Below are 57,462 nucleotides of genomic sequence, written 5' to 3' on the forward strand. Positions count from 1 at the left end.
GAATACTGACGCAGAAACTCTGGGGCGACGACGATATCGAGATGTGCACCGGCACTCCACTCCGGCAGATCGGAGCCATCGGCAGCACGGAACTCGTATTTTGTGACTCCTGCGGCCATCTCTTCGACCTTTGAGACGATCACCTGCAGAACCGGGCTTTCGTCATCATTGGTATAGAGGTGATCCCAATCACCGGTTTCGCCCCGTTCTCTGCGTTGTTTGTATTCCTCGGCGGTGATCATAGCCTGATAGGCTTCGATCCCAGCTTCACGATCCATTGGAAACGGATAGGGATAGGGGTGCGGTGCGAGGTGGGCCGGGTAGACTGCCAGCGTCTGATCCTCGTAGCGCAGGTTGAGGTCCTTTTGCAGATCGCGTGCATTCACCGGATGCCGGGTCGGGCGATAGGCGCCGTCTTCTTCCAGTTCCAGATCCCACCACCATTTCTTGGTCGGGTTCATCTCGCCATGGCCCAGCATATCGTCGAGCCGGGCCAGTGCGGGGGCAGCCTTGGGAATGTTCATCGCCGCCCAGCGGAAGGGCTTTTCCGCAAAGATCCCTTCGAGGTTCCAAGGACAGGTCTTCATGCACCGCCCACACATCGCGCCGCCGGGCGTGGTGATCCGGTAGGTGGTGCATTTCTGGCTGTCGGATTTCCAAATCTCGTAGCCGTTGAACATCAGCTTCGGACCCGCAGTGATCGCGCCCGACGGGCATTCGCGCGCACATTTATTACAGGACTCGCAAAAGGATTGCAGGCCGAAGTCAATCGGCTTGTCATGCGCCATCGGCATGTCGGTGGTCACCACACCGGATTTCAGGCGCGGACCGAGGAAGGGGTTGAGGATCACCTCGCCAATGCGTGAGACCTCACCCAGACCGGACAGCAACAACAAGGGCGGTTGCAGAACCTCGCCATCCATCACCGTGTGCGCCTTGGCCTTATAGCCAAGATTGCGGATCTGGCGTGCAATCACGCCCCCCAACAGCGAGAACCGCAGATACGCGCGCATGGATTGCGCAACCGCGATCCAATCGTCGCCTGAGGTCCCTTCGGTCGTGTCGAACCCCTGATCGACGATCATCGAAATCGCATGCGGCTGATCCGGCACAATGGGTGTGCCGGTGGCGTCGTGACTGTACCATGTCCAATCTGGGCAACGGCTGATCCCGACCGCATCAATCCCCAACCAATAGGACGCCGCTTTCACCATATCCGCATTGCGCGTAGCATCCGTCGGACGAGGCCCGCCGGCAGGCGTGCCGTCCTGCAACAGCACAAACGCCCCAAGCATTCGCCGCTGCGCCATCGAAGGCGCCGCCTTGCGGACATAAAAGCCGCCGGTCGCGGCCTTTTGGTTCCCCTTGCCCATATCGCCGAACTGGGCACGGGCAAACATATCGGCGCGTTTGGGCACACGGGCCACCCGCGCCTCATCTATATATGTCGTGGGCGTCTCTACCCGCTTCAGTGTCTCAAAAGGGTGCGAGCCGTCGCGAAAATCGCGGTCTTTATAAGGATCACCGTTCAGGGCAGACCGCTCTGCCCCTGCTCCGATCCACCAGCGCAAATCGCGCCCGTTTTGTCCGGGCTGTTCGGGCAGCGGCGCCAAGGGGCGATCTTCGGCCAACTCAAAGTCGGTGGTCACAGCCGCCAGACCAAACCGGGTGCCCAAATAGGGCGCAACAAGCTGGCCGTCTTCCATACGCACCAACCCCGCCGCAACCGCGAGCCGGTTTAGATCCACATCAGACGACGTTCCAGTATGCGCCTTGGCATCCCAGCCAAGCAAACGGATGTAATTGGCAATCACCACTGCCGTTTCGGCACTGCGCAAACAGGCCCGATGCGCCTCCGCGCCCTCGATCCAGTCACACCCCGCCTCTTCCGGGCGAGGATCACGCGGCATTTCATAGAGGAACACAATCGCATGACGATGCGCACCAATCGTGGTGGGTGGTGCTTGCATGGCTTCTTTGAGGTCCGCCATGATCATGTCGATCCCCGAAGCCAGCGTCTTGGTCTGACGCGTCTTCAGATCCTCGGCCAGACGGTCGATATCCGGGTTGTGCCAAGGATGTGCCAAACGCGCCTCATCCCTCATCGGACCGATGCCCACCATGGAGGCATCCGCAAAGTACCCAAAAGCTTTGATGTGATCTGATCGCTCTTGCAGATCGGTCGGAACCTCGCCGCGAGAGCCATTCACCAGCCCATCACGGATCGCATCCATCATCGCCTGATATTCGCACATCGCGTTGATGATGCTGTCAGGCTTTTGCGGGCGGCGGAAATTGAGCGGCGCCGATGGCGGCAAATCACTCAGTTCCGCATGATCGCAACGCTTCAACCGCTCCAGCGGGAAAGGCCCCATATGCACAGGCCGATGCCGGGAGGAAAAGAAACGAATGGACATGCTGGCTCTCCTGAGGACGGCGATGGCGATCTGCGGGCGGGGATCTCCCGCCAGATGTCAGATGCTACTGGCCTTATGGATTGGATGCAGGACAAACAGATTTGATGTGCCGCCAAGTGGCACATTGCTCAAATTTCATGCGTCCCCTTCGCAGCAAAAGGCGCAGCAGCGCGCATCAGCTTGGCGCTGGCCTCAGCGGCTTGTGCATCGCATTGCATTGTGGTTGGAGGGCAGTAACCGCCCCGCATGCCGATGTTTGGTATTTTTTCCGAGAGGGCGACAGAACGTTAATCTTGTGAATAACCTGTGATTTCATAAGCGTGTCGAACTAAATCAATGCCCCCGGATCGCGTCAGGCGGACCGGGGTTATTTATTCTTCCTTAGGGGCGAAGGCGAAACTCGTAGCGCTCTAAGTCAATGTCAGCGGAGTGCAGCTACTCGCTGCTCGCAGGCTTGCGACGCATGGCGCATTGGGACTATCTTGAAGATAGCTAGTCACGTTTGCTACCGTCCAAATAGCCTTCGAAAGGCTTACAGCAAAAGGATCGCGTGAATGTCGACCGAGCCAGCACAAGCGGCATATGAGTTTAAGGATTTTGTCCCCTTGATCGCCGCTTTGGTGGGCGGCTTGGTTGGAGCGGTGGGTGGCAACCTTCTGAAGTACCACCTTGATGCAAAGCACAGTGAGCGAAGCAGAGACGAGCAAGCAAAGATTCTCAGTGACTCACTCAGAGGCGAAATCAAATCCCTTCGTGACCAGATGAAGACTTTTGAACGGGCAGTTTCCGGCTACATTGGTTCCATCAATAAACGGGTTGAGGAAGCGGGCGAGTCGGATTGGACTGAGGGGATGAGACACGACCTTAAGTACTTCTCGGATATCGACAGCCCTATCTACAACGCTAGTATCGGCCGTATTGGATTGCTATGGAACCTGCTTAGCAAAGAAGTTGTCGAATTTTATGCTGACTTGGAAGCCCTAAAACGGTTTTCACGGAGGACAGTAAGTTCCCCTAAGCCGGATGTATTTGATCGAAGGGCTGGTATTTTCCTTCGGGAAGTTGAGTCAATGAAGGAAGAGGCAACAGTGATATCAGCTAGATTGTTGGCTTTTTCCAAAGGGGACCCATATCCGGGAAAGCGGCAAGGGCGTCAGAAGCACTTGTTTAAAGAAATGTAGAGTGATCGGCCCACTCCGGAACTTCGAGAGGTTCGGCCTCGCTACGTCGCAGCTTCCCCTAAGCGGCCCTTCATGACATCGTGCAGCGAAACCGGATAGTCGGAGGTCTGCTAAGCGGGACTTAGCTGCCGCCATTTAAATTATGAGAAGGTCCGGTCTGCTTCCCGTTGCATAACCTCGCCTCTGAGCAGCTCATTGCGGAGAAGTGGCGTCACCCAGCGTCAGGGCTTCCATTCCTCTTAGATACCTGAAGAGATCGCTGTCGGTGGTGAGGACGAGTGTCGTCCCGCCAGAGATCATGTCCTTGTAAGCCTGTATAGTTCGCGTGAATGCGTAGAATTCGGCGGCCTCTGGGACGACGTTGTATGCCTTTGCATAGATGTCTGCTGCCGAGGCATCGGCCTCACCGCGTATTTCTTCCACGGCGCGATAGGCTTCGGATTGTATCTTGTTCAGATCCCGTACGCGGTTGCCACGAATGCGTGCGGCCTCACCATTCCCTTCGGAAAGGAAGCGCTCGGCGATCTGCCGGCGCTCGGAAATCATGCGGTCATAAATTTTCGGACGCACACTTTCGTTATAGTTGATACGTTTGAACCGGATGTCCAGAAGCTCGATACCGAAAACGCGGACTTTCCGGGCGGCGGCGGCGAAGATCTCCTGCTCCACCAACGCCCGTCCTTTTTCGATGGGCACCAGCGCACCAAAATTCTGCGCGCGTTCCTCATCCGTCAAGAGCGTGTCTCTCAGCGGCTCCCTGTCTTTCGTTGTCCGGATGATTTCGATTAGTTCGTGTTTCGCGACGGCATTACGGGTCTCGCTGCCGAGAATGTCGTCAAGCCGCGATTGGGCGCTACGCTCGTCGCGCAGGCGTAGAAAATATTGTAGCGGGTCGGTGATTTTCCAGCGTGAGAACAGATCGACGGATATGTAGAGTTTATCTTTGGTTGGCATGTCGGACGGATTTCCATCCCACTCTAGAACCCGGCGGTCAATTCTATTAACCTCTTGAATAAAGGGAAGCTTCATCTTGAGTCCGGCAGTCGTGATCGGTTCTCCGACCGGTTTGCCGAATTGCGTGATGACAGCCTGTTCGACTTCGCCGACCGTGTATACTGACCCCGAGATGGTAACGGCGACTGCAACAAATATCCCTGCGATAATTACCGATATCATCTTCATGGCTGGTCCCCCTGTTGCCGATCGAGGTTTAGAAGTGGGAGGATGCTCGCGGTTGAACCGTCAACGATAATCTTCGATCCGATACCGGGCAAAACTTCCTGGAGGGTTTCTATGTATATCCGCCTCTTCGTGACTTCGGGCGCTTTCAAATATTCGGCCAGAAGCGCAGTAAACCGCGCAGCATCGCCTTCGGCTTCGTTGATCCGTTTCAAACGATAGCCATCGGCTTCTCGGATGCGTTGGTCCTTCTCACCTTCGGCCAGCGGGATCACTTTGTTGTATTCACGGCGCGCCTCGTTGATCAGGCGCTCCTTCTCCTGCTGCGCCTGATTGACTTCATTGAAGGATGCCTGAACTGGCTCAGGCGGGTTGATATTTTTCAGCTGTACTTGGTCGATACTGATACCCATGGCGTATCTCGTGGTCAGCGCCTGCATTTTTAACAGTGCTTCACTCTCGATCTCTTGTCTGCCGATGGTGATGACTTCATCTACTGTGCGGTCACCAACAACCTCGCGCATTACGGATTCAGAAACGTATCGCAGGGTTGCACCAGGCTCACGCACCTCGAAAAGGAACTTCAAAGGGTCAGAGATCCTGTATTGTACGACCCATTCCACGAGGGCTGCGTTTAAATCACCTGTGACCATCTCTGTTTCGCGCCGGCCATCAACGGGGCTTTGGAAGGGATCACCTGCACCGGGCGTCGTGAAGCCGAACTCCTGCTTCAGCTGCCGCTTTACGGAAACCAAAGTCGCGACGTCGATGCCGAATGGTAACTTGAGGTGAAGTCCGGGCGGAACTTCAGCGTTGTATTTTCCAAACCGCTGGATAACTGCAACCGAGTCGCTTGGAACAGTATATAGCGAAGACCAGGCTGAAACCGCGACGAAAGCGATCGCACCCACCACCGCGATACTTATCAGAGGTGGCGGCCCGCCGGGCACCAATCCACCCAGACGTTCACGTCCCAGGCGCAGAATGTCTTCAATTTCTGGAGGGGCGCGTTTGTGTTTGGTTTCCCATGGTCCCGGATTTTCCGGGCCATTATTGTTATCGGCCATATCATTTTCCTTGTTCTCTGGCGCAAGCAGCGATTTGGCCCCAGATTTCTGGCGTGTTTTCTGCGACTTGGTTCGATTTGTCGGAGTTCCTTCGCCCTTCGCCCTTCGCGTTCGAGATCGAAGACCTGCGTTGTGATCTTATGATTCAGTCTTCGTCTTTGGGGGCATCAGAGGTTGCTTTGGACATACGCACATTGGAATAAAGACGTCGGAGCTGTCTTTCAGAGACCCCATCGGCTTCCATTACCATTTGCACCATAGGGTCGGACAGCATCTCTTCGAGGAAGAAATCGGCCAGTTCCTTTCCGGTCATTTTGTCCTTCGCCCGAGCTTCGTCGAGGTCGGCCAAAGACACCTTCAAGGTCCGCGCCAGTCCTGGGTGTGACTCCCGCTGATGCAGCTTCACAATGACCGACGCCTTCCACAATTCGGGATGCAGGTGGTCTGGCGGAGAACTCAATTCGGTTTCAATGCCATATTCTCCCGCTGGCAGCGTCTCGTTAAAACCTGGGATCGTGAATGGGTTGGAGAAGACTGCAACGCTCTGTCTTTTCGGGCTTTTCATTGGTACAGTCTCTTTCATGTTGGGTGACTTTGTTCGCAGGCTTCCTGCTGCAAGCATAAAAGGGCATTATCGGGCTTCGAACCGGTGACATCCTGCGCCAATACTGGGAAGGCGAATGACGCGACCACACTTGCCACAATTGCGAGCTTGGCATGCAATCGCGTGAACGGGTGTCCCGCGAGCATTTTGTCGCGTTTCATCATCTCAGTCTTTCCTAACCGAGACCCATCGGGTTTCATGCTTGCTTTTGACTTCCTCAGCCGGAGTGTTCCCGTTTTCCGCCCGGAGCGCAGGACAGTTGGTGAGTGTTCCTCGATATATGGTCTCGATGGCATGCCTTCGTTTTCAGCGACCTGGATCGAAAAGTCCTGTGGAACTGTCGGGCGGAAGCTACCGGTCATCGGAGGGACAACTTGTGTAAGGCTGCAGCTGCAAGTGCATGTTCCTTTTGGTGATAGTCACCGTAAAACTTGCCATCGACCTTCACCTCCCAGACACCGTTTCTTTCGCGTACCTGAACACTGCCTCGCCGCGCTGGCCAGTCCATGTGAGACCCCCGTCCTCTAATGCCCTTCGACGGTACGAGTGGTTGGTAGGGCACTTTCAGCTTCTGGGGCGTGGGAACGCGCGCGTCTCCCAGAAGCATCACGGCGCGGATAAACTCTTCGGCGTAGTCGTCTGTTTCTCGGTAGTCGTTCTCGTGCTGCTTCATCTTCATCGGCTCCACAAACCGTTCTCGAAGATGATCGATGAAACGTGGCTCGGTGCGAGCCATATATGCGATCAGCGCTTGGAGCACTTTTTCTTGGGCGAGCACCCGCCGTTCAAGTTCGGTGGTCTCGGGGGAAGCTATCGGCATGGCGCGAGTCATCCTTCATCGATCGCGCTTTGCGGGCGCTCCGGCGAACGGTCGACATCAAGGGCTGCCAGGCAAGCCTGCGCGATATCCCGATTTGGCATATCTGTACCTGGCATCGTCGCCCATCCAGCTGTCATGAGAGCGTCGCGCCGCTGGTAGGTCGAGGCCGCTCGGATCGTTGCCATTTTGTCCGCTCGAGCCGGGTCTGACCGCGCCATATCGAGGCATACCGGTAACATTGAGGCGACGACATCGTCTCTAGACATCGCCATCGCCCGGTCATGCGCAGTGCCGCCGGTCACCCAGCCTCCCCAAGAAAATCCGACGACGCCGACGAAGACAGCGCCGATCACGGCACCATACATACCGGGTTTGAGCCATTCGGGAGTATTCATTTCAAGTCCTCCTGCGGAGAAAGCGCCGCCTCGCTTTGGTTATCCATCTCAGTTGTACCCTGATCCCGGTACAGCGCTTCATGCAGGTCGCTTTCGGAAATCGTGCGCAACTCGGTACGTCCGGCATGGTTCCCCCTGCCGCGCACCCTCAAGTAGGTCGCTGTCCGTCGGTAAGCTTCAAAGCTCAGCCCTTGGAGAAGCTCCTCTTCGATGAGAACTTCGTAGTCGCCAGCGGGTAACTCACCCGGGTATCCTGACAATGAGAACGGGTTAGAAAACGTCACCGTCGATTTGGTCGACCGCATGGTCATCTCTGGTCTCCGCGATGTTGGCAAATTCGTCGCTCATCACTGAGGACGGCACCTTGGAGAGCGGTACGGAACAGTCGAGCGACTTAGTGCCTTGTACCTCGGGATCGCGCGACCGGCGCTGACGCATGTTAGCCTCGGGCACCGAACCGGCTGCGACCGTCCCACGGGCTATCACCCTCACTGACCTGTGTAAGGGCGACGAGACCGACCTGCGCGTATCTTTCGGAAAACAGGGACGATCTGCGTTCTTGCAACCAAGGAAAGGAATGACAATGGCCGACCTCAATGCTCTTAATCCGCACCCGCCTGAATTCGATCGGTTTCTCCATGCCTCCGTCGGCGAGGACCGCAACGGCTATGCCGTGACTGTGCTCTCCACGCTTGCGCGGCTTGGCCTCGATCCATGGAAGGAAACCGCTGAACTGGTCACGCTGGGACGCGACGACGCACGAGCGCGATTAGGCGCATTGCTCGCCCGATTTCGGGACGTTCCTGCGCTCGCCAGCGATCACGGCAAAGTCGCACAGGACTTGAGCCAACTGCTCCCAGATTGCCCGACGCCAGCAATTCTGAAGCAAGCTGCCTCGACGCTCGTCGACGCTCGTCCGGGAGCGAGCGGAGCGATCTGGACAGTGTTCGCGATTATCGTTGTACTGTTTCAGATGTTTATTGTTGGCGGCTCCGGGTCAGGCGAATGACCGTCTTAACTGAGACCGAGAGGACGCCGGGTCATGCGGCGCATGAATCCGGCACGCTATCGCCTAGCGAACAAGGCGTTCTCTGGGACATGGAGGAACATTTCTGGACCAGTGGTGCCGACAATGCACTGGCAACGACTGCGACCAACGCCGTCATGGTGTTCCCCTATCCGCCCGGCATCCTCCAGGGTGACCAGATCTGGACCCATCTTCGGGAAAAGACTGGCTGGCGTAGCGTCGTCATGGCCGAACGGCGCGTGACGCGATGCGACGACATCGCGATTCTCACGTACCGGGTCTCGGCTGAAAAAAACGATGTGCCGATCTACAAGGCGCTCTGCGCCTCGACCTATCTCAACGACAACGGCAAATGGCTAAGGATTGCCCACCAGCAAACTGAGGTGACTTGAAAAGCGCAGAGGCATGCGCACTGCCGCACGCCCCTGGACTAATCTGCGTCAGTGCGGCGGGGCGTTGATATCGGCTAGGTGAGATGTGCCCGCCGAATATTTGGTAGGGCATATTTTTCCGAGTACCTGAGAAGCGTGTGGGCGCGCTGAGCCCCAAAAGGACGGCATGTTGGCACGCTTCTTATTCTCGGATCGTCTAGGAAAGGACAATCCCAATGAATCCCGAACAAACAAAAATCGCCGACAAAATGAAAGACGTCAAGGCCACGTGGGACAAGGCGCCCGCTGGTCCGAAGAAGGATGCCGCTCTGAAGCATTACCAGGCGGCTGAGAAGGCGCACACGGCGAGCAACGACGCCGAGACCCACAAGGAACTCGACGCGGTGACCCAAGCACTCGCATAATGTCCAGCGTCTGATCTTAACACCGGGACCGCTTGCTGAGCTTAGGTGGGCGGCCCTCCTATTTCAGCAGCGGCCCGGTCTGATCCAAATATGCCGGATCGAACTCGGCAAGTTCAACCAACCCGGCATAGTCGTGAAACGTCACATGACCGTCCCGAAAGGTCACCACACCACTTTCGCGTAGCTGTCGCAACACACGATTGACGTGGATGGCGCTCAGACCAAGCGCATCCGCAAGGTGATATTGAGTCAACGGGCAGTCGTATCCTTCCTTGCTGCCGATTCCCACGAGCGCCAACCTTGATGCCAGTTCCAGCAGGAAGTGTGCCATGCGGGCATCCGCGTCGCGCCTGCCGATCCCCACGAGATGCTCGACTACCATCGCCTCGTCCCGCGATGCGGCCCATAGAATTGCCGTGGCAAGCCGCGGGGTCTGCGCAAAGGCTGCTAGAAGATCTGACTTGAGGACTTCGGCGGCCTCGATCGGAACAATCGGCTCGAAGCTATGGTCCGAGGTGCGTAACAGCACGCTACGCAGACCGATGAAGTCACCCGGCACCTGGACGTCGACGATCTGGCGGGTTCCATCGGGTTGGATCTTGTAGGAGCAAACCCATCCGCTTGAGAGGATGTAGGCGGCCTGATCCGATTGACCCTGACGCACCATGTCCCGCCCTGCGGCAAATGTCCGGCGCCGCTGTTGGAGTCGCTCGAGCACGGCAAGTTCGGCCTCAGACAAAGCGACGAAGGCCGAGAGTTTGCGATTCAGGGGGCTGTGCTCTTCTGATATCATGAGGCCTCCCGGCGTAATGCTATATAAGAGCAACTAATTGGCCTGCACGCTGCTCTGGATCAGTACAGCATAGCTAACTTCCTGTCAGATGTACGGTTCAATCCGAACCCTCTGTTAATCGGACCATATTCATTGGAAGGAGCACCGGCATGTCCATGGCGAGCGAGCACGCAGGTCTGGCCGCCCTGTCGATCTGCGAGGCGTTGCTGCTTGCTATGAACGATCATGGTGTGCTGCCGGAGCACGAAATCATGGGGGTACTGCGTGACGCCGCAGCTACCCATGAGAACGCGGTCGGGACTGAACACGAAATGCAAAGGCACCGAGCCGTCGCAGATTTGATCAACGCAATCATTTCTGGCGGCAACACTGTTCGGCGCTTGTGACGACAAGCTTCAACAACGAGCGGGAGCATTAATGGCAAGCAGAAAATAATTATTTTGGGTGCTACGGAGCATGATCAGCGAACATTCTGAGCTTTCGGGATCATGGCGAAGTCGTAATAGGGTTCTCGTTCGCCACCATAATTGAGTGCATCACCAAGCCTGATACGGCAAATAGGCCGGAGCGGGTTCAGCGCGGGCAGTTGATCAAGGATGTATGCGATCCCAACGCATTTCCCTACATCACCGACCTTGCCAAGGGCGCGAAGTTCCCTAACGACGGGCGATGGATGTTCGGGCAGGATGAAAGAGTCGTATCAGCGAAGCAGTTCAAATCGCAGATGCATGCGATGTTGGTTGACGAGTTGGCAAAGTCTGAGGGATTGAACCGCAGCCAACGCCGCCAGCTTGGCCGAAAAGCATCTATGACCGAGTTGATCCGAAAGCAGATTCAACTTTCGCTTCACTTTGGGCTACTACCCAAATTCGAATGGCTGCTTTTGCCCGAGTGGTCTTAATCGTTTATGGTTGCAGCGAATGACGGCTTTCCGCCCGCTCCTGTTGGAGTGTCAACTCATGCTGCATCTTGCACGGATGTCTGTGAAGCGCAATTCCGGACTTTGCAAAGTCCACGCCGCCAACCCCCACCTATGGCGTGACCAGCCACAAAACGGATATTGGAATGCGCCGAGGGAGATAGCAAGTCCCGGCTCAAACAGCGACATTCAATATAGCGTCCAGTGTTCAAGGTGCTCAAGGCTGCATGCCAGCTTGCAAAGATCTCCAGCCGCGACTGAAATTTGTGTTTCCGCTCACCTGATTGATTACTCGATTGATGATTTCATAATTTAAGCTGCATAGATATTGGCTGACGCTCGCAAACCTCTTTAGTTCATTTTCGCGCTCCGATAGCGCTAGTTCTAATTCATCTGTATCGCGGAGTGCGGAAGGAAAAGCCATCAGTCTGGGAAGTGACTTTTTAGTTGAAGGTCTCCAACATTCTAGCTCGTGCCGGTAGTTAATCGCATTCCGAACTGAAGAAAACCAAGCCCCACGACCGCCGCCTTCGATAAGGCAGGACGACAAAGCGGCGGCCTTCCTAACAAAATCACCTGATGACGGCAGCCCCTGACTGACCGCATCGCTTGAGGCATTTTCCAAGAACGTCGAGAAATAGCGCCAGAAACCGTCATGAACCCCACCTCCACCATTGGGCGCTCGCAAATTCAAAAAGACCCCATTAGCGTCTTCCCGAACAGAGGCATCATAGGTCCCAGACTTCAGCTCGTCATCGCCTCCGATAAGGGAAACGAAGGAGTTAACGGACCTCACGATATCCTGACCGAGATTAACTTGGCCATTCCCCGTGGCTCGGGTCACAGCATGGGCAGCAAAAAAGGCACCATAGTACAGCTTGAGAAGCGGCCAGCCCATAGAGGAAAATTTGTCCCTCTCCAATCCAGCCACTAAGAAGGTTTCATAACTAGAGAACGCAAACCTCTGGAAGTCTGGCGTGAATGCTTCATAGAGCTCATCGTCCGAGTAGGCGTAGAGCCGACACTCTCCGCCTTGAAAGTCAACTTTCGAGAAGCGATTACCTCGAATCCACTCATGAAGACTCCGAGTGTTGCGTGAAGCAGCACCCAATCCCGGAAGGATGAATCGGCCTATTTCTTCCCGCATTGCTTTGGCAAACCTACAGGCTTAGCTTGCTGCAAAGCCGATCGGTCAAGTGGTTGTTGATTGTCACTGAGAACTGACCCGGTATTTTCACCGAGATTTGACCCACCCTCAGTTATGCGCTTTAGTCTATGACGCGGTCAATGTTTTGGTCTCCTTCCCTGTTTTCTTTGCAGCCTCAGAACTGGCCTTGAACCGATAGCTGTCGTTGCCAGTTTCCAGAATGTGGCAGCGGTGCGTTAGCCGGTCGAGAAGCGCGGTTGTCATCTTCGCATCGCCGAAGACTTGCGCCCATTCCGAGAAGCTGAGGTTAGTTGTGATGATGACGCTGGTGCGTTCATACAGCTTGCTGAGCATATGGAAGAGAAGTGCTCCGCCGGTCGAACAGAACGGCAGATAGCCAAGCTCATCCAAGATAACCAAATCGACTTTGGTCAGCATCTCGGCCAGTTTCCCAGCCTTGCCGAGCGCCTTCTCTTGCTCCAGTGCATTGACCAGCTCCACGGTTGAGAAGAAGCGCACCTTCCGCCGGTAATGTTCGATCGCTTGAACGCCGATAGCGGTTGCAGTGTGGCTCTTGCCCGTTCCAGGCCCACCGATCAGTACGACATTCTCGGCGGCTTCGATAAACTCGCAGCGGTGCAACTGCCGCACTTTCGCTTCGTTGATCTCACTCGATGTAAAATCGAAGCCGCTGAGATCCTTGTACGCCGGGAAGCGGGCAATCTTCGTGTGGTATGCAATGGACCGCACTTCGCGTTCCGCGATCTCGGCCTTGAGGAGCTGTGACAGCATTGGAATGGCGGCCTCGAATGCCGGCGCGCCTTGGGCGCCCAAATCTTCGACCGCATTTGCCATGCCATAGAGCTTGAGACTTCGCAGCATGATCACAATGGATGCTCCGGCTGGGTCATGACGCATGGCACTTCTCCCCGGCCTGTCTCAGTCCGTCATAGCGATCTACGTTTGCTTCTGGCGTTGTTTGCAATGCGAGTACCTCAGGCGGATCGACCTCGGGGTGGTCGGTCGGTTTGCGATCAATCAATCGATGCAGCAGGTTCAGGATATGCATTTTGGTTGGCACACCCGCTTCCAGCGCCAGTTCCACTGCGCACAGGATGTCTTCCTCATTGTGCTGAAGAACCAATGACAGGACATCGACCATCTCTCGGTCTCCGCCCTCTTTGCGCAGCATGTGATCCTGCAGCTGGCAGAAGGCATCCGGCATCTCTGTAAACGGCGCGCCATTGCGAAGGGCACCTGGTTTGCGTTGGAGCGAGGCCTTGTCCGCCATTGGTCCGAGGACAATGGGCGAGCGCAAGATAGTGGCGCCAGTCATAGATGACCTTGCCCGGCTTGCGTTTGGATCGATCAATAATCCGCGCATGCTCGCAAACCGTTTGCCCCTCAGCGACGATGACCAGCCGTTCGGGGTACACGTGTAAGCTGATCCGACGGTTCGCAAAGCTGGCAGGCACGCTGTAGCGATTGCGTTCGAATGTGATCAGGCACGTCCACTGCCCGGCAGTGCATTGCCAAAGGCAATGTCACGAGAGGGGCGATACACGTTTGCTGTATTCTATGAAGCCGTCGAATGCCGGCGGCAGTGCCATAAGAACGGACTTCTCAGCTTCCCAAACGTCAGTAATGGACCCCGGCAAGGACTTGTGCGGTGTCTCCGCCCACAGAGCGATGCAGCGATCTTCAAGCCACTGGTTCAGTTCTTCCAAATCGGCAAAAACAGGCATGACCTGCCACATGCGGTTGCGAGCATCCTGCACACTCTTCTCAACCTGGCCTTTTTCCCAACCCGCCGCAGGGTTACAAAACTCAGGTTCAAACACGTAGTGGCTGGCCATCGCCTTGAAGCGTGCATTGATGTCGCGCTGCTTGCCTTTGCCGACGCGGTCCACCGCCGTCTTCGCGCGTCCATTGTTCTTGAACCAATGGCGAACAAGGACTTGCTATCGTAAATCCCGCGACCGGGTACGCCGCCGAAGACCCGGAAGCCATGCCAATGAGCATCGAACAGCATCTCATGGGTTTGCAGCGGGTAAGCCCGAACCAGAAACGCTCGGCTGTGCGATAGCTTGATATGAGCAACCTGAAGTTTGACCCGTTCACCGCCGATATTGGCCCAATCTTCGCTCCAGTCGAACTGGAAGGCTTCCCCGGGCTGGAACACCAAAGGTACATAGGTGCCGCGCCCCGTTGTCTGCTCAGCGCGGTGCCGTTCGTCACGCCAGGCCCGCGCAAAAGCCGCAACGCGTTCATAGGAGCCGTCATATCCCAGCTTCACCAGATCAGCATGCATTTGCTTGACTGTGTGTCGTTCTTTGCGTGACTTTCGTGTCTGGATCAGAAGCCAAGCGGATAACCTATCTGCATATGGGTCCAGCTTGCTCGGGCGCTTGGGCGTATTGAACTTCGGCTCTACAGCGCCCTCACGCAGGTACTTCTTTATGGTGTTGCGAGACAGACCCGTCCGCCGCGCAATCTCTCTGATTGGCATATTGTCACGCAATGCCCAGCGTCGGATGACACTTAAAAATCCCATGTCGATCACTCCAAATACCCCCAACCAAAACCGTCGGGGCAGTGTGTTCACATGGGTCAATTCTCAGTGACAATTTATGGGGCTACCGGGTCAGTTCTCAGTGACAATCAACACCCGACATCCTCGACCAGCTCTTCCAACAAAAACTCACTGACATCGCCGAGGGCATCAAGGCCCAGTTTGGTTGGAAGTGGGTTGAGATTTGCACCGAGTCCTATGTGCCCTACTCTGCCCATTCGGGTTATGACCATATTCAGGGTGAGAAGGTCGCCCTCTTAAAGAAAGACCAAGACGAGCAAGCCCAACTTGAAGCCAAAGAGTACGACGAAGGCCTGACTGATGCAGAACTCGAGCGTCTGGAAGAGCTGGAGGCAAAGACCAAACGCAGCTGGGACGAAAAGACCCGTGCGGATTGCGGCATCTTTGTTCATGTCGATACATCGGGAAGATTGAAGATCGATGGGGCGTACAGGGACGCAAAACGCAGTGGTGCAAAAGGGAGCGCCGACACCGCCGGTGGCGCGGCGTCCGCACCACGCCCGAAGCTCACACAGGCTGGAGTCGAAGATCTCCGGAGGATCCGGCTTTTAGCCCTGCAGACGGCCACCCTTGGGAAAACCGAGTTGGTGCTGGATCTCTTCGCGTGGCAACTCGAACTTGGATATGCCTGCCACAGCGGTTTGTTCAACGTTACATTGACCGACCCGCAGATCGAACCAGAGGTCGAGGGAGCATGGACCGTCGATGAAGCCCTCACCGACGGCAGCAACCAGAGTCAACTGGGTGGAACACGGGGCGACTATGCCAGCTCCTTCAAGGACTTTCAGGCCAAGGGTAAGAAGCACCGCAACACGGTCCTGACGCGTCACCTGATCCGGGCCATCAATGGCCCAACCATGAACTCAATTGGCATGTCCTTGCTGGCGCCGATGGTCAAACCAGATATCCGGTCAATCTGGACACCCGATGCGCCTACCTATTTCAGCCGGATCGACAAAGGATCCCTTGAGCAAATCTGGAAAGACTTGGTCTCTGATCAATCGGCTGAGGAAGATCCGCTCGCGTTCGACAAGCTGAAAAAGGGTGAAAAGGTCAATCACCTACACCGGCTGTTCAATGACAGCGATTTCCAAAGTGCTTTGAACCTCAGCCAGGCGTCACTCGATAAAATCGCGAGTTGGTTGCCACCCGAACTTAGCTCGGAGTCATCGGCATGATGGCCCTTGATCTCGTTACGCCGCAATGCCGGTGCCAGGTCGAATCCGAAGACTAGGGTACACGCACAGCAGGAGACCTGACATGGCGAAAGACTACACCATCAGCGAGATCAGCTTGTTCGGCTCAGTTTCTTGGGCTGCTATGCGGTGTGGTCTCTCGCGTGAAACCTTCAAGAAAAAGAGGTCGCAGATGGAAACAGATGGTTTCCCAAGGCCCGACAAGATCACTGGTACCTATCTAAAAGCTGACGTTGATGCTTGGATAGATCGTCGGCGTCAAGTGCCCGACAGGATCCATAGGGCACAAGCTGAGGTACCAGAAGAGGAGTTTAATTTTGATAGGATTTAAACCAGCGCTGTGGGACGGTTCAGACCCACTCTATGCGCCGGGTATCAAATGGAATGTGGGGAAGAACCCAGCAATCCAGTACCCACAATGGAACCCGCCAGCCAAATACAAGAAGGCTGGCTATGCGTATGGGCCGGTGAAACTAGATCCGCCGGGCCGCAAGGATGACGAACACCAGCCCGCCCGCGCACTGCGCTGCCGCGAGCTCACCAAGGAAATGCTCCGTTGGTTTGAGGAGCAGGAAAAGCCCAAGGTGGACCCGTCGACATGGAAATACCTGATCGCTCGGTATCAGACGGATGAATTCTCACCAATCCATGATGTGAAGGCGAATTCCCGAGCGGGATATATAGAACGCCTTCGCCTGCTGGAGGATGTGATCGGTCACACCAAGATTTCGACGATGACTTACGAGTCGATCAAGAAGTTACAGAACGCAATGAAGCAGAAGGGCCGATCGGTTGCCTACATCCATCGCTTCTTTAGCACCCTGCGTATGATCGCCAAGTATGGAAAGGCTCTCCAAATAAAACCCGCTCGTGAAGTATCGGAAACACTGAGCGCGATGAAATTTCAGATGAGTCCAGCGCGTCAAGTGGCTCCGACCCGTGAACAGGTTTACACCATCATCCATGCGGCGGATGCATCAGGTCTGAAAGCCTTCGCATTAGGTATCATGATCCAATACGAGTTTGCGCTGCGTGCTGTCGATGTGCGCGGCCACTGGCTGCAGACTGACGAACAGGAAGGGGGAATCGTCCTGGATGGCACCCGCTGGCAGGATGGCCTGACATGGGACATGATCGACAACGACCTAACCCGAATGGAAAAGCTGATCTCAAAAACCCGGAAGAGCCTCACTGAGCCCTATATCTTTGACCTCACCGGAACACCGGAGATCCAAGCTCGACTGAGAGAGCTGCGACCCAAAGATGCCGTGGGCCCGGTTATCATCAACCCGCGTTCAGGCTTGCCCTATACCGTGCACGCGTGGGGGAAAACTTGGTCACGGTTACGGAACCGAACTGGCCTACCCAGCGAGATCCGAATGATGGATGTTCGGGCAGGTGCTGTCACAGAAGCAAAGAGCCTGGGCGCAGATCCCTACATGCTCCGCGATGCCGCTCAGCACAAAGATGTGATGACCACGAGCCGCTACTCTCAGGCGCGGTCAGATGCAGCAAACAATGTTGTGAAGTTGCGTCAGTCAAGAAGCTGAAAAAGAACCATCCTAGAACACTTTGATACTACACTAGTTCTACACCAATTCGACACCTAGATAGGCGAAGCAGATAAAGGTCTGACTTTCTGGACTTTATCCAAAAAATGCGTTTCACAAGCGACAGAACGTTAAATGGTAGCCGTAACACATTTGACAGGCGCAGCGCCGCCCCGACCTATCAAGGATACGCATGGCTTATTCGTCTACTTATATTTACGCCCCGCTGAAATGGATCAGCGCCGGGCTGATTTCTCTGGCTTTATCCGCGAGTGCGTCTGCCCAACCGATGCCCGGCGGTGATCGCGGCCCTATACCGGCTGGGGTGATCACACTCAGCGAGGCACAGGTGCCTTTCTCGGTAACGCTGCCCGGACGCGCCATCGCCTATGAAGAGGTCAATATCCGCCCGCGCGTCGACGGCACTATTAGCGAAATACCCTATGAAGCTGGGCGCAAGGTCGAAAAAGGCGATGTTCTGTTTCGCATTGAAGGTGACACCTTTGAGGTAGATGTCGCCGCAGCCGAGGCCGAAGTCGCGCGCGCAGAGGCCGCCGTCACCGCAGCCGAGGCCACATTATCTCGCTATGAGCGCCTGCAAGGAACAGGCGTGACCATTGAGGACGTGGAAAACGCCCGCGTGACGGTGCTGCAGAACAAGGCGGAGCTGAGTTCGGCAAACGCAAAACTCAAACTGGCTCGATTGAATCTGGAACGGACCGAGATCCGCAGCCCGATCACGGGCATTGTCGCGGTTCCCGAAGTCTCCGTTGGGGCCGTGGTCACAGCTAATCAGGCTGATGCGCTCACCACGGTGACCCGTCTCGATCCGATCTACATCGATGTTGAAGAATCCAGTAAACGCCTCGCAGAGGTTCGCGCGTTGATGGAAGGTGGCACACTGCAACGGGGCGAAGGGCTGGATCTGACGCTCACGCTGGAGAACGGCGTCCAATACGACCAAAAGGGCACACTTGAATCGCCCGGCACCCGCGTCTCCACCACAACCGGCAGTTTTGAGTTCCGCATCCGTTTTGACAATCCGGAGCGACATATTCTGCCAGGGCAATTCCTGCGCGTCGAAATCGAGCTTGGCACGACACGCGCCGTTATGGTGCCCCAAGGGGCCACGTCGCGGGCTGCAGACGGCACGCTCACCGCTTTTGTGGCCGTTGATGGCAAGGCGGAGCAACGCGAGCTGACCGAACACGGAAGTTATCAAAACGCGTGGATCGTCACCGAGGGCATCATCCCCGGCGAAGCCCTGATCGTCGACGGATTAATGGCCATGCGTGATGGAGCCGACGTTCAGCCCGTCAGCGTGGAAATATCTGAAAATGGCGTCGTCACGGACGCCAAAGATGCCAGCAGCGACGAGAGCTAATCATGGGTCTATTCTTTATCCGGCGCCCGGTCTTTGCCTGGGTGCTTGCCCTGATGACGATGCTCATCGGCGCGTGGTCCGCCTTCACACTGCCAGTGGCGCAATACCCGGACATCGCGCCCACCACTGTTCGGGTTTCGGCCAGCTACAACGGGGCCACTGCCGAGGCGGTCGAAAATTCCGTCACCCGTGTCATCGAGGATGCGATGACGGGGCTCGACGGGATGATCTACATGACCGCGCGCTCTTCCGAAGGGTCAAGTTCCATCCAGATCACCTTTGACGAAAGCGTCGAGCCAATCGACGCGCAAAACGAGGTGCAAACCAAGGTCTCACAAGTTGAGAGCCAGCTGCCTACGGCCGTGCGCAGCCGGGGTGTGACCGTGTCGCGTTCCTCATCGTCGATCTTGCTCGTCGGGGCCATCGTTGCGGATGACAGCCGATATTCTACCGTTCAATTGGGCAATATCCTGTCAGAACAGGTCGAGGGGCCGATCCAGCGCACCGAAGGTGTCGGCGGCGTCAGCATCTTTGGCTCAGGCTATGCCATGCGGATCTGGCTCGATCCAATTGCGCTGGCCCGGTTCCAATTGACACCGCAGGATGTTGTTGGTGCGGTCGAGGAGCAAAACACCACCGTCTCTGTCGGCTCACTGGGCAGCCAGCCGACGCTTGCGGGGCAACAATTCAACGCCACCATCACCGCCCAGAGCCAGATGACCACCGTCGATGAATTCGAGCAGATCCTGCTGAAATCCGACGAGGACGGCGGCGCGGTGCGGCTGGCTGATGTGGCGCGGGTGGAAATCGGCCAAGAAAGCTATGGCGGTGACTCGCGCTTTTCGGGCCAGAACGCTACGGGCTTTGGCGTTAACCTCGCAACCGGGGCCAATGCGGTCGACACAGCCGCTGCGGTGCGTGCGACGCTCGACCGGCTTGCGCCATCGCTGCCCGATGGTGTCAGGTTTGAAATCGCCTATGACACCTCCCCCTTTGTGGAGCTGTCGATTGAGCAGGTCTACCACACCCTGATCGAGGCCGTGGTACTGGTCTTTCTGGTTTTGCTGCTGTTTTTGCAAAGCTGGCGCGCCACACTGATCCCACTGATTGCAGTGCCGGTTGTCTTGTTGGGAACCTTTGCCGTGCTGCAGCTTGGTGGTTTTTCCATCAACACGCTCACCATGTTTGCCATGGTGCTCGCGATTGGGCTTTTGGTCGATGACGCCATCGTCGTGGTCGAAAACGTCGAACGCTTGATGGAAGACGAGGGCCTCACGGCATTGGAAGCGACTCGCAAGAGCATGGGGCAGATCACCTCGGCATTGCTCGGCATCAACGTGGTACTGGCAGCGGTTTTCCTGCCAATGGCATTCTTTGGCGGCTCCACCGGCGTCATCTACCGGCAGTTCTCCGTCACGATGGTGACCGCCATGACGCTGTCGCTTTGTGTTGCGATTATTCTGTCGCCGCCTATGTCGGCTCGCCTGCTGAAACCCAAAACAGGGCAGCCGCGTTTTGCGCCGTTTCGCTGGTTCAATGCGCTCGTTGCCCGCGCCATCACCGGTTACGGCACAGGCGTGAAGGGCACGCTGCGGCTGCCGTTTTTGATGCCACTTGCGTTGGTCGCCGTTTTGATCGGTGCCTATATGGTCAATAACCGCCTCACCACCTCGTTCATCCCGACCGAGGATCAGGGTGTGTTGATCACCATCGTCACCCTGCCAGAGGGCGCAACCACCGCCCAGACTACGGCCACGGTTGAGAAACTTGAACAGTTCTTCCTTGCCGATGACGGAGTCGAGAGCACCTTTGCCGCGCTGGGGTTTGGCTTTTCGGGCAGCGGCCAGAACCGGGCACTGGTGTTTGTAAAACTCAAAAGCTTTGATGAACGCAGTGGGCGCGCCGATCTGACTGCTGCGCAGGTGGCGCAACGCGCCAACATTGCGTTCAGTCAGCTGCGCGACGGGCAGATTTTTGTGCTGCAACCCCCGGCAATCCGCGGGCTCGGCAATAGCGGCGGCTTTGAGATGTATCTGGTGGACCAGTCGGGGGCCGGTTCAGAGGCCCTGCAGGCTGCAGCCGAACAACTTGTTGCAAACGCCACAAATAGCGAACGCGTGACCAACCTCAGCGCCAATGGCACGGAAAAAGACAGCGCGGTGAAGATCACAATTGACCGCGCCAAAGCCGAGAGCTTCGGCCTCACCCTCTCTGACGTGAACGGCATGCTCTCGGTGATTTTTGCGGGCCTTGAGGTGAACGATTTTGAACTGGGTGCGGCGCTGCGTCCGGTTATCGTACAGGGCGACGCCGCACATCGGATGCAGACCGAAGATGTATTCGACTGGTATGCCCGCAACGCTTCCGGTGAAATGGTGCCCTTCTCTGCCTTCATGTCGACCTCGTGGGAACCGGTCGCACCCACGCTAGAGCGTTATGGCGGCACCTCTGCATTGGAGATTTCCGGCTCTCCCGGCGTCGGCTACAGCTCCGGCAGCGCGATGGAGGAAATGGAGGCGCTGGTGGCGGAACTTGACGGGGGATATGCCGCCGCTTGGACTGGTCTGAGCTATCAGGAACGCCAGTCCGGCGATCAGGCACCAATCCTTTATGCAATCTCTGCACTGGTGGTCTTCTTGGCTCTGGCCGCGCTCTATGAGAGCTGGTCGATCCCGCTTGCCGTGATGCTGGCGGTGCCGGTTGGCATTCTTGGCGCGCTGTTTTCCGCGTGGATCTTTGGGCAGTCCAATGATGTCTATTTCAAAGTGGGCATGCTGACGACCATCGGCCTCGCCGCGCGCAACGCCATTTTGATCGTCGAATTTGCCGAAGACCTGCGCCGTGACGGTATGCGCATCGCAGAAGCCGCGATTGAGGCCGCACGTCTGCGCTTACGCCCGATCCTGATGACTGCGCTGACCTTCATCCTCGGCGTGCTGCCGCTCGCGATTGCGACAGGGGCCGGGGCGGCCTCGCAAAACGCCATCGGGATTGGTGTCATTGGTGGGATGTTGGCCTCGACCTTCCTCGGGATTTTCATGGTTCCTGCCTTTTATGTCCTGATCATGCGTGTCACGCGAAAACTCTCGGGCGATAGAGCCGCGCAAACCTGACCGATGTGGCGCGCTCAACCGGGCGCGCCACATCCTTACACCTTGGGGCGCAAACTGTTTGCGGCTCTTGTCGCGCCTCTGCCATAGTCCAAACCACACCACTAAATGTCGAAGTGCAGAGCCGTTGGCCACCTTCGATCAATCGCGGGCTTGGTTATGCTGGACGTTTTAAAAGATCGCACCTATCGCCATCTGTTTCTTGCACAGCTGGTGGCTCTCCTTGGCACCGGACTGGCCACTGTTGCCTTGGGGCTTACGGCTTACGATCTGGCGCAGGACAGTGCCGCCATGGTGCTTGGGACAATATTCACCATCAAGATGGTGGCCTATGTCTCGATCAGCCCACTTGCGGGCGCAGTAGCAGAACGGGTCAGTCGGCGTAAGATGTTGGTTGCGCTGGATCTTGTGCGGGCCAGCTGCGCGATTTGCCTGCCCTTCGCCACCAGTGCGGGGCAAATCTATGTTCTGATTTTTTTCCTGCAGGCTGCCTCTGCAGCCTTCACACCGACGTTTCAGGCCACAATCCCAGAGGTGCTCCCAGAAGAAGAGCGTTACACCCGCGCGCTGTCACTCTCGCGGCTGGCCTATGATCTTGAAAACATTCTGTCGCCGATGATTGCGGCGCTCCTGCTAATCATACTGAGTTATAACACGCTCTTTGTCGCCACCGCCGCTGGTTTCATTGTCTCTGCGCTACTCGTGATCAGCGTGGCTTTGCCCTCTCCACGCCCGACCGCACGCCGGGGCATCTATGATCGCACCACACGCGGTATTCGCATCTATCTCGCAACGCCACGCCTGCGCGGATTACTTGCCCTGTGCCTTGCAGTCTCCAGTTGCGGCTCCATGGTGCTGGTAAATTCTGTGGTCTTGGTGCGCAGCCAGCTAGGGCTTGGAGAAAGCGACCTTGCGTGGGCTATGTTTGCCTTTGGTGCAGGCAGCATGGTTGTGGCCCTTGCCCTGCCCCGGCTGTTGGAAAGACTGCCGAACCGCCCGGTGATGATCGCTGGTGCGATGATTATGACGCTCGCACTCGCCGCACTGGCAGCGGTGATCGCGATGTTTGGCCTGTCTTGGCCACTGTTGTTGCTGGTTTGGTTTCTGGTCGGTTTTGGATTTTCCGCAGCCCTGACCCCGTCTGGGCGCTTGCTCAAACAATCCGCCCACCCCGAGGATCGTCCAGCACTCTTTGCGGCTCAGTTCGCGCTGTCTCATGCTTGCTGGCTCATCACATATCCGCTGGCAGGGTTTCTGATGACAACCTACGGAACCGTACCGACGCTTATTGTCCTCATTGCGTTGGCCCTGTTCAGCATCATAGCTGCACTCCGCCTATGGCCAGCACAGGACGTGGAAGAGATTGAACACAGGCATGACAACCTCCCGCTGGATCACCCGCATCTGAACGGGCAACGCCAGCACAGCCATCCACTGATCATTGACGATATGCACCCGCGTTGGGATATCCGGTTCTGAGATGGAATGCGGGTGCCGCCCAGATTGCCAATCACGGGATTATCTCTCATAAATGAGTATCTTATCCCTTGCCCGGTCACCTGACTGGAATCATTTCGAGACGTTAGAATTTAAGAGCTGCGCCATTCTCCGCGCGGCAGGAGATCCCATAAATGAAGACATTCTCCAGAAGAGCGGCCCTTGTTGGGCTTGGTGGCGTGGCGGGCTGGGGGCTGTCGCGCGGGCTGGGCGCAAACCTTCCCGTTTATGACGGAACCAAGCGGATCACACAGCAAGCCGGTGAGAATTTTTTAAATGATGCCAGCGGCTTGTCTGAAACCCCAATCCATAAACACCTGATTATAGAAGAAGACGCCGGGCAAGCATTGATTGATGCGCTGCGCGCTGAGTTCAAACAGGCTCGCCTAGAGGGGCGGCCGCTCAACATCGGCGCTGCGCGTCACTCCATGGGCGGGCAAGCGATCCCTAAACAGGGCACCGCGATCACCTTTGACAATGGCGCTGTCGAGCTCGACAGCGCGCAGCAAACCTACAAAGTACACGCCGGAGCCCGCTGGTCGCAGATCATTGCCGCATTGGATCCCGCTGGCTGGTCTCCCAAGGTCATGCAATCCAACAATGATTTCGGCGTCGCAGCGACGTTTTCGGTAAACGCCCATGGCTGGCCAGTTCCCTTTGGCCCGATGGGATCAACCGTGCGCAGCCTCAGGATGCTTTTGCCCTCGGGTGATCTGATTACCTGCTCTGCCACAGAAAACAGCGATCTCTTTAATATGGCGATGGGAGGCTATGGTCTGATTGGCCTCATCATCGACCTTGAGGTCGAAATGGTGAAAAACACGCGTCTGACACCCTCCTTTGATCTTTTGGATGCTGCGGATTTCCCCGCGGCCTTTCGTCAGGCGGTTGATGATCCAGCGGTGACCATGGCCTACGGTCGCCTGAACGTCGAACGCGCCAGCTTCTTCCAAAAGGCCTTGCTCGTTACTTACCGCGAAACACCGGATCAATCTGATCTGCCTTCAGCATCCGGGTCAGGCTGGATGGCTCATGTTGCAAGCCGTCTGTACCGCGCGCAGCTCGGCAATGAGGCGATCAAGTCCTTTCGCTGGTGGAATGAAACGCGGGTCGGCCCTGCGCTCGGCTCTGGTGATGTCACACGCAACTCACTGATAAACGAGCCTGTCATTACGCTCGATGACCGCGACCCCGATCGCACCGACATTCTACACGAGTATTTCGTGGGCTTTGACGCTTTTGACGGCTTCCTCAGCGCCTGCCGAGAGGTGATCCCCGCCTCCTATCAGGAATTCCTGAACGTGACCCTGCGCTATGTGGCACAGGATGAGCAAAGCGAGCTTTCATTCGCGACCGAACCGAGGATTGCTGCGGTTATGTCCTTCAGTCAGGAGCTGACCAACCGCGGCGAGGCCGATATGGCGCGCATGACCCGCGATCTGATTGACAGGATTATCGCAATCGGAGGGGCCTACTACCTCCCCTATCGCCCGCATGCGACGGTAGAGCAATTTGCGACCGCCTACCCCAAGGCGCGGAGTTTTGCGCAGGCAAAACGTGCACTGGACCCTGAACTGGTGCTGCGCAACAATCTCTGGGACAGCTATCTGGATCGCCTATGACCTTGCTTCAAAAACTCTCACTTGGGTACTTCGTGGCGCTGATGATTGCCGCGTCGCTGAATTATATTCCCGGCCTCACCGATGAAGCCGGGCTGGCCTTTGGGATCTTTGCGCTCGATATTTATGACGATGCCCTGCATGTGGCCTCCGCGCTCTGGGCGCTGGTGGCAGCGCTCCTGTCGCACAAAGCGGCGCGCAGTTTTCTGATCCTGTTTGGCTTTGCCTATCTCGGGGATGGGATTTTTGGGTTCTTTACCGGTTACGGCTACCTCGACCTTGGAATTTTCACCAACGAGGCACTTGGGATGGAGATCTCGATGCGCCGCGTGTTGGCAAACCTGCCACATCTGGCATTGGGGGGGCTGGCTGTCTGGGCAGGCTTGCGCAATCTTGGGCAGCCGAAATGAACACCCTTTGGCGCTGGACCAAACGTCTCGGACTGCTGGCGGTGCTGCTCGCACTCAGCCTCAGTGCACCCGTTATCTATGTCGAGACCATGTGCAGGGGCAACGCCACGCCTGAGCCTTATCGCGCGCTGATTGAACCCGCGCACCAGCGGCCTGAGACCCGCACGCTGATGACCTATCCGGAGTGGTACATCGTACACGCCTATGAAGATTACGCCGAAGTGCTCCGCACCGGAGATCCGCACGACTACGCCTATCTGCGCGGTATTGGAGGGTTCTGGTCGTCGCTCTGCGCCCTGAACGAAGAAGCCTCCGCCTACGGCGAGGTCGATGGTGCAACCAAACAGATGGTCTATGTCATTGGCGTCAGCTTCACTGCGGAACTGGCCCTGAAGGCAGCTTATGAAGAAACGCTGGGGCGGGTCTTTGCGGTGATCCGTGGGTCTGAACACAGCCCGCTTGACCAGATCTCTGCCCGGCAGGCGGCAGATTATGCCACCTTCCTGCAACAAGTCCCGTGGTACAAATGGCCGTTTCGCGATGATGCCGAAGAACTGAGCCAAGAAGCGACCTCGGCGCTACGTGATCGAGAGCGCAATATCGCCTTGGGGCTGGAGTACCGTGCCAAAGCTGCCTACGCAGATCTGATCCAACAGGCCGTCGCGCAGGTCGGCGCTGATGCGTTGACCCTGCGGATGATTGTCCGTGGCGCATCGGAGGCACAACTGCGGGATCTGGACGGCGTCAGTGTTATTCAGCAGCGCCACGAGGGGACCGAGATTGAAACACCGCGCTACCGCACCCTGACCCATTTGCTGCAAAACATGGCCGCCCAAGAGATTGATGTTGTCGAAATTGCCGGAAACGATGACATCCTGCTGACGGCGCTGTCAAAAACACCAACCGCACCCGGGTCGATCATGAGCGCGCGCCGTCAGGGATTTCAGGACTATCGGCACCTGATTGGCCTCAAGGTCGCAGATCTTGCCGAACGCCTGCGCGATATGCAGGGCTCGGATCTGACGCTGGAGCATATCCATGACTATTAGATCGCTCCTTTTTGCCCTGCCACTCTTGTTGGCAGGGTGGGTATCGGTGCTGATCGCGGTTGCACTCGTGACGGATGAGGCCCCGGCCTATGTGGTGCTGTTTCCCAGCACCCAACTTATGCAACACCTTCCCGCAGGCAGTGCCATCATTGCCGCATCACAGCTCAGCATAACCGTTTCCTCTGCGCAGCCGGGATACGCCAAGGCGCTCTATGCCAGTGGGGCGCGACTGGTTTTACCCGCGGGCCTGCCCGGATGCTTGCCCCTGCCAGCGGGCTTTCCCAGCGCGACACAGTGAACCCCGCTGAGGTTTGTTCTAGTCCGTCCGTGGCCTCGCGCGATGTGATATTTGGTATACATGATACATTGTGAGTGCCCCTAAAACACTCTACCAATCCGGTCGCACGCCCAGCCCGATTCCCAGCTCGGCCAAAATCTACGGACAACTCTCCAATGACTTTACGTCTCACAGCCCTGTCGGGGCTGTCTTTTCTGCTGACCTCTACGGCACTTTTCGCCGCTGATTTACAACTCTACCACGAGGAAGGCCTGTCGACAGGAATTGCCCTGTCCTTCCCATTCGCCATCGAAGAGAACCGCGCCACCATCGCCCGGCTGTCTTATGGCCGGGACGAGGATCATAACACTCAGCTCAGCATCGAGGCCATGCGGCGCATGACCCTCGCCCATGGCTGGACGGTTGGTGTGGGGGTGTTTGCCGATAGTTCAACGGATGACATCGGCAATCGTTTCTCTCAGGTTGGTATGAGTGGAGATCTGCAGCGCGGGATCTTTCAAGCCAATCTGAACGCCTATCTGCCAGTCGGAACCAAGAGCCACGCGGACGCACGCTATGACGCCCTTGCGGAAATGGATGGAACGATCCGGTTCAAAGGCGGACGCAGCCTCGCACTTAGGGGTCTGGATGCGGAATTGGGTGCGCGTTTTGCTTTCTCTGCGCTGGGAGGCGGGTCTTTCGGCCTGTTTGGCGGTGGCTTCACCTTTGAACACAGCGATGGTGCATCTTATGACGGCACCTCCGCACGTGCCGAATTGGAACTGGAAAACCTCTTTGGCACCTATCCGGGCGCATTGGTGCGCGCTGGCGTACGTGCCGAACGCGCCGCAGGCCGCACCGATAGCCGCGCCTATGTCTCGCTCAGCATTCCTCTGGGGGCCAAACCCACCAAGGCCACAGGAGAAAATGGACGTCCGCGCGCATCTAGCCTTAATCGCCTGACGCGCGACACCCTGCGCCGTCGCCGTGTCACCACCCGCGCCGGAGCCTATGGCGCAGCAGAAGCCGTCACGCTCTCCGGTCAAGCTCTTGGCGGTTTCACCCGCGCAAGCGAGGGCGACAATCTACAGGACGCGCTGAACACGACAGGTGCCAATGGTTTGGTCTTTGCGTCAGGGAGCTTCACCACCGCAGGTTTGACCCTTGCAAACGGTCAAACGCTTGTTGGGGGCGGCGGTGCCGTGACATTACAGGCCACAAATGGTCGCCAGATGGTGCTCGCCAACTCGGGCGCTGCAACCACCATTCAGGGACAGGCCGTGACGAGTGGATCAGCAGATGCCACCAACGCTGAACCGGTATCCGCTATCCTGACCATGGCGAATGACAGCACCGCGCGACATCTGACGCTGACGGGCGGCGTGCAAGGTATCGCCGCACATGGCGTGGATACTGTGACGGTCTCAGATATCCATATCTCCGACACCCTTGATGATGCGGTTCATTTAACAGACGTCAGCAATGCCAGCTTTAGCAAGATTTCAATCGACAATGCTGGTGGCAACGGCTTTGCCGCGACGGGCGGCAGCGACATCGCGATCAGCGGCGCCAGCATCGCTGCACCTGGTGAAAATGGGTTTGAGCTGCGCAACATCGACGGGTTCAGCCTGCAAGATGCCCATCTCAGCGATATGGCAATCTGTGAAGACAACACCCTGTGTGAATTCAGCGTCTACAACCCCAATTCCGTCCCCAATTCCGGGGTGAATGCCATCGGCCTGACCAATGCCAGCTTCAACAATATCCGGATGGACGATGTCACTTATGGTTTCTTCCTTGCCTCGGAAATCAACACCGCAGATTACGACTACACCATCACCCGCGCCTCAACTGATCTGAGCCTCAACAACATCACCATCACCAACAGCCGCCGAGAGGCCATTCTTGCTGTGGGGGTCGATGGACTGGATATGACGCATGTCACCCTCGACAACAGCGCGCAGGATCACGATATGGACCTCGTGGTGATCCAGTCCAGCGGGCGTGTCACTATGGAGAATGCCACTCTCAGTGGCGGTATCAACGGGCTGATGCTGGTGGACGCCTTGCGCCTAGAGAGCATCACCGAGGATATGCGTTTTAGTGACATCACCATAAGTGACACCGGCCGGGCGGGGATCTTCCTGAACCCGATCCGAAACGTGAACTTTGAAAATATCACGGTGAGCAATGCAGGCACCCACGGCATCTTCATGCTCGGGGACAGCTGGGGCTACAATGGCGGGCCAATTACCGATGTCAAATTTACCGATGTCACAATCGACAATGCGGCGACTGCCGGTGTGAACTTCTATGGGCCTGCAACCAACGTCAGCGGCAATGTGACAGTGCTCAATACGCCCGCAGATTGCAGCGCTGATACCGGGTCTTGGTCCGGCACCGCGCTCGACAATGACGCAAGCCACACACTGACAATCAATGGCACGGTGATGGGCACGGACACACTTGCAGAGTGCGCATCCCCTTACTGAACGAGAACACCACCCCGATCCAAATTTGGGTCGGGGTGCGCCATCCTCAGCTCAGTCGGCGGAGCAGCTCCAGCGACGGATCACCCGTTGCAGCAAGGCCTTGGCGGCGCTGATAGGCGCTGATGGCCTCGCGCGTTTTGGGCCCAATCACACCGTCAGCGGTGCCAATATCAAAGCCATTCGCCGTCAGCCCCTTTTGCAAGGCGATCCGGTCAGCCTTGCGCAAACCATAGCGATCCGGCGGGAAGCTCGCACGCAGCGGCCCGACCCCCGCAATCCGGTCAGAAAGATGGCCAACACCGATGGCATAGGAATCGGAGTTATTATAGCGTTTCAGCGCCCGGAAGTTGGCTGTGGTGACAAACTGAGGCCCGCCGGGCTGTGGCTGAATAACCGACCCAGAGGGCGCGCCGGGACCATTTTCAGCGCCCCATTTCACCCCCTTTTGCCAGCCATTGCGAGACAGATAGGCCGCGGTCGAGGCCAAGGCATCACTGGGATCGTCCGACCAAATATCCCGCCGCCCGTCGCCTGTGAAATCCACCGCAAAAGACAGGTATGACGTTGGGATGAACTGCGTATGCCCCATCGCCCCCGCCCAGCTACCGGTCATGTTTTGTGGGGCAATATCACCATTGCGCAGGATCTTGAGCGCCGCGATCAGCTGCTTTTCAAAGAGTGCGCCGCGCCGTCCATCATACGCCAGCGTCGAGGTGGAGGAAATCACCGGCACATTGCCACGCCGTTCTCCATAATAGCTCTCCAGCCCCCAAACGGCGGCAACCACATGGGCCTCAACCCCATATCGGCGTTCAATCGCATCCAGCGTAGCGCGATGACGTGCATAGGCCGCGCGTCCCTTGCTGACTCGTTCGTCCGAGACTGCAATCGACAGATAGTCCTCAAGCGTGCGGCTGAACTCGGTCTGGTTGCGATCTCGTTTCACAACACCAGGCAGATAGCCGGTGCCCCGAAACGCACGCGCCAGCAGATCCTGAGAGAACCCTTGCCGCGCCGCGCGCTCACGAAAATCGGCAACCCATTTGTCATATCCTGCGTTGCGGGCCGGGCGCAGGTCGGCGGCAAGACCTGAGGCGCCGGACGGGCCGCTTGTGGTGCTCACCCCTGTGCAGCTGGCCAGCCCAAAAGCAGCAGCAACCGCACCGAATTGTCGTCTGTTCATGGACATGTTTCACCCTCCGCAAGTTTCAATGACAGGTTGCAGGAAATCCGCTTTACCGCAACCACTTGCACGAGATTTCGCCGCAAGGTGGCGGCGCAATGCCAAAGGGGGCGCCAAAGCGCCCCCCCTCACACAGGTATGATAGCCTGATTGACTTAGCTGTCGCCGCCAGATGCACGCTTGGACAGCATGTTCATCACGTTGTTTGCGACTTTGGTATAGGGCGGCCAGAACAGCTCTTCGGCAAAGAACTCGGGGTTTTCGTCGAGCATCGGGTTGGCGTCGACCAATGTGGTCGCTGCCACCATGCCAAGCCCGTTCACAATACGCTCCTGAACCTCTTTGCCGATAAAGTAGTTGGCAAAAATTTCAGCCGCTTCGAGCTTGTCGCCTTCGAGCGTCTTGGAAAAGTTGATGGTGTCGAGCCAGACCGTGCTGCCCTCATCAAAGTTCACAAGGCTCCAATTGCCGCCCGAAGCCACATGCGCGGATGCACCGGGACCATAGGATGCCACAAAGGCAAAATCATCGCGGAATTCCGGACCTGCGCTCCAGAAGAAGCCGACCTGCTCATAAAGCGCCGTCAGGGTTTGCTGCAACGCACCATCGGCTTTTTGCATTTCTGCCATCTTTTTGCGATCGCCAGAGGCATCCTGAACCGCAAAGGGGGCCTCTCCCATTGCCATCAGCGCCAGAGCCACATTGGGCTGCACCTGACCAGAAGTGAGCGAGATACGACCGCTCCACTCAGGTTTCAGCAGATCAGCGACCGACGCAGGATGCTCGGACACCACGTCATCATTGGCCCAAATCCCATATGCACCCCCGCCAAATGGCAGATAGAGCGGTCCTGCGTCGGACATGCCCATCTCAATAGCACTCAGCTCTGGCAGCAGCGCCTGCGCATTGCTCAACCGCGGCGAAGAGGTATCGATGGGCTGCAACAGGTTGGAGAACGGAACGCCCTCCATGTTGATGTAGTTCAGCGTCAGGAACGACACATCCACATCACCAGAGCGGATCACGTCAAACATCTGCTCCGGCCCCTCGGCGAGCGTGTCCATAACGCGCACTTCGATGTCGTAGCCTTGCTCCTTCAAGAGCGCATTGACTGCGGTGACTTCTTCGGGCGCGACATAACCGTCCCATGTGAAAATGTTCAGATATTCCGTAGCTTGCGCCATTGTCCCGCCTAGGGTCAGCATAGCGCCAAGAAGCAAATTCCGCATGTGAGAGAACTCCTGTCTAAATAAATCCACCCGCCGCCCTCAATATGGCAGCAGGGCTGGCTGCAAGGTCGCTGGGAGGTATGAACAGGACGTGAATCCGACCCGCTAAGGTGCGGAAATACATGATGCAATTTAGACAAGTTACGGGCGCTTTGCGCAATCAACCCACGCGGCTGGCGTCCGTGGTGGAGCACATAAAACAACGCCGCGCACGTTCACTGCGCGGCACCAGCTAAGTCTTGGGTTGGCGAAGCCTGCCCGCCAACCCATAAGTTCATATCAGATCAAACGTCTTGGGGCGCTTAGGCGATCGCCACAAGTTCCACGTCAAAGACCAGATCCTGACCGGCCAGACGGTGGTTGGCATCCAGCGTCACGCTCGCCTCATCGACTTCGATCACAGTCACCGGCAAGACCTGCCCTTCGGGCGTCTGCATCTGCAGCATGGTGCCGATTTCAAGCGGGATATCATCCGGGATACCTTCGCGCGGCACAGCCTGACGCGCCGATGGGTTTACCGGGCCGTATGCGTCCTCGCAGGCGATCTCCAGCGTCTTCTTATCGCCCTCGGCCATCTCCAGCATGCCTTCGTCCATGCCCTTGATGACATGGCCGGCACCAACAGTGAACTCGAGCGGGTCACGCCCTTCGGAACTGTCAAAGACGGTGCCGTCTGTCAGCTTGCCTGTGTAGTGAATGCGAACCGTGTCGCCATTTTTTACCGCGGTCATGATGACCCCCTTTCGGGTTCTCAGGTGTATTTCAGGCACGCAGGCCCAATGATAGCGCGCACCCTAACGGCCATGGCGCGAGAGTAAACCCGTACCAACACAATTTAGCCCATTGAGACCAGTGCTGCTTGTGGCAGGTTTCCCCTTCATACGGGAGGGCTCTGAATGACGATCAAAACCTGCATTTTCGATGCCTATGGGACGCTGTTTGATGTCAGCGCTGCCGCACGACAAGCCGCCACAGAACCAGACTTTCCGCAACTCGCCGAGAGCTGGTCCACATTGGCGCAGAACTGGCGTTTGAAACAGCTGCAATACACATGGCTCAGGGCCATTTCCGGCGCGCACACAGATTTCTGGCAGGTCACGCAGGAGGGGCTTGATTGGGCGTTGGAAGCGGCGGGCCTCAATGGTCAGCCAGCGCTCCGGCAACGATTGCTCGATCTCTATTGGGAGCTTGAGGCCTATCCAGAAGTTCCAGCCATGCTGCGCCAACTAAAAGGCGCGGGGTATCGAACCGGCATCCTGTCCAATGGCTCTCCCGATATGCTCGCAGGTGCCGTTCAGTCTGCCTCTCTCGGGGCCTTGCTTGACGATGTGCTTTCTGTGGAAAGCGTTGGTATCTTCAAACCCGCCGCCGCCGTCTATGATCTGGTCGGGCAGCGATTTGGGCATTCGAAATCCGAGGTGCTGTTTGTCTCTTCTAACGGCTGGGATGCAGGTTGCGCGGCGGGCTACGGGTTTACCTCCGTTTGGGTCAATCGCGCGGCAGACCCCATCGACCGCCTCCCATGGCAGCCTGCACATGTCCTGAGCGACCTCACTTCGATCCCGGATATTGCCGCAACCGCCTGACTCTCAACAGAGGACCAACCCCACATGAGCCGCTTTGACACATCCGACGGGCTGTCGCTTTATTATGAAACCCACGGCGACCCGAAGGGGCCACCGTTGATCTGCCTGCCCGGTCTCACACGCGATGGGCAGGATTTCCGCTACGCGCTGCCACATCTCACTGATTACCGGATGATTCTGCTGGATCTGCGCGGGCGGGGCCGCTCGGACTATGCCAAAGATCCTGCCAGCTACAACATCCTGACCGAAGCCTCCGACGTGCTGGCCTTGATGGACCATCTGAACTTGGCTCAGGCCGCAATCCTTGGCACGTCGCGCGGCGGCCTTGTGGCGCTCGCCCTTGCCGGGACCGCCCGCGAGAGGCTGTCAGCCGTGATCCTCAATGATGTGGGCCCCGATATCGCGGATGAGGGGCTTGACCGTATCTTTGATTATCTCGGCCGCCGCCCCGCCGCCAAAACTCACGCACAGGCTGCTCAGGCGCTAGAGGCCGCCATGGCCCCCGACTTCCCTGGCGTACCCACGTCGCGCTGGCTGGAAGAGGTGCAGACCTTTTACAAAGCCACGCCCGACGGTCTGGAACTGCGCTATGACGCTCGCCTGCGCGACGCAATGCTCGCGCAGGCCAAAGCGCTCGCCGAGATGGAAGAAAAACCCAGCCTCTGGCCATGGTTTGCCGCATTGGATGGCCTCCCCTGCGGTGTGATCCGCGCAGCCCAATCCGATATTCTCTCACAGGACACCTACCACGAGATGCAGCGCCGCCTGCCTGCACTCTACGCTGTGGAACTTCCTGATCGCGGCCATATCCCTTTCCTTGATGAGCCTGACGCGCTCGCCCTTATTCATTCCGTTATGAAGGACATCACATGACCTCCCTCGCCCTGATCGAAGCCGCTGCCGAGCGGCTCAAAGGCCACGCCCGCCGCACACCGCTGCTGTCATCGCCATTTCTGGACGACGTTGCCGGTCGCCGCGTATTCGTCAAAGCCGAATGCCTGCAACACACCGGGTCGTTCAAATTCCGCGGGGGCTGGGCAGCGCTCTCGGCCATGGATCCTGATTTGCGCAAACGCGGTGTCATTGCCTATTCATCTGGCAATCACGCTCAAGGCGTCGCCGCCGCTGCCAAGGCGCATGGCGCGCCCGCTGTTATCGTCATGCCTGCCGATGCGCCACAGCTCAAAATCGACAACACCCGCGCCCTCGGCGCTGAGGTCGTGCTTTATGATCGCGCCGCAGGCGAGAGCCGCGAAGCCGCAGCCGACCCCTTGATCGCAGAACGCGGCCTGACACTCATCAAACCCTATGATGAGCCCGAGGTGATCGCCGGACAGGGCACCACCGGGCTGGAGATCGCCGAACAAGCCGCCGAACAGGGCATCACCAAAGCCGATGTTCTGGTGTGCTGCGGCGGAGGGGGTCTTACTGCGGGCATTGCTCTGGCCCTGGAGGATCGCGCCCCAGGCCTGCGCGTGCGCCCAGCAGAACCCAAAGGATTTGACGATGTCGCACGCTCTCAGGCTTCAGGAAAGATCGAGAGCAACCCCACACCCACCGGTTCCATTTGTGATGCAATTCTGACGCCCGCGCCCGGAGACATTACATGGCCGCTCTTGTCACGGCTCTGCGGTCCCGGCCTGACCGTTACCGATGACGAGGCGCTGCGCGCTATGGCACTTGCGTTTCAACGCCTCAAGATCGTTCTGGAACCGGGTGGCGCCGTCTCCTTGGCTGCCGCGTTGTTTCATCACGATGAACTCAATGGTGATGCGGTCATCGCAGTGGCCACGGGCGGCAATGTTGACCCCGCAACATTTACCAAAGCCCTCTCGCGCTTTGCCTGATCTTTCTTCTAACCGCAAATATCCCGGGGAGCGCGAGGGGCAGCGCCCCTCGCATCTGCGGTCACTGGCCTCTCGCGTCGCTTGCTCCTAAAGTCATCCGGCAACCAACAACAGAGCCATCCTCATGCCTATTGCCGACCTCGGCGACGTCCAATTGAATTATACCTTGCGCGGTCCGACCGGTACCCCAGCCGTTGTCTTCGCCCATGCGCTTGGCACCGATCAAAGCATCTGGGATGCCGTTATCGGTGCGTTGCCGGAAAACCTGCGCGTCCTTACCTTCGACATGCGTGGACATGGGGCCTCTTCGGTCCCGGATGCGCCTTACTCCATGGGCACCCTGATACGTGATGCGGAACGGCTCATGGAGGTCTGCGAAATCCGCGACAGTCTTTTTGTCGGCCTGTCGATAGGCGGCATGATCGCACAGGGGCTTGCAGTCAAACGCCTCGATTTGATCCGCGCGCTTGTGCTCTCCAACACGGCTGCAAAAATCGGCACCCCGGAAATCTGGGCACGCCGAATGGACGCGGTCCGGGCCAATGGTCTGAATGCGATCTTGGACGATACCATGCAGCGCTGGTTTCCACGCCGCTACCTGCAATCGGGCGCGCATCTTGCGACCCAAAGACGTGTTCAGAAGACCCCCGTTGAGGGGTATCTGGGATGTTGTGCCGCGATCGCAGGGACGGATTTCTATACTCCGACCTCTGGTCTGCGTCTGCCTGTGCTCGGCATTGCAGGCTCTGATGATGGCTCCACCCCGCCCGACCTCGTCCGAGAAACCACTGACCTGATCCCCGGATCACAATTCACAGTGTTGCGCCGAACCGGCCATGTGCCCCCCATCGACCAGCCCGAAGCTTTTGCGGAGCTTCTGACCCAATTCATGCACGACGTGGGGCACCTCGCCTGACCCCACCCGCCCCACCAGCATGGCGGGGGCGGTACGGGGCTGAATACACCAGTTGCCTCAGGACAAATGGTCTTGCCTAGGGATCAAAAAATCGCCGAGGGCAGCCACGTTGCGATCTCAGGCACAAGCCAGACCAACAAGACACCCAGCACCTGCAACCCGATAAAAGGAGCAACGCCTTGATAGATATGACGGGTTGTAACCTCTTTGGGCGCAGCCCCCCGCAAATAGAACAGCGAGAACCCAAATGGCGGCGTCAGGAATGAGGTCTGCAGGTTGATTGCGATCAATATCCCGAGCCAGACCGGATCATGCCCCATCAGGATCAGCGTCGGCGTCACCAGCGGCAGCACAATGACCGAGATCTCGACAAAGTCCAAAAAGAACCCCAGCACAAAGATGAACAGCATCGAGAACACCAGCGCCCCCATTGGGCCACCGGGCATATTACCAAGGATATGGGCAACGCGCTCTTCGCCGCCCAACCCGATAAAGACCAGTGAGAACATGCTAGCGGCAAGCATGGTGGCAAAAATCATCGCAGTCATGGTCGCCGTAGAGGTGACAGCTTCGTGCAGGATGCGTTGCTTCATGCCGCTGCGCAACGACAACAGGATTGCAGCAGCCCCCGCAATCGCGAGGAATGCGTAAAACAGCCCAATTGCAAAATCGCTGCTGCTCAGGTCACTGCGTTGCAAACGCACAGGATGAAGACCCGACAAAACGCCCAACGCAATAAGCGCCCCTGCCCCCAGAAGAATCACGCGCGCAGACCCGCCACAGCGCAGACCCGCCATCAGCAAGGCTCCGATAGCGCCGACAGATGCAGCCTCGGTCGGCGTCGCAACACCGCCGAGAATTGCGCCCAGCACCGCAAAGATCAACAAGATCGGCGGCACCACGGCCTGCAAAACCTGAGCGCGGCTTGGACGTGCGACATCAGCCGGGGCGGATGGCATATCCTGTGGCCGCAAGACGCCTCTGACCAGAATGTAAAGCAGATAGAGCACAACCAGCAGCAGCCCCGGAAGCAAGGCCGCCGCAAAAAACTGTCCCACCGACAGCGCCTCAACGGCAAATTTGCCCTGCTCATACTGGGCCTGCTGATAGGCGTTGGACATCACATCCGCGAGGATAATCAGCAAGGTTGATGGCGGAATGATCTGCCCCAAGGTCCCCGCAGTGCAGACAATCCCCGAAGCCACCCTTGGATCATACCCCGCACGCAACATGGCCGGGAGCGCAATCATCCCCATGGCGACAACGGTCGCACCGACAATTCCTGTCGAGGCCGCCAAAAGCGCCCCCACCAGCACCACCGAGATCCCAAGCCCACCTTTGAGCTGGCCGAACAAACGCCCCATTGTATCTAGCAACTCTTCGGCGATCCGGCTCTTTTCCAAGATCGCGCCCATCAGCACAAACAGCGGAATGGCGATTAGCACCTCATTGCTGAGGAGACCAAAAACCCGCTGACCAAACGCACCAAGGAGCGAGATATCCATCACCCCCAGCATCCAGCCGAGATAGGCAAACAGGATCGCAATTCCGGCGATGGAGAAGGCAACCGGAAACCCCATGAGGATCACAGCCATCAACGCCGCAAACATGATCAGGTCGAGGTAAGCAATCATTGGGCGGGCCTTTCACAGAGCAAGCGGATCAGCAAAGCAACGGATTGCAGCATAATGAGCACGCAAAAAGCGGGGATCAGTGATTTGAGCAAAAACACGGCCTCGATTCCGCCCACGGCGATCGGCCCCTCAAGGATCGACCAGGAGTTGCGCACAGATGGCCACGACCAATAAAGCAGCGCCATCATCGACGGCAGCAGCAGGAACACATGACCGAATATGTCGATCCGGCGCTGTCCGCGTGGGCTAAGACCTGCGTAAAACACATCCACCCGTACGTGTTTGTCGACCAGCAGCGTATAGCCCGCAGCAAGCATAAAGAGGGTAGAATGCATATAGAGCACGCTTTCCTGTGCGGCGATGGAGTTTACGCCAAAGACGTACCGCCCCACCACGATGGCGAATTGCGCCAGTACCATCAAAAGCGCCAGCCAGCGTATCACATGCGCAAGCCCGCGATTGATGCCGTCCAGAGCATCTGCAACCCGTAGCATCCTGCACCTCTCCCCAAGAAAAAACCGGCGCTCACCATCAGGGAGCGCCGGCAGGTCCGTTTCTTTTGCGATCAGTAGCCCATCACCGAGGCACGGGCGTTCATCTGACCGTTGTCAGCATAGGTCATGTATCCACCGACGCTGTCACGATACGCGATAAAGCTCTCGGTGATGCGGCGCACCAGCTCGTCTTCGTCTTCGCGCAGTTCAGAGATGACCTCGGCCGCCGCGGTGCCCATTGCGGCGATCACGTCCTCGGGGAACATTTTCACCTGCACGCCGTCTTCTTCCACCATCTTCTTCAGCGCCAGTGCGTGTTTGGTGGTGTATTCGGTCCAAACCGGGTTGTAGAGGCTCTCGCATGCCAAGGAGACAACCTGCTGCAGATCTTCCGGCAGTTCCGCAAAGACAGTGGCGTTGACACCGCATTCCTCAGCCGAGGACGGCTCACCGACGCCGGGCCAGTAGTAATTCTTGGCAACCTGATAATAGCCAAGCGCGCTATCGGTCCATGGGCCGATAAACTCACCCGCGTCCAATGCACCGGTCTGCAGGCCTTGGAACATCGCGGGGCCGCTAGTGGCCTCTGCCGCCATACCCAGCTTCGAGGCCATTTCCGATGCGAGGCCAGTAGTGCGGAACTTCAGACCCTTCAGATCTTCGGCGGAATTGACTTCGTTCTTGAACCAGCCACCCCATTGCGGACCAGAGTTGCCGCACAGGAAGGGCTTAATGCCAAACCGGCCATACATCTCGTCATAAAGCGCCTGGCCACCACCGTGATAGAGCCAGCCGAACTGCTCATCTGCGCGCAGACCAAAGGGCTGCGAGCCAAACAACAGAATACCTTTGGACTTGGAGCCCCAATACGCAGGAACCGCGTGGTACAGTTCTGCGGTGCCCTCAGAAACCGCGTCAAAGACGCCACGACCCGGAACCAGTTCACCCGCCGCGAACAGTTTGACCTCGATCCGGCCACCCGAAAGCGTGGTGATCCGATCCGCGAGCATTTGCGCCGCCACACCGGGGCCGGGCAAGTTTTTTGGCCAGGCTGTGACCAGCTTCCATTGCATCTTGCCCTGAGCAATTGCAGGGCTTGCCAGCGCAGTGGCCGCCGCGCCAATCGCGCCGGTTTTCAGAAACGCACGTCTTTGCATATGTCCAGTCCTCTGTCGGTAGATCTGCGATTGGGCGGTGGCCAGCAGCGCAGACTCAGTTTATTTTGTAGGTGCTTTACATTAATATGTAGGTACATATTCTTGTCAATCATCGTCGCAACGTTTGGATACGTGTTTCGACATGTGCCCTCATTCGCATGAATATGAGGCAGTTTTTTGAGTTCAGGTTTTAGGAGCGGCAGATGTCAGAGCGGCGACGGCATTCATGGATGGAGATCCGGGACAGCATTCGAGGCCTGATTCTGAACGCAACCTATGGTCCGGGAGATAAGCTGCCGCGCGACGAAGAACTGGCCCTGCGCTTTGGCTGCGCCCGCTCCACGGTGCACAGGGCGATGCGTGATCTGGCCCAAAACGGCATCGTGGAACGCAGACGCAAAGGCGGAACCACCGTACGCCGCGATCCAGTCACACGCGCCACTTTGGACATCCCCATCACCCGACTCGAGGTCGAACAACGGGGCTATCGCTATCGCCACCGCTTGATCCGCCAATCGGTCCAAGACACTCCCCCTGCGATCATGGCCAATTTCGGGTTTTCAGAGCCCCGCGCGATGCTGCGTGTCGAGGCCCTGCATCTCGCCGACAATCGCCCCTACATCTTTGAAGATCGCTGGATTTCGTTGGAAACCGTCCCCGAGATCACCTCCGTCGACCTCACCCATGAAAACGCAAACGAATGGCTGGTGCGCAATCGCCCCTACAGCAAATGCGACTTGCGTCTATATGCGCGCACCGCCACGGCAGGTGATCGCGACATGCTGCAGGCTCAGGAGGGGGAAGCCTTGTTTGTGATGGAACGCACGACATGGATAGACGCGGCCCCAATCACCAGCCTCTGCGCGGTTGCGCACCCCGGGTATCAACTGTTCACTCAAGGCTAGGCACCGCCCCCATCATCGACCGGATGAATGAAGCAGATAGAGGATGATCCCCGCCCCTCGTCCGCCAATTGCATCGGTCGCAACACAGGTTTGCCGAACATGCCGTCCTCCTGTGGTCCTTCCCTGACATGAATACGACACCCAGACGCCGTTTTTCGCATTGCGATCCGCCTGACCGCCCGTCACGCTAGAGGCAACAAGCGGGGAGAGCCTTATGCAGACCATCAAAGCCGCCGTATGCCACAGCTTTGGCAGCACATTACGGATTGAGGAGATCACCATTGCACCCCCCGGCCTCGGAGACGTCGAAGTCACCCTTGACGCGGTCGCGATCTGCCACAGCGATATTTCATTTGCGGATGGCGCTTGGGGCGGGCCACTGCCCGCCGTCTACGGACATGAGGCCGCAGGCCGCATCAGCGCATTGGGGTCGGGCGTCGAAGGTGTCTCTGTCGGGGATGATGTTATTGTCACATTGATCCGCGCCTGCGGTCATTGCCCCTCTTGTGCCTCTGGTAAACCTGTCAATTGCACCACGCCTTATGATGGGCTGACAGGCCCCCTCTCCACTGTCGCCGGTGAGCCGGTGTTTCAGGCCATGGCCTGCGGTGCGTTTGCGGAAAAGGTGGTGGTCTCCAGCCGCCAGATCGTCGCGATCCCCTCAGATATGCCCAAGGATGTGGCCGCGCTGATTTCCTGCGGCGTCATCACAGGCATTGGTGGGGCCGTCCACGCGGCAAACTTGCGCGCAGGCGAAGACGTGGTGGTGATCGGCGCAGGCGGCGTTGGCCTCAACGCCATCCAAGGCGCTCGGATCGCAGGTGCGCGCCGCATTGTAGCGGTCGACATGAGTGCGGAGAAACTGGAAATCGCCAAAGAGTTTGGAGCCACCCACGGTGTCCTCGCCAACGCGCCGAAACCATGGCGCAGCGCCGCCGCAGCGCTTGGCGGCAAAGGAGCGGAGGTGGTGCTGATTACCGTCGGCGCTATTGCGGCCTATGATCAGGCCCCACGCTATTTGGGCCCGGGCGGCCGTGCGGTGATGATCGGCATGCCGCACTCCGGCGAAACTGCACAGTATGAACCGGTGGTGATGGCAGCACTTGGTCAGGGCCTCAAAGGGTCAAAAATGGGAGATGTGGTGATCCAGCGCGATGTGCCATGGATCATCGATCTCTATCAGCAAGGGCGTCTGAAACTTGACGAGTTGATCTCCGGCAGATGGTCTCTCTCGCAGATCAACGAGGCGATCGCGGACACCAGGTCTGGATCAGCCCGCCGCAATGTCATCCTGTTGAACCGCTAGAATTCTGTTCAACCGCCACCAAAAGCAGGCGTCTTGTCGCCTCCCTGACCGCACCTCCGACATCTGGCGACGTGACATAGCAACCGGCGCGCGCTCCCACCTCCACCCGATTGGCCAAACAACAAAGGACCGAGAGACATGAAACTCCAGGACCTCGACATCATCATCACCGCGCCGCCTGCACCGGGCTGGGGTGGCCGTTACTGGATCCTTGTAAAACTCACCACAGACACAGGGATCACAGGTTGGGGCGAATGCTACGCGTCCACCGTCGGGCCGATCGCCATGCGTGCAGTCATTGAGGATGTCTTTGCGCGCCATATGCAGGGCGAAAATCCCGAAAACATCGAATTGATGTTTCGCCGCGCCTACTCATCGGGGTTCACCCAACGCCCCGACCCCACCGTGATTGGTGCCTTCTCGGGTCTGGAAATCGCCTGCTGGGACATTCTGGGAAAAGATCGCAATCGCCCCGTTCACGCCCTGCTTGGCGGTCGCATGAACGACCGCATTCGGGCCTATACATATCTATACCCATTGCCCCACCACGACATCAGCGCCTTCTGGACCTCACCGGAAATGGCGGCTGAGTCGGCTCTGGATGCGGTTGCGCGCGGCTATACTGCGGTGAAATTCGACCCTGCAGGACCCTATACGATCCGGGGCGGACATATGCCTGCGATGTCAGATATCACCCAGTCGGTCGCCTTCTGCAAAGCGATCCGGGACGCGGTTGGCGACAAAGCGGATCTCTTGTTTGGCACCCACGGTCAATTCAACACCGCCGGAGCGATCCGCCTCGGACAAGCGCTGGAGCTATTTAGCCCGCTCTGGTTCGAAGAACCCACCCCCCCGGATGCCATCGATGACATGACGCGCGTCGCACGCGGCGTGCGCATCCCCGTCGCAACCGGCGAACGGCTCTGCACAAAGGCGGAATTTGCAGCCATCCTGCGGGCGGGTGCCGCGGAAATCCTGCAACCCGCCCTCGGGCGCGCCGGTGGGATCTGGGAGATGAAGAAAACCGCAGCCATAGCCGAAGTCTTTAGCGCGCAAATGGCGCCGCATCTCTATGCCGGTCCGGTGGAATGGGCGGCCAACATTCATCTCGCCGCCTCGATCCCGAATATCCTGATGGCCGAGACAATCGAGACCCCGTTTCACGACGCCCTGATCAAAAGCTCCATTCGTGTTGAAAACGGCTTTGTCACGCCGCCTGACGCACCGGGGTTAGGCATAGATGTCGATGAAGACCTCGCCCGTGCACATCCGTTTGAGGGCAGTGATCTGCACCTCAACATGCAAGAATCCCCCTGCAATTATGCCGAGGGTAACGCGTTTGTGGGCGGCGCGCCCCCAATCAAAGGTTGAAACCTGATGGCGCGGCTCCCTATATCCAGCGAGGTGACTGAGCCGCGCAATGAGCAAAGGTCCGCTAAAAAGAATAAATCTTTACCAAAACTCTTGCGACGGCACCGTCATCCATGGCTTTACTCTAATTAGCGTCAGTTTTTGCGCTAAAATTCTCATTTTTGCCCAAGGCCGTCTCTTCGGCCCTCGAAAGAAGACCCGAGTATGATGACTGAGACATTGGACCTGCCCGCAAACTCCATGGTGGAGAACGCCTCCGACGCGGCCGCGCTACTCAAGGCGCTCGCCCATGAAGGGCGGCTGATGATCCTGTGTTATCTGGCCGGCGAAAAGGAACTTTCGGTCGGCGCGCTAGAGGACCTTCTGGGCAAACGCCAAGCGGCGGTCAGCCAATTGTTGTCGCGCCTGCGCGAAGATCGGCTGGTGGTCGCGCGGCGTGAAGGAAAGACTGTCTATTACTCTCTCGCGGATGGACCGGCCACTCGGGTTCTGGAAACCCTGCACGACATATACTGTCGCTGAGGCCCCACACAGGCGGGGCCTCTTTCGAGACATGGACTTAACCGTCAGCACGCAAAACTTGGCGTTGCTGACCAAGTCCTTGAATTTCCAACTCCATTACATCACCGTCGCGCAGGAATACGGGTGTTGGTTTTTGCCCCATACCGACACCCGGCGGGGTCCCGGTTGCAATCACATCGCCCGGATGCAGCGTCATCAACTGGCTCAGATGGCTGATGATCTCGGCAACAGAGAAAATCATCTTGTCAGTATTGCCGGTCTGCATGCGCGTCCCGTTCACGTCACATGACAGTGCGAGGTTTTGCGGATCGGCAACTTCATCTGCGGTCACCAGCCACGGGCCAATCGGCCCAAAGGTGTCGCAGCTTTTGCCTTTGGTCCACTGACCGGTAAGTTGCATCTGAAAATCACGTTCAGAGACATCATTGACAATGCAATAGCCCGCCACATGTTCAAGCGCGCTTTCAACCGTCACGTATTTGGCCGCCGCACCAATAACGACTCCCAGTTCGACTTCCCAATCTGTGGCTTTCGATCCGCGAGGAATGCAAACATCATCATTGGCCCCAACGATGGCTGAATTTGCTTTCATGAAAAGAATAGGGTGTCCGGGAGGCGTCGCCCCCACCTCTTCGGCATGATCGGAATAGTTGAGTCCGATACAGAGAAACTTGCCGACCTGTCCTACACAAGGCGCATAATCGATCTCTCCGGAAATCTCTGGCAAGGCGCTCTGATCGAGTGCCCGGATGTCAGCCAGAACCGATGCGCCCAGCGTTTCCGGCCCAAGATCCGAAACGTGGCTAGACAAATCCCGCGCAACGCCCTGCGCGTCGATCAGACCCGGACGCACACCCTCAGCCGTGCGGTATCGAAACAGTTTCATGCGATCTCTCTCCCTTGAATTAGCAGTTGCCTTGCCCATTGCCTACGGCAGGTTGCGCAGCACACACCTGCCCTAGCTGGACAGATAGCCCGCCACAACCTGCAGCAACTTGAAGGCGGTATTTGCGTCATTCTCGACCACAGCAAGGAATTCCTCCTCACCGATACGCAAACAGGTCAGATCACTTTCAGCGATCATCGACAAGGCGCGGGGCTCTTTGCGGATCAGGCCCAACTCGCCCACCAAACGACCGGGACCGACTTTGGCGATCAACTGACCTCCCGCGCCTTCACTCTCAGCCGGCAGATATAACCCCGCCTCGCCTTCGATGATCATATAGGCACCATCCGTTGCCGCATCATCCTTATGAAACACCGCCGTGCCCGGCGCAGCTTCATACCAGCGCGCCCCGAACGCAAGAAGACGCAGCTGACGTCGGTTGAGACCGGAAAAAAGCTCAGTCGACTCAAGTGCCCGCAGCTTGCGCGACAGATCGGCGGCGGAGGCGCTGTCCTCATCTCCTGCGCCGCGATCCTCTGCGCGCTCGTCCTTGAGACGGCCCTGACGCATCTCGAAATAATGGTCAAACCGATCCGGCTCGCGAAAGGCTGGTTCAAGGAAGATCAATGTGGTCTGTGGCAACAACTCGCGCAGATTGTCCTGCATCGCACGCCGGGTACTGCGGTCAAAACTGGCCAATGCGCCATCAAGGATCAGAATGTCCGGCCGTTTAATTGACGCCCGACAAAAGGCCAAGGGTTCCGCAAAGCTCTGCCCAAGCCCCTGCCCGCCAACAGAAACAGGCAGATCAAAGATCAGTTCCACCACCATTTCGCGTACGCCAGCCGCATCAATGACCTCAGCGACGGCCTTGCGCAGATCCTCGGCCCGCGCCCCGGCGTTGTCCGAGATTTTGCCAAATATCGCGTTTTCCAACACCGTAAAGCCGGGAGCGAAATGACCCTTGTGGAGCGGCACAAATAGGTCATCGAGCGTTTCAAGAAGCTCGCGACCGTGGCTTTCGCGCAGCGTCAGAATGCGGTCCTCAATCTCAGAACTGAACGCTGGCCCCAATGCTTCGGCCGAGATCGAAAACGGCACGATCATCATCTGTGCCAGCTCTTCTGGTTCCAGCGCTTCTGTGCCTCTGGATTTCACCTTTTGCAGCAGTTGCAGCGCCGCCTCATAATCGCTGGCCTCAAGCCCGAGTTTGCGGAACAGCGGATGAACCGTGCCATCCATGCCAAAGATCTGCCGCAGCATCTCCAGCACGTCCTGCGCCAAGCCGACCAAGTCCGTGTCGAGCCCGATCCGTCGCAACGTCTGCAAAAACTCGGTCTGCTCACGCAGCAATTCAAATGTAATCGGCACCGAGCGCGTGGCATAGAGCAGGTTTTCCACCACCGGCAACGCCGGGCTATAGTGGGCACGGTTGTTGAAATGCGCAAATGCATCCAGTCCCGCATCCATCAAGGCCTGCTGCACACGCGGACGCAGCTGAACCAAAGCATCCGCCAGCTTGGGGTGATCATGTTTGTCAAAAACCTGATCCATACCACGACGCAACAGTGCCGTATCTGAGCCAATCCCTTCGACGATGCGCAACCACCAGTCGCGCAGTTCTTCTGTCTTTTCAAACCCTGCGATCTTGGGATCGACCCAATTGACATCAAAGGGGTCGGGGCTGTTTCCCGCGCGGATTGCATCGCGTAGCGCACGCGGGTCGCTTGGATCTTCCAGCGGGCGCACCCGCAGCGGCATAAGAACATTTTCACCAAACGATCCCTGAAACAAAGCAGGGCGCGATGTGGCATGGCCAATACGTGTGGCCAGCACCATCTGGTGCAATTCGCGGATGTCATGCCCGGCCAATGTCACCGTACCCGAGGCAGGCAGGACCTCGCGCGTCAGCACCTCGGCAAGTGCGCGGCGGTCCTCCTCCGACGGGGCGGCAATGCCAATCAACTCGCCTTTCGGGAAGGTGGCTGACAGCTCTTCGAGCACCAGATTGCCGTCGGCATCACGCACACTGACACCATCCAGAACGATGTCGCCGTCCAGATGCGGAAGCTCTTCTGGTTCCCCCTGCATCAGGCGTTCGTCCACCATATCCGGCGGCGCAAATCGCTCAAGGATCACCTCCCAGCGCAGCGACATATCCTGCGTCTGGTTGTAATAGGTCAGCAATTCCTTCCAAGGTGACGCGAGATCCTTATAGGCCGCAAGCGCGGCCACCAACGCCCCCAAAGATACTTTCCCCTGCAGCACCAGATAACCGCCAACTGCATAAAAGAAAAATGGTGTCAGCTGGGTGATGAAGTTGTTGAGGAACTTCATGAAGAATTTCTTCTGATAGATCTCAAAACGGATCTCATAGAGCCGTCCCAGACGTTCCGTCACCCGCGCCATCCGGTAGCGCCAGCCGCCATTCACCCGCAAAGTAGAGGCACCGACCGCGCTTTCGCCAATCTCTGAAGCCAGCGCGCGCACCTGTTGGATGCGTTTTTTGTTGAGCACATTGATGCGACGCTGCAAGAGCGGGATCAGCCAGCCCTGCAGTGGGATCAAGGCAACCGCAGCAAGGCCAAACCAGAAATTTTGCGCAAACAGAAAGTAGAGGATGGTCAGCATCTGCCCGGCCTGCAGTACCGGCTGGCTCACGGCGTCCCCCATCAAGCCGCCCATCGGCTCGGACTCAGAGGTGATCATCGAGACCAGTTCCCCCTGACTGGTGCGCTCGAAATACGGCTGAGGGAATCGCAAAACCCGCGCAATCAAACTGTAGCGGAACCGACGCAGCATTCGCTCTGCCAGCACACCTTTCATGGTGTTGATACGCATCTTTGTCAGCCCATGCGCAAGCACTGCCAACAGGAACGCGCCACATAGAATCCAGAGATAGGTCAGTTGATCAAACTGCTGCCCCCAGACCTCGATGGTCGAGCTTTGCGCGCCGATGGCGTCGTTGATAATGCGTTTGGGCAGCTCCAACGTCAGGTAGAGCAGCGGAAACAGACAGGCGGTAACAACCAGCAGAATCAGCTGGTCGCGCTTGGAATATTTCCAGATGAAGTGGAATAGCGAGCGTTCTATGGGGCGGCTCCGCGGATCTTGCGTCAGGGCGAAGGTCTGCGTCACCAGACCTGTGGAATTTACGTGTTTTGACATGGTTAGCGCGGTTTGTCCCTTGCAGGCAATGACGCAGGCACGCACCGGTCACATGTCTAGAGGGATGGCTGATACACGTCTGTGAGCTATGTCACAGACAGTTGGATGCGATATTTGCGATACGGAGAAAACACCGTAAGGTCCGTCGGATATATGCTCCGCCGTTTGATGCCACTGCCAGAGGAAGCCTGCCTTGCCAGAACATATCGGTATAGTCCTGCTGTTGATCTGCCTGTTTGAAGTCAAACATATGTTTGCCGACTTCTACCTGCAGACCAAAAAAATGTTGTCAGGACGGTGCCAGTATTTTCATCCGGGCCGGGCGCAACATGCGGGCGTCCATGCCCTGGCCTCGGTGGTGGTATTGTTCATCGTCGGCAGCCCGCCTTGGTTTATTGCGGTGATTTGCGCGGTGGAATGGTTCATTCATTTCAATATCGACTTCTGGAAGGCGCATCACACTGAATGCCACAAACTCGATCCGACCCAAGGGGCGTTTTGGCGCGCTATGGGCACAGACCAGCTGTTGCACCATCTGACTTATGTGGGGATGACCGCCGCCTGGGCTGCGGTAAGCTTCTGATGTAACGCACGGTGGACGGGGAGGCTCCCGCCCGTCTCGGAAGCATATAGATGCTCCCTCCCCCGTTGGGCCCGGCGCCGCGCTTACGCGCGGCGATTGCATCAAGACGCGGCCTTTTGCCCCGATTTGTGCTCCGCGCCCAGCATTGACTTCAGCTGGTGCACAGTCTCCAGGGGCGCGTTGAGTGCCGCCATGATCTTGGCAGCAAAACTCACCGGTGCCGTCCCCGGTGCTGTGATCACCCCCCCGTCAGACAGGGCTGTGGGCTGATCCACATATTGCGCAGCCCCGGCGTAGCCCACCGCATGTGTGCCAAGAAACCCGACATCGTTTGACGTATGGCGTACACTGTTCAGCAGCCCTGCCCGCGCCAGCGCCAATGTGCCGCCGCAGATGCCCGCAACCACGGCACCACGCGCATGCATCCCCTCCAATACGCCAGAGATATCAGGCGCTTCGGGCTGCTCCCAGAGGGTGCCTCCCACGACCACCAACGCATCGGGTTCCCAGATATCGAGCAACTCGAAACCATCGGGCACGCGCGCCACAAGCCCTCCCATCGAGGCCACATCCCCCGGCGTGGGCGTCACATAGCGTATGTCCAGCCCAAAATAGACCTGTCCGAGACCACACAGAACCCCGTATTCCCAATCCGCAAACCCCTGCGTCAGCAGCACAGCCACTTTACTCATCCAAATGCGCCCTCTCTCACTCACCACTTGAATCAGAACATATAGTGAACATTTTGGTCGAGCAAGCAGAAATCTAGCGCGCGAGTGTGAGACTGCGTCGCGTTAAGGCACCACCGGTGTGTCTCGTTTAATGGTTTTCAAAATGACATGCGTTTGTGCGCTTGCAACACCCGCCAGCCGAAACAAAAATCGCTCCAGAAACTGATTATAGGCCTCCAGATCCGGGGCCAAAACCCGCAGGTGATAATCCGCCTGACCTGTGGTCGCATAGCATTCCACCACATGTGGATTGCTTTCCACCGCACGGATAAATTCCGTCAGATGTTCTGGGGCATGGCGGGTCAAATTCACTTGGACCAAGGCCTCGAAACTCAGGCCCATCGCCTTGGGCACCACCACAGCACCGTAACGCGCAATGATACCTGCGTCTTCTAATACGCGCACGCGCCGCCAGAACGCCGAGGGCGACATACCGACGGCCTCTGCCAGATCCGCATTGGACATGCGGCAATCTTCTTGCAGCAAGGTAAGGATACGGCGATCACGTTCATCCAGCTTCAATGCCACAACACCCTCTCGGCAAATCAACGATTGGCGAATAATTTATCCCCTCTTGTGCAAAATCCCGTGAAATCTGGCAAGTTTTTTCGCCACTTCAGGAGTATGATTGCACGACCAGCCATCCCTTTGAACGATAGCCACCAAGGAGCCCCCATGACCGAGCTGTCCCATGCGTTTCAGACTTACCAGCTGGAGGACCGCTACGCCCGCACCGAAGGCCGCGTGTTTCTGACCGGAACACAAGCCCTCGCCCGGATCATGTTGGACCAATCCCGCCGCGACCGCGCCGCGGGGCTGAATACGGCGGGCTTTGTCTCCGGCTATCGCGGCTCCCCCCTTGGCGGTGTCGATCTGGAATTCTGGCGCGCCCGCGACCGGATGAGCGAGGCTGGCATCACCTTCATGCCCGCTGTCAACGAGGACCTCGGCGCAACGGCCGTTCTGGGCGCGCAACAGGCCATTCTTGATCCCGACTGCGCGGTCGAGGGCGTGTTTTCCATGTGGTACGGCAAGGGCCCCGGCGTGGACCGCTCCGGCGATGCGCTGAAACACGGCAATGCTTATGGCTCTTCGCCTAAAGGCGGCGTTCTGGTGGTGGCGGGCGATGACCACGGCTGTGTCTCCTCCTCCATGCCGCATCAGTCGGATGTGGCCTTCATGTCGTGGTTCATGCCGGTGCTGAACCCCGCCGATGTGGGTGAATACCTGTCCTTTGGCGAATACGGCATCGCGCTGTCGCGCTATTCCGGCACATGGGTGGGGTTCAAGGCGGTCTCGGAAACCGTGGAAAGTGGCCGCTCGGTCGAGCTGCCCAAAGACCGAACCTTCACCCTGCCCGATCTGCCCGACTACCCCGGCGGGCTGCATATCCGCGCCTCCGACCTGCCCAGCCCCGAGATCGAAACCCGCATTCGCGCCAAACTCCAAGCGGTGCGCGCCTTTGCCGAAGCCAACCCGATCGACCGCCGCATCTACGATCTGCCCGAGGCCCGCTTTGGCATCGTCACCACCGGCAAGGGGCATCTCGACCTGATGGAGGCGCTGCGGCTGCTGGATCTGGACGAGGACGCCTGCCGCCGCTTGGGCATCGATATCTACAAAGTCGGCATGGTCTGGCCGCTGGCCCGCGCTGAGGCGCTGCGTTTTGTGAACGGCAAGGAAGAAGTGCTGGTCATCGAGGAAAAACGCGGCATCATCGAGAGCCAGTTCAAGGAGTATTTCTACGACTGGCCCGGCGACAAGCCCAAGAAAATGGTCGGCAAATACCACGCCGCAGGCGAACCGCTGATCCCATGGGTGGGCGAGTTGAGCCCCTTGATGCTGGTGCCGGTGGTGGCCGAACGTCTTGACCGTTTCTTCCCGGAACTGAACCTGCGCGACAAGGCGCGCGCCCTGACTGAGCAGCCGCCCAACCTTTTGAACATCCCTGGCGCAACCCGCACGCCCTATTTCTGTTCCGGCTGCCCGCATAACACCTCCACCAAAGTACCCGAAGGCTCCACCGCCAACTCCGGGATCGGCTGTCACGTCATGGCCTCATGGATGGGGCGCGACACCGCGGGCTATGCGCAGATGGGCGGCGAAGGCGTGCCGCATCTGGTCGCGTCCAAGTACAACGGCGGCAAACATGTGTTCCAGAACCTTGGCGAAGGCACATGGTATCATTCCGGCTCGCTCGCCATCCGTCAGGCGGTGGCAGCGGGGGCCAATATCACCTTCAAGGTGCTCTATAACGATGCGGTGGCCATGACCGGCGGGCAGCCGGTGGACGGCCCGGTCTCGGTCGCAGGCATCGCGCAGTCCGGGCGTGCCGAAGGCGTAGAGCGCATCGCGCTGATCTCGGATGATATCGGGAAATTCACCCGCAGCGACTTCCCGGCGGGCACGTCTTTTCATGATCGCGCCGACCTTGATCTGGTCCAGCGCGAACTGCGCGAGATCAAGGGCGTCACCCTCCTGATCTACGAGCAAACCTGCGCCACCGAGAAACGTCGCCGCCGCAAACGCGGCAAGATGGAAGACCCCAAGCGCTTTGCCTATATCAACGATCTGGTCTGCGAAGGCTGCGGCGATTGCTCTGTCGAGAGCAACTGCCTGAGCGTCGAACCTAAGGAGACCCCGTTTGGGCGCAAGCGCAAGATCAACCTCTCCAGCTGCAACAAGGATTTCTCCTGCCTCAATGGCTTCTGCCCCAGCTTCGTGACGGTTGAGGGCGCGACGCGGCGCAAGAAGGAACTGCGCGATCTGGACGCCCAGCAGCTCACCGCCGATCTGCCCGCACCCGACCTGCCTGCGCTGGGGAAACCCTTTGACCTCTTGGTCACGGGCGTTGGCGGCACCGGTGTGGTCACGGTGGGCGCGCTCATCACCATGGCCGCCCATCTGGAGGGCAAAGGCGCATCGGTGCTTGATTTCACAGGCTTTGCGCAGAAATTCGGCACCGTCCTCAGCTACATCCGTCTCGCCAAATCCCCGGATGAAGTCCATCAGGTGCGCACCGATCTGAGCGCGGCGGACGCGGTGATCGCCTGTGACGCAGTGGTCTCTTCCGCGCCCAAGGCTTCTGCGCATTACCGTGAGGGCAGCCGGGTGGCGCTGAACCTTGCCGAAATGCCCACCGGCGACATCGTTCTGCGCCGCGACGCCACACTCGACATCCCCGCCCGCGCCCGCGCGGTTGCCTCGGTGGTCGGCACCGAGAACATCACGGCCCTCAATGCAAACGCAATTGCCGAAACACTTCTGGGCGATGCGGTCCTGGCCAATGTCATCATGCTGGGGTTCTCATGGCAGCAAGGTCTGGTGCCCGTCAGCCTCACCGCATTGCAACAGGCCATTGTGCTGAACGGCGTCGCGATCGAGAAAAACCAGCTCGCCTTCGCCATTGGCCGCGCCATGGCCGCCGCACCGGACCGCCTGAAATCCCACTACAGCGAGGACACGCCAGAGGAAGAAACGTTGGAGCAGCTCATCGACCGCCGCGCCGCGTTCCTGACCTCCTACCAAAACGCGGCCTACGCCAAGTCCTACACGGATCGTCTGCAGCGCCTGCACACAGCATTGCCCGCAGACCAAGCCGACGCGCTCACGGACACCGCAGCCCGCAGCCTCTTTAAACTCATGGCCTATAAGGACGAATTCGAAGTGGCCCGCCTGATGAGCGCGGACAGTTTCAAGGCCGAACTCGACCGCGAATTCGACGGCGACTTCGCCCTCAAATACCACATGGCCCCGCCGCTCTTGAACTTCAAAACCGATGCCCGGGGCCGCCCAGTCAAACGCGCACTTGGGGCTTGGATGACACCGGTGCTGTCCTTGCTGGCCAAAGGCAAGACCTTCCGTCAGTCCCCACTCAACCCCTTCGCCTACCACGCCGAGGCCCGCATGCACCGCGAACTCAGGGAGTGGTTCCAGAACATGATCGATGACATCATCGCCTATCCCACGCTGGTTTCGACCGAAACGCTCGAACAGATCCTGAAAGCTCCGATGGAGATCCGTGGCTATGGCCCGGTGCGCGAAGAGGCCGCCATAAAGACCAAAGCCAAGGTCGAAATGCTTCGCAAGCACTGACCTCCTTCATCTTTTGACAAGTACCTCCGCCGGAGGCATCGGCCCTGCTCCCCCATGGGGGCAGGGCTCAAGCCTGTCGCGCGTCAGCGCGCCCGTCTGGCTGACATCACTACTGCGACAGGTCGCGCCAGAAGGCGCGGCTATACTCCGCAAACTCCTGCAGCTCGGCCTCTGTTGGTGCCTGACCGGTAAAGACCTTCAGATACTCCGGTGTCATCGCCAGCCGGTAGTCATGGCTCTCTTCCGGTTCCGCCATATCATAGCCAAGCTGCATATAATAAAGCACTTTTGCCCGCGTCAGAGCCTCGCGCTCCCCGCAGCCGTAACGCCCAAACATTGACGTCAACGCCGTCACACGGGCCAGATCTCCCGCCCGCATACGTGCCAGCACCGCATCAGACCGGCGCGCCCAATCCCGCACTGCAAAATCAAGCGCGGTGTTGAACAGATCCGGGTTTGCGATGCAGCGAAACACATTCAAAACCGCGCCAGTCACCCGCTCTGCCGGCGCCTCTGCCTGACGGATCAGGCCCGCGGTATTGGTCTCTTCCCAGCGGGTCAGCAGGGCGTCCAGCAGGTCCTGACGGGACTTGAAATACCAATAAAACGACGAACGCGAGACCCCCATCGCCTCCGCCAAGGCCAGCACCTTCACCCGTTCTTCCCCGTCGCGGATCAAGACATCCAGCCCGATATTAAGCCAATCCTCACGGGTGACTTTGATATTGCCGATCAAAGGCGCGGCTTCGGGGTCATCGCGATGGAGCAGGGGTTTGGGGGGCATCAAGATCTCAGTTCAGGATTTAGGCTCCGTCACAGTGCCCCGCCCTGCATATCAGTGCAAGCCACCCCGGGCATGGCGCACCGGATCACCACGTTTGAGTGCGGCTCGGCCGCGTGGCATCAGATTTCTGCCCCCAAGCTGGAACCGCATCCGCGATTGTCGCGTTGGTGTTGCATCACCCCCCTAAGAGCGCCCCAAGAGCCGGGCTACAACGACTGGACGCTGTCCAAAGGGGCACAAATCCCGAAACTCCACGGCACTCGGGGTAAATGGCATTTGACTACAAGGGCCTGCACGCGCGAAGGTAAGGGCCAAAAATCAGGGAGAACTCTCATTTCCAAACCTGCGCGGCGGCTACGCGGCTGGGGCGTCTGACATGCGCCCCCTCCTGTCAGTCGAAGATCTCAGCATTGGGTTCGGACGCGATGCACCCGTAGTGCAGAACGTGAATTTTGCCGTGAACCCCGGCGAAACGCTGGCACTTGTCGGCGAAAGCGGCTCTGGCAAGACCATCAGCTGCCGCGCTGTGCTGCGCATTCTGCCGCGGGCCGCGCGGTTGCACTCGGGACGCATGATCCTGAGTGGGCAGGAAGGCGACATCGACCTTGCCCGGATCAGCGAGCGTCAGATGCGCCGCGACGTGCGCGGCAACCGCATCGCCATGATTTTTCAGGAACCGATGCGCTCGCTTTCGCCGCTGCATCGCATTGGCAATCAGGTGGTCGAGGTCATCCACCTGCATAGAAATACCTCAGAAGCAGACGCCAAACGCGAGGTGCTGGAGTGTTTCGAACGTGTGGGCTTTGCCGACCCGGAACGGACATGGCGGTCTTATCCGTTTGAACTCTCGGGCGGGATGCGTCAGCGCGCGATGATTGCCATGGCCATGGTGGCCAAACCCGATCTGCTGATCGCCGATGAACCCACAACCGCGCTGGATGTGACCACACAGGCGCAGGTTCTTGGGTTGATGAAGGACCTACAGCAGGAAACCGGCATGGCGATGATCCTTGTCACCCATGACCTCGGCGTGGTGGCCAATATGGCCGAGCAGGTGGTGGTGATGCACAAGGGCCGGGTCATGGAGGCAGGCCCTGCAGAGCCGATCCTGCGCGCACCCGCGCACCCCTACACCAAAGATCTGTTCAACGCCGCCCCCAAGATCCCGGAGGCGATCTGCCCACTGCGCGACGCGCAGGAGGACTTGATCCTGGAGCTGCGTAACGTCTCCAAAACCTTCACCATGCGCTCTGGCAAAAACTGGTCCAAACCCGCGTTGGTCCGGGCCTGCGAGGACGTCGATCTCAGCCTGCCGCGTGGCAAAACGCTGGCCATCGTTGGCGAAAGCGGCTCTGGCAAGACCACCGCAGCCCGCATCGCTTTGGGGGCGGAAACCGTGGATGCCGGTGGCGAGGTGCTATTTCGCCCGACCACGGGTGCCGCGCCACTTCAGGTGCACGCCATGGACCGCGACGCACGGCGCGCGTTCCAGCGTCAGGCGCAGATGGTGTTCCAAGACCCCTACTCTTCGCTCAGTCCACGCCAGCGCATCTTGGATACTCTGGCCGAACCGCTCGAAATTCACCGCATCGGCAACCGGGCCGAGCACAAATCCCGTGCCGCCGAGATGCTGCGTCTGGTGGGTCTTCCGGTGGATATGCTCAGCCGCTATCCACACGCGTTTTCAGGCGGCCAGCGTCAGCGCCTGTCGATTGCCCGCGCGCTGATGCTCGATCCGGCGCTTTTGGTCTGTGACGAGCCGACCTCGGCGCTGGATGTTTCGGTGCAGGAGCAAATTCTGACCCTCCTCGAAGAGATCCGCGACGCCCGCCAGCTCTCATATCTCTTTATCAGCCACGACCTTGCGGTGGTGGCGCGTATCGCGGATGAGGTCGCGGTGATGCGACGGGGCCTGATTGTCGAACAAGGCCCGCCCGAAGTGCTGTTTCATGATCCCAAACACCCCTACACCAAGGCGTTGATCGCCGCTCAACCGGTCCCGGATGTGGATCGGCCTATCAATCTCAAACTTGTGGCACAGGGCGCAGGCGCGCCCGAAAGCTGGCCGGAGGCCTTCCGCTTTGCGGGACAGGACGCCCCGCCATTGGTGCCACTGGACCCCGGACATAAGGTACGCTGTCATGTCTAACCCCCGCCTTCTGCTTTCTATCACCTCCGCGCTGGCCTTGGCTTTACTGCCGCTTGCGGCCCTCGCACAGCCGTCGGTGCAGGAAAGCGCCTTTTGGAGCCAAGAGGTCAGCGCTGGCGATCTGCCCCCCGCCGCAGATCGCATCCCCGCAGAGCCGTTGGTGGTGAATGTCGCCGCCAAGGGACGTACTCCCGGCCTGCAGGGCGGCACGCTCAACACGATGGTCACGCGCTCCAAGGACATCCGCCAGATGGTGGTCTACGGCTATGCCCGGCTTGTGGGCTATAACGAGACATATGATCTGGTGCCCGACATCCTTGAGAGCTTTGAAAACGAGGGCGATCGCAAGCTCACGCTGAACCTGCGCGAAGGGCACAAATGGTCCTCTGGCGACCCGTTCACCTCTGCCGATTTTGAATATTGGTGGAAACACATCGCCAATAACGAAGAGCTAAATCCCACCGGCCCACCGGATTTTGTCCGCGTCGAGGGGGAGCTGCCAGCGGTCACATTCCCAGACGCAACCACAGTGGTGTTTGAGTGGAGCAAGCCCAATCCGAGCTTTCTTCAGGTGCTGGCGCAGGCGGTGCCGCCCTTCATCTACCGCCCGTCTGCCTATCTCAAACAATTCCACAAGGATTTTGCCGACCCGGACTCCTTGCAGGATGAAATCGACTATGCCCGCGTCAAAAGCTGGGCCGCGCTGCATAATAAGCGCGATAACATGGATAAATTCGACAACCCCGACTTGCCGACGTTGCAACCATGGATCAATGCCACCGCAGGCAAGAAGATCCGCCATCAGTTCGTGCGCAATCCGTATTATCACCGCATAGATGAGAACGGCGTGCAGCTCCCTTACATCGACACGGTCGAAATGGAGATCGTCTCGGGCGGGCTGGTCGCGGCGAAATCGAACGCGGGTGAAGCCGATCTACAAGCGCGTGGGCTTGATTTCCGCGACATCCCAATCCTGCGCAAGGGCGAGGCAAACGGCAATTACCGCACGGAGCTTTGGTCGTCGGGCACCGCATCGCAGATCGCGATTTACCCCAATCTCAATTCCGCTGATGATGTCTGGCGCGAAACCCTGCGTGACGTGCGTGTGCGCCGCGCCCTGTCGGTTGCGATCAACCGCGCTGCGATCAACAAATCGCTTTATTTTAAGCTCGCCAAACCCGGCGCGATGACCGTTCTGGAGCAAAGCCCCTTCTTTGATCAAGCCTTGCGTGATGCCTGGGCGCAGTATGATCCCGATCTGGCCAATACGCTCTTGGATGAGGCAGGTTTTACTGAACGCGATGGCTACGGCATCCGCCGCCTGCCCGATGGCCGCCCCATGGAGCTGGTGGTCGAAACCGCAGGAGAGCGGCAAGAGATTGAAAACGCGTTGC

Annotated in this window: 52 protein-coding genes and 1 pseudogene (2 of these 53 cut by a window edge); 29 read left to right on the top strand and 24 right to left on the bottom strand. The window is 58.1% G+C overall.

The window, feature by feature from the left end; translation table 11 throughout:
- A protein-coding gene (locus tag K529_RS16795) for a 2Fe-2S iron-sulfur cluster-binding protein (RefSeq protein ID WP_040642902.1) crosses the window boundary here: on the bottom strand, positions 1 to 2,417 show its 5' portion. It extends 796 nt beyond the left edge of the window; 2,417 of the gene's 3,213 nt are visible here — the first part of the coding sequence; the start codon lies at positions 2,415 to 2,417; its stop codon lies beyond the left edge, outside the window.
- A gap of 554 nt (positions 2,418 to 2,971) precedes the next feature.
- Here K529_RS16795 and K529_RS16800 point away from each other — a divergent pair.
- On the top strand, positions 2,972 to 3,598 hold the full coding sequence (locus tag K529_RS16800; protein ID WP_005631477.1) for a hypothetical protein: 627 nt from the start codon (positions 2,972 to 2,974) through the stop codon (positions 3,596 to 3,598).
- A 192-nt stretch (positions 3,599 to 3,790) separates the two neighbouring features.
- Here K529_RS16800 and hflC read toward each other — a convergent pair whose 3' ends face one another.
- From hflC to K529_RS23610, 8 genes are all read right to left on the bottom strand, one after another.
- Positions 3,791 to 4,780, bottom strand: coding sequence for a protease modulator HflC (hflC, locus tag K529_RS16805; protein WP_005631478.1), 990 nt, complete (start codon positions 4,778 to 4,780; stop codon positions 3,791 to 3,793).
- Positions 4,777 to 5,844: an FtsH protease activity modulator HflK gene (gene hflK / locus K529_RS16810; protein ID WP_005631479.1), complete on the bottom strand. Its 1,068-nt coding sequence runs from the start codon at positions 5,842 to 5,844 to the stop codon at positions 4,777 to 4,779. The genes hflC and hflK overlap by 4 nt, the downstream gene beginning before the upstream one ends.
- A gap of 145 nt (positions 5,845 to 5,989) precedes the next feature.
- Positions 5,990 to 6,427 carry a hypothetical protein gene (locus K529_RS16815; protein WP_227512364.1) on the bottom strand — a complete coding sequence of 146 codons (438 nt, stop codon included), beginning with the start codon at positions 6,425 to 6,427 and terminating at the stop codon, positions 5,990 to 5,992.
- Entirely contained in the window at positions 6,424 to 6,612 is a 189-nt protein-coding gene (locus tag K529_RS16820; RefSeq protein WP_040642903.1) for a hypothetical protein, read from the bottom strand. The genes K529_RS16815 and K529_RS16820 overlap by 4 nt, the downstream gene beginning before the upstream one ends.
- A 194-nt stretch (positions 6,613 to 6,806) precedes the next feature.
- Positions 6,807 to 7,268: a hypothetical protein gene (locus K529_RS16825; RefSeq protein ID WP_005631488.1), complete on the bottom strand. Its 462-nt coding sequence runs from the start codon at positions 7,266 to 7,268 to the stop codon at positions 6,807 to 6,809.
- A gap of 8 nt (positions 7,269 to 7,276) precedes the next feature.
- The gene (locus K529_RS16830) at positions 7,277 to 7,663 is read right to left on the bottom strand and encodes a hypothetical protein (protein WP_005631493.1); all 387 of its coding nucleotides are present in this window, start codon (positions 7,661 to 7,663) and stop codon (positions 7,277 to 7,279) included.
- Positions 7,660 to 7,974, bottom strand: a complete 315-nt coding sequence (locus K529_RS16835) for a hypothetical protein (RefSeq protein ID WP_040642904.1) — start codon at positions 7,972 to 7,974, stop codon at positions 7,660 to 7,662. The genes K529_RS16830 and K529_RS16835 overlap by 4 nt, the downstream gene beginning before the upstream one ends.
- Positions 7,934 to 8,149 carry a hypothetical protein gene (locus K529_RS23610; protein ID WP_162472891.1) on the bottom strand — a complete coding sequence of 72 codons (216 nt, stop codon included), beginning with the start codon at positions 8,147 to 8,149 and terminating at the stop codon, positions 7,934 to 7,936. The genes K529_RS16835 and K529_RS23610 overlap by 41 nt, the downstream gene beginning before the upstream one ends.
- Positions 8,150 to 8,246: 97 nt before the next feature.
- Between K529_RS23610 and K529_RS16840 the strand changes: the two genes are divergently transcribed.
- The 3 genes from K529_RS16840 (at position 8,247) to K529_RS16850 (ending at position 9,486) form a co-directional block, all read left to right on the top strand.
- The gene (locus tag K529_RS16840; protein ID WP_005631513.1) at positions 8,247 to 8,672 is read left to right on the top strand and encodes a hypothetical protein; all 426 of its coding nucleotides are present in this window, start codon (positions 8,247 to 8,249) and stop codon (positions 8,670 to 8,672) included.
- Positions 8,669 to 9,082, top strand: a complete 414-nt coding sequence (locus K529_RS16845) for a hypothetical protein (RefSeq protein WP_227511907.1) — start codon at positions 8,669 to 8,671, stop codon at positions 9,080 to 9,082. The genes K529_RS16840 and K529_RS16845 overlap by 4 nt, the downstream gene beginning before the upstream one ends.
- Positions 9,083 to 9,297: 215 nt before the next feature.
- A complete protein-coding gene (locus K529_RS16850; protein WP_005631519.1) occupies positions 9,298 to 9,486 on the top strand; it encodes a hypothetical protein in 189 nt (62 codons plus the stop codon).
- Between the two features lie 58 nt (positions 9,487 to 9,544).
- On the opposite strand, the gene K529_RS16855 is transcribed toward K529_RS16850, so the two are convergent.
- On the bottom strand, positions 9,545 to 10,279 hold the full coding sequence (locus tag K529_RS16855; RefSeq protein WP_005631521.1) for a Crp/Fnr family transcriptional regulator: 735 nt from the start codon (positions 10,277 to 10,279) through the stop codon (positions 9,545 to 9,547).
- Between the two features lie 149 nt (positions 10,280 to 10,428).
- On the opposite strand from K529_RS16855, the gene K529_RS16860 reads away from it, so the two are divergent.
- Together K529_RS16860 and K529_RS16865 are read left to right on the top strand one after the other, a co-directional pair.
- Positions 10,429 to 10,665, top strand: a complete 237-nt coding sequence (locus K529_RS16860; RefSeq protein ID WP_005631523.1) for a hypothetical protein — start codon at positions 10,429 to 10,431, stop codon at positions 10,663 to 10,665.
- A 200-nt stretch (positions 10,666 to 10,865) separates the two neighbouring features.
- Complete coding sequence (locus K529_RS16865) at positions 10,866 to 11,180, top strand: hypothetical protein (protein WP_005631524.1); 315 nt, start codon at positions 10,866 to 10,868, stop codon at positions 11,178 to 11,180.
- Between the two features lie 235 nt (positions 11,181 to 11,415).
- On the opposite strand, the gene K529_RS16870 is transcribed toward K529_RS16865, so the two are convergent.
- From K529_RS16870 to istA, 3 genes and pseudogenes are all read right to left on the bottom strand, one after another.
- Entirely contained in the window at positions 11,416 to 12,345 is a 930-nt protein-coding gene (locus tag K529_RS16870; protein WP_005631526.1) for a hypothetical protein, read from the bottom strand.
- Between the two features lie 126 nt (positions 12,346 to 12,471).
- Entirely contained in the window at positions 12,472 to 13,263 is a 792-nt protein-coding gene (gene istB, locus K529_RS16875; protein ID WP_065317492.1) for an IS21-like element helper ATPase IstB, read from the bottom strand.
- A pseudogene (gene istA / locus K529_RS16880) lies at positions 13,253 to 14,899 on the bottom strand (IS21 family transposase). The gene istB and the pseudogene istA overlap by 11 nt, the downstream one beginning before the upstream one ends.
- A gap of 218 nt (positions 14,900 to 15,117) precedes the next feature.
- On the opposite strand from istA, the gene K529_RS16885 reads away from it, so the two are divergent.
- The 11 genes from K529_RS16885 (at position 15,118) to K529_RS16935 (ending at position 29,522) form a co-directional block, all read left to right on the top strand.
- Positions 15,118 to 16,116: a hypothetical protein gene (locus K529_RS16885; RefSeq protein WP_005615915.1), complete on the top strand. Its 999-nt coding sequence runs from the start codon at positions 15,118 to 15,120 to the stop codon at positions 16,114 to 16,116.
- An 82-nt stretch (positions 16,117 to 16,198) separates the two neighbouring features.
- Positions 16,199 to 16,465, top strand: a complete 267-nt coding sequence (locus K529_RS16890; RefSeq protein ID WP_005615912.1) for a helix-turn-helix transcriptional regulator — start codon at positions 16,199 to 16,201, stop codon at positions 16,463 to 16,465.
- On the top strand, positions 16,452 to 17,684 hold the full coding sequence (locus K529_RS16895) for a tyrosine-type recombinase/integrase (RefSeq protein WP_005615909.1): 1,233 nt from the start codon (positions 16,452 to 16,454) through the stop codon (positions 17,682 to 17,684). Before K529_RS16890 ends, K529_RS16895 begins: the two co-directional genes overlap by 14 nt.
- 193 nt (positions 17,685 to 17,877) lie before the next feature.
- Entirely contained in the window at positions 17,878 to 19,068 is a 1,191-nt protein-coding gene (locus K529_RS16900; protein ID WP_005615906.1) for an efflux RND transporter periplasmic adaptor subunit, read from the top strand.
- A 2-nt stretch (positions 19,069 to 19,070) separates the two neighbouring features.
- A complete protein-coding gene (locus K529_RS16905; RefSeq protein ID WP_005615903.1) occupies positions 19,071 to 22,181 on the top strand; it encodes a multidrug efflux RND transporter permease subunit in 3,111 nt (1,036 codons plus the stop codon).
- A gap of 156 nt (positions 22,182 to 22,337) precedes the next feature.
- Positions 22,338 to 23,657 carry an MFS transporter gene (locus tag K529_RS16910; protein WP_005615899.1) on the top strand — a complete coding sequence of 440 codons (1,320 nt, stop codon included), beginning with the start codon at positions 22,338 to 22,340 and terminating at the stop codon, positions 23,655 to 23,657.
- A 152-nt stretch (positions 23,658 to 23,809) separates the two neighbouring features.
- A complete protein-coding gene (locus K529_RS16915) occupies positions 23,810 to 25,297 on the top strand; it encodes an FAD-binding oxidoreductase (RefSeq protein ID WP_005615896.1) in 1,488 nt (495 codons plus the stop codon).
- Positions 25,294 to 25,704, top strand: a complete 411-nt coding sequence (locus tag K529_RS16920; protein WP_005615893.1) for a hypothetical protein — start codon at positions 25,294 to 25,296, stop codon at positions 25,702 to 25,704. The genes K529_RS16915 and K529_RS16920 overlap by 4 nt, the downstream gene beginning before the upstream one ends.
- Positions 25,701 to 26,753, top strand: a complete 1,053-nt coding sequence (locus K529_RS16925) for a hypothetical protein (RefSeq protein WP_005615890.1) — start codon at positions 25,701 to 25,703, stop codon at positions 26,751 to 26,753. Before K529_RS16920 ends, K529_RS16925 begins: the two co-directional genes overlap by 4 nt.
- On the top strand, positions 26,743 to 27,051 hold the full coding sequence (locus K529_RS16930) for a hypothetical protein (protein WP_005615888.1): 309 nt from the start codon (positions 26,743 to 26,745) through the stop codon (positions 27,049 to 27,051). Before K529_RS16925 ends, K529_RS16930 begins: the two co-directional genes overlap by 11 nt.
- A 155-nt stretch (positions 27,052 to 27,206) precedes the next feature.
- Positions 27,207 to 29,522 carry a right-handed parallel beta-helix repeat-containing protein gene (locus tag K529_RS16935; protein WP_005615886.1) on the top strand — a complete coding sequence of 772 codons (2,316 nt, stop codon included), beginning with the start codon at positions 27,207 to 27,209 and terminating at the stop codon, positions 29,520 to 29,522.
- Between the two features lie 46 nt (positions 29,523 to 29,568).
- Here the strand turns inward: K529_RS16935 and K529_RS16940 are convergent, their stop codons facing one another.
- The 3 genes from K529_RS16940 to K529_RS16950 all read right to left on the bottom strand — a co-directional run bounded on the left by K529_RS16940 (position 29,569) and on the right by K529_RS16950 (position 32,665).
- Positions 29,569 to 30,711, bottom strand: coding sequence for a lytic murein transglycosylase (locus K529_RS16940; RefSeq protein WP_005615884.1), 1,143 nt, complete (start codon positions 30,709 to 30,711; stop codon positions 29,569 to 29,571).
- Between the two features lie 149 nt (positions 30,712 to 30,860).
- Positions 30,861 to 31,934, bottom strand: coding sequence for an ABC transporter substrate-binding protein (locus K529_RS16945; protein ID WP_005615883.1), 1,074 nt, complete (start codon positions 31,932 to 31,934; stop codon positions 30,861 to 30,863).
- Between the two features lie 302 nt (positions 31,935 to 32,236).
- Entirely contained in the window at positions 32,237 to 32,665 is a 429-nt protein-coding gene (locus K529_RS16950) for an FKBP-type peptidyl-prolyl cis-trans isomerase (protein WP_005615881.1), read from the bottom strand.
- A gap of 165 nt (positions 32,666 to 32,830) precedes the next feature.
- On the opposite strand from K529_RS16950, the gene K529_RS16955 reads away from it, so the two are divergent.
- The 4 genes from K529_RS16955 to pcaD all read left to right on the top strand — a co-directional run bounded on the left by K529_RS16955 (position 32,831) and on the right by pcaD (position 36,283).
- Complete coding sequence (locus K529_RS16955; RefSeq protein ID WP_005615879.1) at positions 32,831 to 33,520, top strand: haloacid dehalogenase type II; 690 nt, start codon at positions 32,831 to 32,833, stop codon at positions 33,518 to 33,520.
- Between the two features lie 24 nt (positions 33,521 to 33,544).
- Positions 33,545 to 34,393: an alpha/beta fold hydrolase gene (locus K529_RS16960; protein WP_005615877.1), complete on the top strand. Its 849-nt coding sequence runs from the start codon at positions 33,545 to 33,547 to the stop codon at positions 34,391 to 34,393.
- Entirely contained in the window at positions 34,390 to 35,367 is a 978-nt protein-coding gene (locus tag K529_RS16965) for a threonine ammonia-lyase (protein WP_005615875.1), read from the top strand. The genes K529_RS16960 and K529_RS16965 overlap by 4 nt, the downstream gene beginning before the upstream one ends.
- A gap of 124 nt (positions 35,368 to 35,491) precedes the next feature.
- A complete protein-coding gene (gene pcaD / locus K529_RS16970; protein WP_046002716.1) occupies positions 35,492 to 36,283 on the top strand; it encodes a 3-oxoadipate enol-lactonase in 792 nt (263 codons plus the stop codon).
- A gap of 83 nt (positions 36,284 to 36,366) precedes the next feature.
- Here the strand turns inward: pcaD and K529_RS16975 are convergent, their stop codons facing one another.
- The 3 genes from K529_RS16975 to K529_RS16985 form a co-directional block, all read right to left on the bottom strand.
- Positions 36,367 to 37,917, bottom strand: a complete 1,551-nt coding sequence (locus K529_RS16975; RefSeq protein ID WP_198528127.1) for a TRAP transporter large permease — start codon at positions 37,915 to 37,917, stop codon at positions 36,367 to 36,369.
- Positions 37,914 to 38,411: a TRAP transporter small permease subunit gene (locus K529_RS16980; protein WP_005639837.1), complete on the bottom strand. Its 498-nt coding sequence runs from the start codon at positions 38,409 to 38,411 to the stop codon at positions 37,914 to 37,916. Before K529_RS16980 ends, K529_RS16975 begins: the two co-directional genes overlap by 4 nt.
- A gap of 71 nt (positions 38,412 to 38,482) precedes the next feature.
- On the bottom strand, positions 38,483 to 39,568 hold the full coding sequence (locus K529_RS16985; protein WP_009175773.1) for a TRAP transporter substrate-binding protein: 1,086 nt from the start codon (positions 39,566 to 39,568) through the stop codon (positions 38,483 to 38,485).
- Positions 39,569 to 39,771: 203 nt separating this feature from the next.
- On the opposite strand from K529_RS16985, the gene K529_RS16990 reads away from it, so the two are divergent.
- The 4 genes from K529_RS16990 to K529_RS17005 all read left to right on the top strand — a co-directional run bounded on the left by K529_RS16990 (position 39,772) and on the right by K529_RS17005 (position 43,672).
- The gene (locus K529_RS16990) at positions 39,772 to 40,473 is read left to right on the top strand and encodes a GntR family transcriptional regulator (RefSeq protein WP_009176048.1); all 702 of its coding nucleotides are present in this window, start codon (positions 39,772 to 39,774) and stop codon (positions 40,471 to 40,473) included.
- 214 nt (positions 40,474 to 40,687) lie between these two features.
- Complete coding sequence (locus tag K529_RS16995; protein WP_046002715.1) at positions 40,688 to 41,779, top strand: zinc-binding dehydrogenase; 1,092 nt, start codon at positions 40,688 to 40,690, stop codon at positions 41,777 to 41,779.
- Positions 41,780 to 41,917: 138 nt separating this feature from the next.
- Positions 41,918 to 43,150, top strand: a complete 1,233-nt coding sequence (locus K529_RS17000; RefSeq protein WP_005614179.1) for a mandelate racemase/muconate lactonizing enzyme family protein — start codon at positions 41,918 to 41,920, stop codon at positions 43,148 to 43,150.
- A 204-nt stretch (positions 43,151 to 43,354) separates the two neighbouring features.
- Positions 43,355 to 43,672, top strand: coding sequence for an ArsR/SmtB family transcription factor (locus K529_RS17005; RefSeq protein ID WP_005614180.1), 318 nt, complete (start codon positions 43,355 to 43,357; stop codon positions 43,670 to 43,672).
- A gap of 37 nt (positions 43,673 to 43,709) precedes the next feature.
- Here K529_RS17005 and K529_RS17010 read toward each other — a convergent pair whose 3' ends face one another.
- Both K529_RS17010 and K529_RS17015 read right to left on the bottom strand, forming a co-directional pair.
- Positions 43,710 to 44,558 carry a fumarylacetoacetate hydrolase family protein gene (locus K529_RS17010; protein WP_005614182.1) on the bottom strand — a complete coding sequence of 283 codons (849 nt, stop codon included), beginning with the start codon at positions 44,556 to 44,558 and terminating at the stop codon, positions 43,710 to 43,712.
- 72 nt (positions 44,559 to 44,630) lie between these two features.
- Positions 44,631 to 47,726 (bottom strand): ABC transporter transmembrane domain-containing protein, encoded by a 3,096-nt coding sequence (locus K529_RS17015; RefSeq protein ID WP_005614183.1) that lies wholly within the window; start codon positions 47,724 to 47,726, stop codon positions 44,631 to 44,633.
- Between the two features lie 193 nt (positions 47,727 to 47,919).
- Between K529_RS17015 and K529_RS17020 the strand changes: the two genes are divergently transcribed.
- Complete coding sequence (locus tag K529_RS17020; RefSeq protein ID WP_005614184.1) at positions 47,920 to 48,309, top strand: DUF3307 domain-containing protein; 390 nt, start codon at positions 47,920 to 47,922, stop codon at positions 48,307 to 48,309.
- 101 nt (positions 48,310 to 48,410) lie between these two features.
- Here the strand turns inward: K529_RS17020 and K529_RS17025 are convergent, their stop codons facing one another.
- Both K529_RS17025 and K529_RS17030 read right to left on the bottom strand, forming a co-directional pair.
- The gene (locus K529_RS17025) at positions 48,411 to 49,001 is read right to left on the bottom strand and encodes a type 1 glutamine amidotransferase family protein (RefSeq protein ID WP_005614186.1); all 591 of its coding nucleotides are present in this window, start codon (positions 48,999 to 49,001) and stop codon (positions 48,411 to 48,413) included.
- 102 nt (positions 49,002 to 49,103) lie between these two features.
- Entirely contained in the window at positions 49,104 to 49,562 is a 459-nt protein-coding gene (locus tag K529_RS17030; RefSeq protein ID WP_005614188.1) for an Lrp/AsnC family transcriptional regulator, read from the bottom strand.
- A 153-nt stretch (positions 49,563 to 49,715) separates the two neighbouring features.
- Here K529_RS17030 and K529_RS17035 point away from each other — a divergent pair, with 153 nt between their 5' ends.
- Entirely contained in the window at positions 49,716 to 53,135 is a 3,420-nt protein-coding gene (locus K529_RS17035) for an indolepyruvate ferredoxin oxidoreductase family protein (protein WP_046002714.1), read from the top strand.
- Positions 53,136 to 53,244: 109 nt separating this feature from the next.
- Here the strand turns inward: K529_RS17035 and K529_RS17040 are convergent, their stop codons facing one another.
- Complete coding sequence (locus tag K529_RS17040) at positions 53,245 to 53,919, bottom strand: TetR/AcrR family transcriptional regulator (RefSeq protein ID WP_005640578.1); 675 nt, start codon at positions 53,917 to 53,919, stop codon at positions 53,245 to 53,247.
- Positions 53,920 to 54,295: 376 nt separating this feature from the next.
- On the opposite strand from K529_RS17040, the gene K529_RS17045 reads away from it, so the two are divergent.
- Both K529_RS17045 and K529_RS17050 read left to right on the top strand, forming a co-directional pair.
- A complete protein-coding gene (locus tag K529_RS17045) occupies positions 54,296 to 56,068 on the top strand; it encodes an ABC transporter ATP-binding protein (protein WP_005640575.1) in 1,773 nt (590 codons plus the stop codon).
- Positions 56,061 to 57,462: the 5' portion of an ABC transporter substrate-binding protein gene (locus tag K529_RS17050; protein WP_005640572.1), read on the top strand. The gene runs 518 nt beyond the window's last position; only the first 1,402 of its 1,920 coding nucleotides appear in the window; the start codon lies at positions 56,061 to 56,063; its stop codon lies beyond the right edge, outside the window. Before K529_RS17045 ends, K529_RS17050 begins: the two co-directional genes overlap by 8 nt.

It is taken from the genome of Tritonibacter mobilis F1926, assembly GCF_000376545.2.
GTDB lineage: Bacteria > Pseudomonadota > Alphaproteobacteria > Rhodobacterales > Rhodobacteraceae > Epibacterium > Epibacterium mobile.

What these genes read in the sequence shown, in the direction of transcription:
- K529_RS16800 (WP_005631477.1), top strand. Translation starts at nt 2,972, where the DNA reads ATGTCGACCGAGCCAGCACAAGCGGCATATGAGTTTAAGGATTTTGTC.
- hflC (WP_005631478.1), bottom strand. Translation starts at nt 4,780, where the DNA reads ATGAAGATGATATCGGTAATTATCGCAGGGATATTTGTTGCAGTCGCC.
- hflK (WP_005631479.1), bottom strand. Translation starts at nt 5,844, where the DNA reads ATGGCCGATAACAATAATGGCCCGGAAAATCCGGGACCATGGGAAACC.
- K529_RS16815 (WP_227512364.1), bottom strand. Translation starts at nt 6,427, where the DNA reads ATGAAAGAGACTGTACCAATGAAAAGCCCGAAAAGACAGAGCGTTGCA.
- K529_RS16820 (WP_040642903.1), bottom strand. Translation starts at nt 6,612, where the DNA reads ATGATGAAACGCGACAAAATGCTCGCGGGACACCCGTTCACGCGATTG.
- K529_RS16825 (WP_005631488.1), bottom strand. Translation starts at nt 7,268, where the DNA reads ATGCCGATAGCTTCCCCCGAGACCACCGAACTTGAACGGCGGGTGCTC.
- K529_RS16830 (WP_005631493.1), bottom strand. Translation starts at nt 7,663, where the DNA reads ATGAATACTCCCGAATGGCTCAAACCCGGTATGTATGGTGCCGTGATC.
- K529_RS16835 (WP_040642904.1), bottom strand. Translation starts at nt 7,974, where the DNA reads ATGACCATGCGGTCGACCAAATCGACGGTGACGTTTTCTAACCCGTTC.
- K529_RS16840 (WP_005631513.1), top strand. Translation starts at nt 8,247, where the DNA reads ATGGCCGACCTCAATGCTCTTAATCCGCACCCGCCTGAATTCGATCGG.
- K529_RS16845 (WP_227511907.1), top strand. Translation starts at nt 8,669, where the DNA reads ATGACCGTCTTAACTGAGACCGAGAGGACGCCGGGTCATGCGGCGCAT.
- K529_RS16850 (WP_005631519.1), top strand. Translation starts at nt 9,298, where the DNA reads ATGAATCCCGAACAAACAAAAATCGCCGACAAAATGAAAGACGTCAAG.
- K529_RS16855 (WP_005631521.1), bottom strand. Translation starts at nt 10,279, where the DNA reads ATGATATCAGAAGAGCACAGCCCCCTGAATCGCAAACTCTCGGCCTTC.
- K529_RS16860 (WP_005631523.1), top strand. Translation starts at nt 10,429, where the DNA reads ATGTCCATGGCGAGCGAGCACGCAGGTCTGGCCGCCCTGTCGATCTGC.
- K529_RS16870 (WP_005631526.1), bottom strand. Translation starts at nt 12,345, where the DNA reads ATGCGGGAAGAAATAGGCCGATTCATCCTTCCGGGATTGGGTGCTGCT.
- istB (WP_065317492.1), bottom strand. Translation starts at nt 13,263, where the DNA reads ATGCGTCATGACCCAGCCGGAGCATCCATTGTGATCATGCTGCGAAGT.
- K529_RS16890 (WP_005615912.1), top strand. Translation starts at nt 16,199, where the DNA reads ATGGCGAAAGACTACACCATCAGCGAGATCAGCTTGTTCGGCTCAGTT.
- K529_RS16900 (WP_005615906.1), top strand. Translation starts at nt 17,878, where the DNA reads ATGGCTTATTCGTCTACTTATATTTACGCCCCGCTGAAATGGATCAGC.
- K529_RS16905 (WP_005615903.1), top strand. Translation starts at nt 19,071, where the DNA reads ATGGGTCTATTCTTTATCCGGCGCCCGGTCTTTGCCTGGGTGCTTGCC.
- K529_RS16910 (WP_005615899.1), top strand. Translation starts at nt 22,338, where the DNA reads ATGCTGGACGTTTTAAAAGATCGCACCTATCGCCATCTGTTTCTTGCA.
- K529_RS16915 (WP_005615896.1), top strand. Translation starts at nt 23,810, where the DNA reads ATGAAGACATTCTCCAGAAGAGCGGCCCTTGTTGGGCTTGGTGGCGTG.
- K529_RS16920 (WP_005615893.1), top strand. Translation starts at nt 25,294, where the DNA reads ATGACCTTGCTTCAAAAACTCTCACTTGGGTACTTCGTGGCGCTGATG.
- K529_RS16925 (WP_005615890.1), top strand. Translation starts at nt 25,701, where the DNA reads ATGAACACCCTTTGGCGCTGGACCAAACGTCTCGGACTGCTGGCGGTG.
- K529_RS16930 (WP_005615888.1), top strand. Translation starts at nt 26,743, where the DNA reads ATGACTATTAGATCGCTCCTTTTTGCCCTGCCACTCTTGTTGGCAGGG.
- K529_RS16935 (WP_005615886.1), top strand. Translation starts at nt 27,207, where the DNA reads ATGACTTTACGTCTCACAGCCCTGTCGGGGCTGTCTTTTCTGCTGACC.
- K529_RS16940 (WP_005615884.1), bottom strand. Translation starts at nt 30,711, where the DNA reads ATGTCCATGAACAGACGACAATTCGGTGCGGTTGCTGCTGCTTTTGGG.
- K529_RS16945 (WP_005615883.1), bottom strand. Translation starts at nt 31,934, where the DNA reads ATGCGGAATTTGCTTCTTGGCGCTATGCTGACCCTAGGCGGGACAATG.
- K529_RS16950 (WP_005615881.1), bottom strand. Translation starts at nt 32,665, where the DNA reads ATGACCGCGGTAAAAAATGGCGACACGGTTCGCATTCACTACACAGGC.
- K529_RS16955 (WP_005615879.1), top strand. Translation starts at nt 32,831, where the DNA reads ATGACGATCAAAACCTGCATTTTCGATGCCTATGGGACGCTGTTTGAT.
- K529_RS16960 (WP_005615877.1), top strand. Translation starts at nt 33,545, where the DNA reads ATGAGCCGCTTTGACACATCCGACGGGCTGTCGCTTTATTATGAAACC.
- K529_RS16965 (WP_005615875.1), top strand. Translation starts at nt 34,390, where the DNA reads ATGACCTCCCTCGCCCTGATCGAAGCCGCTGCCGAGCGGCTCAAAGGC.
- pcaD (WP_046002716.1), top strand. Translation starts at nt 35,492, where the DNA reads ATGCCTATTGCCGACCTCGGCGACGTCCAATTGAATTATACCTTGCGC.
- K529_RS16975 (WP_198528127.1), bottom strand. Translation starts at nt 37,917, where the DNA reads ATGATTGCTTACCTCGACCTGATCATGTTTGCGGCGTTGATGGCTGTG.
- K529_RS16980 (WP_005639837.1), bottom strand. Translation starts at nt 38,411, where the DNA reads ATGCTACGGGTTGCAGATGCTCTGGACGGCATCAATCGCGGGCTTGCG.
- K529_RS16985 (WP_009175773.1), bottom strand. Translation starts at nt 39,568, where the DNA reads ATGCAAAGACGTGCGTTTCTGAAAACCGGCGCGATTGGCGCGGCGGCC.
- K529_RS16990 (WP_009176048.1), top strand. Translation starts at nt 39,772, where the DNA reads ATGTCAGAGCGGCGACGGCATTCATGGATGGAGATCCGGGACAGCATT.
- K529_RS16995 (WP_046002715.1), top strand. Translation starts at nt 40,688, where the DNA reads ATGCAGACCATCAAAGCCGCCGTATGCCACAGCTTTGGCAGCACATTA.
- K529_RS17000 (WP_005614179.1), top strand. Translation starts at nt 41,918, where the DNA reads ATGAAACTCCAGGACCTCGACATCATCATCACCGCGCCGCCTGCACCG.
- K529_RS17005 (WP_005614180.1), top strand. Translation starts at nt 43,355, where the DNA reads ATGATGACTGAGACATTGGACCTGCCCGCAAACTCCATGGTGGAGAAC.
- K529_RS17010 (WP_005614182.1), bottom strand. Translation starts at nt 44,558, where the DNA reads ATGAAACTGTTTCGATACCGCACGGCTGAGGGTGTGCGTCCGGGTCTG.
- K529_RS17015 (WP_005614183.1), bottom strand. Translation starts at nt 47,726, where the DNA reads ATGTCAAAACACGTAAATTCCACAGGTCTGGTGACGCAGACCTTCGCC.
- K529_RS17025 (WP_005614186.1), bottom strand. Translation starts at nt 49,001, where the DNA reads ATGAGTAAAGTGGCTGTGCTGCTGACGCAGGGGTTTGCGGATTGGGAA.
- K529_RS17035 (WP_046002714.1), top strand. Translation starts at nt 49,716, where the DNA reads ATGACCGAGCTGTCCCATGCGTTTCAGACTTACCAGCTGGAGGACCGC.
- K529_RS17040 (WP_005640578.1), bottom strand. Translation starts at nt 53,919, where the DNA reads ATGCCCCCCAAACCCCTGCTCCATCGCGATGACCCCGAAGCCGCGCCT.
- K529_RS17045 (WP_005640575.1), top strand. Translation starts at nt 54,296, where the DNA reads ATGCGCCCCCTCCTGTCAGTCGAAGATCTCAGCATTGGGTTCGGACGC.